Origin of the sequence: Streptomyces canus (genome assembly GCF_041435015.1) — a bacterium.
GTDB classification, from domain to species: domain Bacteria; phylum Actinomycetota; class Actinomycetes; order Streptomycetales; family Streptomycetaceae; genus Streptomyces; species Streptomyces canus_G.
On sequence record NZ_CP107989.1, the window covers coordinates 10,045,082 to 10,102,752 of the forward strand.

The 57,671-nt window shown below is 69.9% G+C and carries 36 protein-coding genes and 4 pseudogenes (2 of these 40 running past the window's edge); 26 read left to right on the top strand and 14 right to left on the bottom strand.

Annotated elements, in window-relative coordinates:
• Both OG841_RS45860 and OG841_RS45865 read right to left on the bottom strand, forming a co-directional pair.
• Nucleotides 1-580, bottom strand: partial view of a phosphatase PAP2 family protein gene (locus OG841_RS45860; protein WP_328635915.1) — the 5' portion only. It extends 26 nt beyond the left edge of the window; only the first 580 of its 606 coding nucleotides appear in the window; it begins with the start codon at nt 578-580; its stop codon lies off the left edge, out of view.
• Nucleotides 577-1,245 carry a DedA family protein gene (locus tag OG841_RS45865; protein WP_328635914.1) on the bottom strand — a complete coding sequence of 223 codons (669 nt, stop codon included), beginning with the start codon at nt 1,243-1,245 and terminating at the stop codon, nt 577-579. The genes OG841_RS45860 and OG841_RS45865 overlap by 4 nt, the downstream gene beginning before the upstream one ends.
• Before the next feature lie 118 nt (nt 1,246-1,363).
• On the opposite strand from OG841_RS45865, the gene OG841_RS45870 reads away from it, so the two are divergent.
• Genes OG841_RS45870 through OG841_RS45880 form a run of 3 tightly spaced genes read left to right on the top strand, consistent with a single transcriptional unit; the run spans nt 1,364 to nt 2,850 of the window.
• Nucleotides 1,364-1,735 (top strand): BlaI/MecI/CopY family transcriptional regulator, encoded by a 372-nt coding sequence (locus tag OG841_RS45870; protein ID WP_328635913.1) that lies wholly within the window; start codon nt 1,364-1,366, stop codon nt 1,733-1,735.
• Nucleotides 1,732-2,664: a M48 family metalloprotease gene (locus OG841_RS45875; RefSeq protein ID WP_328635912.1), complete on the top strand. Its 933-nt coding sequence runs from the start codon at nt 1,732-1,734 to the stop codon at nt 2,662-2,664. The genes OG841_RS45870 and OG841_RS45875 overlap by 4 nt, the downstream gene beginning before the upstream one ends.
• 12 nt (nt 2,665-2,676) lie before the next feature.
• Nucleotides 2,677-2,850 (top strand): hypothetical protein, encoded by a 174-nt coding sequence (locus tag OG841_RS45880; RefSeq protein ID WP_328635911.1) that lies wholly within the window; start codon nt 2,677-2,679, stop codon nt 2,848-2,850.
• 167 nt (nt 2,851-3,017) lie between these two features.
• Here OG841_RS45880 and OG841_RS45885 read toward each other — a convergent pair whose 3' ends face one another.
• Nucleotides 3,018-3,950, bottom strand: a complete 933-nt coding sequence (locus OG841_RS45885; RefSeq protein WP_328635910.1) for an aldo/keto reductase — start codon at nt 3,948-3,950, stop codon at nt 3,018-3,020.
• Between the two features lie 28 nt (nt 3,951-3,978).
• Nucleotides 3,979-4,373, bottom strand: a pseudogene (locus OG841_RS45890) (aldo/keto reductase); the annotation flags it as partial.
• Nucleotides 4,374-5,069: 696 nt separating this feature from the next.
• Here OG841_RS45890 and OG841_RS45895 point away from each other — a divergent pair.
• A complete protein-coding gene (locus OG841_RS45895) occupies nt 5,070-5,393 on the top strand; it encodes an ArsR/SmtB family transcription factor (protein ID WP_328635909.1) in 324 nt (107 codons plus the stop codon).
• 154 nt (nt 5,394-5,547) lie between these two features.
• On the opposite strand, the gene OG841_RS45900 is transcribed toward OG841_RS45895, so the two are convergent.
• The 3 genes from OG841_RS45900 to OG841_RS45910 all read right to left on the bottom strand — a co-directional run bounded on the left by OG841_RS45900 (nt 5,548) and on the right by OG841_RS45910 (nt 11,507).
• Nucleotides 5,548-7,089 carry an FG-GAP-like repeat-containing protein gene (locus OG841_RS45900; protein ID WP_328635908.1) on the bottom strand — a complete coding sequence of 514 codons (1,542 nt, stop codon included), beginning with the start codon at nt 7,087-7,089 and terminating at the stop codon, nt 5,548-5,550.
• 86 nt (nt 7,090-7,175) lie between these two features.
• Nucleotides 7,176-7,718, bottom strand: coding sequence for a hypothetical protein (locus tag OG841_RS45905; protein WP_328635907.1), 543 nt, complete (start codon nt 7,716-7,718; stop codon nt 7,176-7,178).
• A 423-nt stretch (nt 7,719-8,141) separates the two neighbouring features.
• Nucleotides 8,142-11,507, bottom strand: a complete 3,366-nt coding sequence (locus tag OG841_RS45910) for an ALF repeat-containing protein (protein ID WP_328635906.1) — start codon at nt 11,505-11,507, stop codon at nt 8,142-8,144.
• Nucleotides 11,508-12,053: 546 nt separating this feature from the next.
• Here OG841_RS45910 and OG841_RS45915 point away from each other — a divergent pair.
• From OG841_RS45915 to OG841_RS45930, 4 genes are all read left to right on the top strand, one after another.
• Nucleotides 12,054-12,536 carry a hypothetical protein gene (locus OG841_RS45915; RefSeq protein ID WP_371570240.1) on the top strand — a complete coding sequence of 161 codons (483 nt, stop codon included), beginning with the start codon at nt 12,054-12,056 and terminating at the stop codon, nt 12,534-12,536.
• Nucleotides 12,533-14,749 (top strand): trypsin-like serine protease, encoded by a 2,217-nt coding sequence (locus tag OG841_RS45920; RefSeq protein ID WP_371570243.1) that lies wholly within the window; start codon nt 12,533-12,535, stop codon nt 14,747-14,749. Before OG841_RS45915 ends, OG841_RS45920 begins: the two co-directional genes overlap by 4 nt.
• A 351-nt stretch (nt 14,750-15,100) precedes the next feature.
• Nucleotides 15,101-17,083 carry a DNA/RNA non-specific endonuclease gene (locus OG841_RS45925; RefSeq protein ID WP_365122983.1) on the top strand — a complete coding sequence of 661 codons (1,983 nt, stop codon included), beginning with the start codon at nt 15,101-15,103 and terminating at the stop codon, nt 17,081-17,083.
• A gap of 31 nt (nt 17,084-17,114) precedes the next feature.
• Entirely contained in the window at nt 17,115-18,161 is a 1,047-nt protein-coding gene (locus OG841_RS45930; RefSeq protein WP_365122980.1) for a hypothetical protein, read from the top strand.
• Nucleotides 18,162-18,523: 362 nt separating this feature from the next.
• On the opposite strand, the gene OG841_RS45935 is transcribed toward OG841_RS45930, so the two are convergent.
• Complete coding sequence (locus OG841_RS45935) at nt 18,524-20,650, bottom strand: outer membrane protein assembly factor BamB family protein (RefSeq protein ID WP_371571020.1); 2,127 nt, start codon at nt 20,648-20,650, stop codon at nt 18,524-18,526.
• 216 nt (nt 20,651-20,866) lie between these two features.
• Between OG841_RS45935 and OG841_RS45940 the strand changes: the two genes are divergently transcribed.
• The 6 genes and pseudogenes from OG841_RS45940 to OG841_RS45965 all read left to right on the top strand — a co-directional run.
• Nucleotides 20,867-21,460: a hypothetical protein gene (locus OG841_RS45940; RefSeq protein ID WP_365122975.1), complete on the top strand. Its 594-nt coding sequence runs from the start codon at nt 20,867-20,869 to the stop codon at nt 21,458-21,460.
• Nucleotides 21,461-21,670: 210 nt separating this feature from the next.
• On the top strand, nt 21,671-23,167 hold the full coding sequence (locus OG841_RS45945; RefSeq protein WP_371570247.1) for a hypothetical protein: 1,497 nt from the start codon (nt 21,671-21,673) through the stop codon (nt 23,165-23,167).
• Nucleotides 23,168-23,341: 174 nt separating this feature from the next.
• Entirely contained in the window at nt 23,342-25,369 is a 2,028-nt protein-coding gene (locus OG841_RS45950) for a WD40 repeat domain-containing protein (protein ID WP_365122970.1), read from the top strand.
• A 490-nt stretch (nt 25,370-25,859) separates the two neighbouring features.
• Entirely contained in the window at nt 25,860-26,315 is a 456-nt protein-coding gene (locus OG841_RS45955; RefSeq protein WP_365122969.1) for a hypothetical protein, read from the top strand.
• A gap of 195 nt (nt 26,316-26,510) precedes the next feature.
• Nucleotides 26,511-29,423 carry a helix-turn-helix transcriptional regulator gene (locus OG841_RS45960; protein WP_365122966.1) on the top strand — a complete coding sequence of 971 codons (2,913 nt, stop codon included), beginning with the start codon at nt 26,511-26,513 and terminating at the stop codon, nt 29,421-29,423.
• A 216-nt stretch (nt 29,424-29,639) separates the two neighbouring features.
• A pseudogene (locus OG841_RS45965) lies at nt 29,640-29,831 on the top strand (transposase); the annotation flags it as partial.
• Between the two features lie 173 nt (nt 29,832-30,004).
• Here the strand turns inward: OG841_RS45965 and OG841_RS45970 are convergent.
• Complete coding sequence (locus tag OG841_RS45970; protein WP_371570252.1) at nt 30,005-30,598, bottom strand: TetR/AcrR family transcriptional regulator; 594 nt, start codon at nt 30,596-30,598, stop codon at nt 30,005-30,007.
• A 131-nt stretch (nt 30,599-30,729) separates the two neighbouring features.
• Here OG841_RS45970 and OG841_RS45975 point away from each other — a divergent pair, with 131 nt between their 5' ends.
• The 6 genes and pseudogenes from OG841_RS45975 to OG841_RS46000 all read left to right on the top strand — a co-directional run.
• Entirely contained in the window at nt 30,730-32,304 is a 1,575-nt protein-coding gene (locus tag OG841_RS45975; protein ID WP_371570255.1) for a carboxylesterase/lipase family protein, read from the top strand.
• Nucleotides 32,305-32,363: 59 nt separating this feature from the next.
• Nucleotides 32,364-32,774: a hypothetical protein gene (locus OG841_RS45980; RefSeq protein ID WP_371570258.1), complete on the top strand. Its 411-nt coding sequence runs from the start codon at nt 32,364-32,366 to the stop codon at nt 32,772-32,774.
• Nucleotides 32,775-32,979: 205 nt separating this feature from the next.
• Nucleotides 32,980-33,495, top strand: a pseudogene (locus OG841_RS45985) (IS701 family transposase); the annotation flags it as partial.
• 185 nt (nt 33,496-33,680) lie between these two features.
• Nucleotides 33,681-34,661 carry a hypothetical protein gene (locus tag OG841_RS45990; RefSeq protein ID WP_371570261.1) on the top strand — a complete coding sequence of 327 codons (981 nt, stop codon included), beginning with the start codon at nt 33,681-33,683 and terminating at the stop codon, nt 34,659-34,661.
• 69 nt (nt 34,662-34,730) lie between these two features.
• Entirely contained in the window at nt 34,731-35,222 is a 492-nt protein-coding gene (locus OG841_RS45995) for a hypothetical protein (protein WP_328635892.1), read from the top strand.
• Between the two features lie 301 nt (nt 35,223-35,523).
• Nucleotides 35,524-35,751: pseudogene (locus tag OG841_RS46000) on the top strand (transposase); the annotation flags it as partial.
• Here OG841_RS46000 and OG841_RS46005 read toward each other — a convergent pair.
• Nucleotides 35,720-36,223: a hypothetical protein gene (locus OG841_RS46005; protein ID WP_371570264.1), complete on the bottom strand. Its 504-nt coding sequence runs from the start codon at nt 36,221-36,223 to the stop codon at nt 35,720-35,722. The pseudogene OG841_RS46000 and the gene OG841_RS46005 overlap by 32 nt on opposite strands.
• 81 nt (nt 36,224-36,304) lie before the next feature.
• Nucleotides 36,305-37,294 (bottom strand): helix-turn-helix domain-containing protein, encoded by a 990-nt coding sequence (locus tag OG841_RS46010; RefSeq protein WP_328635890.1) that lies wholly within the window; start codon nt 37,292-37,294, stop codon nt 36,305-36,307.
• Nucleotides 37,295-37,476: 182 nt separating this feature from the next.
• Here OG841_RS46010 and OG841_RS46015 point away from each other — a divergent pair, with 182 nt between their 5' ends.
• Complete coding sequence (locus OG841_RS46015; protein ID WP_371570266.1) at nt 37,477-37,878, top strand: hypothetical protein; 402 nt, start codon at nt 37,477-37,479, stop codon at nt 37,876-37,878.
• Nucleotides 37,879-37,980: 102 nt separating this feature from the next.
• Here the strand turns inward: OG841_RS46015 and OG841_RS46020 are convergent, their stop codons facing one another.
• On the bottom strand, nt 37,981-38,586 hold the full coding sequence (locus tag OG841_RS46020; RefSeq protein ID WP_328635888.1) for a TetR/AcrR family transcriptional regulator: 606 nt from the start codon (nt 38,584-38,586) through the stop codon (nt 37,981-37,983).
• 156 nt (nt 38,587-38,742) lie between these two features.
• On the opposite strand from OG841_RS46020, the gene OG841_RS46025 reads away from it, so the two are divergent.
• Genes OG841_RS46025 through OG841_RS46040 form a run of 4 tightly spaced genes read left to right on the top strand, consistent with a single transcriptional unit; the run spans nt 38,743 to nt 43,640 of the window.
• Nucleotides 38,743-39,300 (top strand): (2Fe-2S)-binding protein, encoded by a 558-nt coding sequence (locus tag OG841_RS46025; protein ID WP_365122953.1) that lies wholly within the window; start codon nt 38,743-38,745, stop codon nt 39,298-39,300.
• Nucleotides 39,297-40,289 (top strand): FAD binding domain-containing protein, encoded by a 993-nt coding sequence (locus OG841_RS46030; protein WP_328635886.1) that lies wholly within the window; start codon nt 39,297-39,299, stop codon nt 40,287-40,289. Before OG841_RS46025 ends, OG841_RS46030 begins: the two co-directional genes overlap by 4 nt.
• Nucleotides 40,286-42,403: a xanthine dehydrogenase family protein molybdopterin-binding subunit gene (locus tag OG841_RS46035; RefSeq protein ID WP_371570271.1), complete on the top strand. Its 2,118-nt coding sequence runs from the start codon at nt 40,286-40,288 to the stop codon at nt 42,401-42,403. Before OG841_RS46030 ends, OG841_RS46035 begins: the two co-directional genes overlap by 4 nt.
• Nucleotides 42,396-43,640: an XdhC/CoxI family protein gene (locus OG841_RS46040; RefSeq protein ID WP_365122944.1), complete on the top strand. Its 1,245-nt coding sequence runs from the start codon at nt 42,396-42,398 to the stop codon at nt 43,638-43,640. Before OG841_RS46035 ends, OG841_RS46040 begins: the two co-directional genes overlap by 8 nt.
• A 276-nt stretch (nt 43,641-43,916) precedes the next feature.
• Here OG841_RS46040 and OG841_RS46045 read toward each other — a convergent pair whose 3' ends face one another.
• Nucleotides 43,917-50,063, bottom strand: a complete 6,147-nt coding sequence (locus tag OG841_RS46045) for a LamG-like jellyroll fold domain-containing protein (protein WP_371570275.1) — start codon at nt 50,061-50,063, stop codon at nt 43,917-43,919.
• A 332-nt stretch (nt 50,064-50,395) separates the two neighbouring features.
• On the opposite strand from OG841_RS46045, the gene OG841_RS46050 reads away from it, so the two are divergent.
• Nucleotides 50,396-57,085, top strand: a complete 6,690-nt coding sequence (locus OG841_RS46050; RefSeq protein WP_365122939.1) for an RHS repeat domain-containing protein — start codon at nt 50,396-50,398, stop codon at nt 57,083-57,085.
• A gap of 82 nt (nt 57,086-57,167) precedes the next feature.
• Here OG841_RS46050 and OG841_RS46055 read toward each other — a convergent pair whose 3' ends face one another.
• Nucleotides 57,168-57,671, bottom strand: the 3' portion of a protein-coding gene (locus tag OG841_RS46055; protein WP_328635881.1) for a hypothetical protein. Its footprint extends 36 nt past the window's final position; the window shows 504 of its 540 coding nt (coding positions 37-540); the start codon falls outside the window, past its right edge; the stop codon is at nt 57,168-57,170.

Below are 57,671 nucleotides of genomic sequence, written 5' to 3' on the forward strand. Positions count from 1 at the left end.
GCCGCGTGCCGGTGATCCACCCGACTATCGAATCGGGCCGGCGGCGCAGCGTGACCATCGCGAGCGCCGCGACGAGGGCGCCGACGACCACTGCTGCGACAACGTCGTGCGGATAGTGCGCGCCGACCCAGACCCGGGAGGCCGCCATCACGCAGGCCGCCACAGCCGCAACGGCACCGAGCCGGCGGGAGACGAACCACAGCGCCGTGGCGGCAGCGGCGGCGATGGCCGCGTGATTGCTGGGGAAGGACCAGTCGCCCGGCGCAGGGCACGCCTCCAGCGTGATCACCTGCAGGCTCTGACAGGGCCGGTCCTCGCGAACCAGCAGCTTCAGCACGTCGTTCACGCCGTATGCGGCGATGACGATCACCGGAACGGCCAGCGCGGTCACCGCGGCGGCCGGGCCCACCTGTCGCGCCCGCCACCAGGCCACGGCCATCAGCGCGGCGAACACCGCCAGCCCGTACGTCGACCAGGCCGACACCATGTCGTCCAGCCAGCCGGGCGAGCGGTGAGCGAGCTCCACCACGTCGGTGTAGGCGGAGCCGTCGATCGAGGAGCCGTCGAAGGCGAGGATCATCCACGTACCTCCCTGGCCTTGGCCGCCCGGTGGGAGCGGTACAGCTCGGCGGCGAGGGGAATCAATGACACGGCCACGATCACGGCGATGATGGGCAGCAGATAGCGGTCCACGTTGGGGATGGAGGAGCCCAGCACGTATCCGCCCAGCGTCAGTCCCAGACTCCACACGAGTCCGCCGGCGACCTGCCACACGGTGAAGGTCCGCGCAGGTACGCCCAGCGCGCCCGCCATCGGATTGAGCACGGTGCGTACCACCGGCACGAACCGGGCCAGCACGATGGCCTTCGCGTGCCCGTACCGCTCCAACAGCTCCTGGGCCCGATGCGCGCCTTCTTGGAGGCGGACCGAACGGCTGCGCGCAAGGAGCGCCCCGCCGGCCTTCCGGCCGAGCAGATAACCGCACTGCGCACCGGCCAGGGCACCCACGACCGCGGCCACCAGTAGGGGAGGGAGCGACAGTTTCACGCTGTGCCGGCCGCTCCCCGTGCACAGCAGACCTGCGGTGAACAGCAGGGAGTCGCCGGGCAGGAAGAAGCCGATCAGCAGCCCGGTTTCCGCGAACATCACCACCCCGACCCCCAGCACACCGAAGGCGGTCAGCAGGGACTGCGCGCTCAGGACACTCACCGCGAGCTGTGAGGCCCCGAACAAGGGTGCGGTCATGGACGCGGGCCCTCTCATACTGGACGTGCGGGCGCACACGAAAGCAGCACCCGAGTGACTACAATTCTGTAGACGGTCTACTGAACTGTAGACGAAGATTGGGGTGAGGATCGTTCCCATGAACGACGCAAAGGACGAACGCCGACCGGCCGGCGAGCTGGAAGCCGCCGTCATGGCCGCCCTGTGGGCCGCCGCTGCGCCCCTCACCCCGGGGCAGGTGCAGACCGAGCTCGCCGCCGACCTGGCCCGCACGACGGTGACGACGATCCTGTCCCGCCTTTACGACAAGGGCGTCGTCGACCGCCGCCCGCAGGGGCGCGGCTATGCCTACCACCCCGTGCAGGACGCCCAGGGGCTCACCGCCCGGCGCATGCACACCGAACTCGACCGCGACACCGACCGGGAGACCGTCCTGGCCCGCTTCGTCGCCCAGCTCAACCCGGACGACGAACAGCTTCTGCGCCAACTGCTGGAGGCGGACGAGGGATGACTGCCCTGCTGCTGATTCCCCTCCTGCTGCCCCTCATGATGCCCCTGCTCGCCCGGCGGGCCCTCGGCCGACTGGCCCCCACCGCCGCTCTGTGGGCGCTCACGGCCGCTGCGCTGGTGCTGGCGGGTGCCTGTGTGACCGCCCTGGGCGCACTCGTTCTGACCGGACTGCTCAAACTGCCGGCGTTCGCGGCGCTCGGCGAACTCGTCCACCCGCTGCGCACGCCGTCGCGGTACCTGGCCCTTCCCGCAGCCGCGATCGCCACCGGCCTGCTGACCATCGGCGCCTGGACCCTCGCCCGCTCGGCCCTGCGCCAGACGCGCGCCTTCCGCACTGCCCACGCCGAAGCCGACCGGCGGCCCACCGCAGGCGACCTGTGCGTGGTCGACTCACCGCACCCGGATGCGTACGCCCTGCCCGGGCGTCCACATCGCATCGTCGTGACCACCGCCATGCTGCGCAGCCTCGGCCCGGACGAGCGCGACGCCCTTTTCGCCCACGAACGCGCTCACAACCGGGGCGGCCACCACTTCTTCCTGGCCGCCGCCGAACTCGCCGCCCACTGCCACCCCGCACTGCGCCCGGTTCGCACGGCCATCCGGCTGGCAGCCGAACGCGCCGCCGACGAGGCTGCAGCCACAGCCATGGGCGACCGCCGTCTGCTGGCCCGTGCCATCGCCCGCGCCGCCCTCGCCGGCCAGGCCGCGCGCTCTGCCCGCCCGGACTTCGCCCCTGCCGCGACAACCGGCCCTGTTCCCCAGCGCGTCGCAGCCCTCCTCGCCGCACCCGCGGGACACACTCGGCAGTCGGCGTGCTGGATTGCCCTTCTCCTCGCCGCCTGCGCGGCCGTGTCCGCCACCGCCGCGACGACGGGCGCTATCGCCTTCCACCACGAGGTAGAGATTGCCCAGGGCGAGGAGCCCCGCTGACGGCTACTGACCATGGCCACCGCCGACACCGTCCGGCTGCAGCAGCTGCCCAAGGATAATCTCGACGCGACGACCCCGAACCGCCTCTACGACGTCACCGGTCAGCTACTCAAGGCGCACCACATGCCCTGCCCGGCCCCGCTGCTCGACCCGGCGGACGACGTCCTCTGCGGAGGCACTCAGTGAACCTGGAGTTGGTGGAGGTGGCTGACGGTCTGCTGAGTTATGAGTGCTGGGCCGATCGACTACATGGCTCCGCCTGCAGTTTCCCCTCATTTTCAAGGTCGGCAGCGCCCCTCCTGTGTTGTCAGTCCCAACAACCGAACGGAAAGATCATCAGGGAGGGGTAGAGGCTAGGGCACCCTGTATCCGGCGGCGCGGAACAGTTCGTACCATTCGGATCGGGTGAGCGGGAGGTCGGAACCGAGCGCGGCGGCCGTGACGCGTTCTGGCGTGGTCGTGCCGAGCACGACCTGCATCTGCGCGGGATGGCGCGTGATCCAGGCGACCGCGATCGCCTCGCCCGGCACGCCGTACTTGTCGCTCAGCCGGTCGATCACCGCGTTCAACTCGGGGAAGCGGTCGGAACCGAGGAACGGGCCGTCGAAGAAACCGGCCTGGAAAGGCGACCACGCCTGGATGGTGATGTCGTGCAGGCGGCAGTAGTCGACGACTCCGTCATCACGTACGACCGACTGATCGAGGTCCTGCATATTCGCGGCAACGCCCTGCGCGATCATCGGCGCGTGAGTGATCGACAGTTGCAGCTGGTTCGCCACGATTGGTTGCGTCACGTGCTTGCGCAGCAGGTCGAGCTGTCGGGGGGTCTGGTTGGAGACGCCGAAAGCGCGCACTTTGCCTGCCGCCGACAGCTCATCGAAGGCGCGGGCCACCTCTTCCGGCTCGACGAGGGCGTCGGGACGGTGCAGCAGCAGGATGTCGAGATAGTCCGTGCCCAGTGCCTGGAGTGAACCGTTCACGGACTCGATGATGTGGTGGTGAGAGAAGTCGAAGTACGGCCCGTCCTTGACGATGCCGGCCTTGGACTGAATGACGAACTGCTCACGCTCCGACGAGCTGAGCTTCATGGCTTCAGCGAAACGACGCTCGCAACCGTGGTCGTCCGAGCCGTAGACGTCGGCGTGATCGAGGAACGTGACGCCGGCGTCGCGCGCAGTGTTCACCAGCCTGCGCACCGCCTCGTCGGTCATGTTCTCGATGCGCATCAGGCCAAGGACGACGTTCGGGACCACCATGTTGGTGCCGGGCAGAATGAAGGTCTTCATGTGACTCTTTCGCTGTGACTTGAACGTTTCAGACGGAAGCAAGTGCGAACTGGTCAGCCGTGGGCTCGAGATCGGCCGCGGCTGCGGAGTCGCGCATGCTTGCGGAGCGCGAGGCCGCGAGGTCCTCCTTCACGACCGCGATACCGCCGAGCGGGTTCCAGGGCAGGAAGGAGAGGCCGAGCTCGGTGCGCTGCTCGAGTTCTCCCCGGTTGGAGCGGAAGGCGGGCGAGAACTGGTCCTGCACCGACATGAGCCGACCGCCGAGCACCTCGCGGGCTACGTCGATCTGCGAGACGCCGGCGTTTGAGATGTCGGCCATCACGACGACACCCTCGTCGAGCAACTCCCGTATTGCACGGGCCGGGACGGCGGGCTCGGACGATGGAACCAGTAGAGACCGATCGCGTCGACGCCGAGCCGACGGGCGGGGCCCGATCACGGAGACGGGGTGGTCGTCGGGAGTGCGATGCGGCATGGGTTTCCTCCTCCCGGACGCCTTGGCGAGTGTGCGGTGCAGTGCGGCGTCGCGTGCTCACTCTAGAAATCGCCGATCTAGAAATCCAACAGCCATTGGTTCTGATATTGAGAACTCTGGGATGTGAATGGATCTGCGCCAGAAGGTGTGGGTGCCTGCGACCGCTGGGTGTGGGGTGTGTGCGGCGCGGACTGGTTGGTCGGGTGCGGGTTCGCGAGGGGGGCGACGCCCTCGCCCCAGATGCACACGCTGCCGGACAGGCAGCCGTACGCCGTGGAGTTGCCGGCAGGCGCGGCCTGCGCCGGCCGCTCATCGACGGGATCAGCCTGTTCCGGGGGACTGCCGGGGTCGACGGGTTTCCTGTTGCCCGTTCCAGGAACGACCGGGAAACCCGGTGTGAGCTGGGGTTTCGCGGGCGGTGGTGAACCGGCGGCTCGGACGGGGCAACCGGTCGGGGTCAGAGGGTGACGAACGGCGAGTGCTCGGCGAGCAGGAGCCTGCGCAGCGCCCCGTGGATGCGTGACAGGACCCGGCGTCGAGACGGCACAGGTGTGGACATGGTCCCCTCCAGCGGTAAGGTACGCCCAGTGGCGTACCTTCATGCAAGGTACGTCAGTAGCCGTACCTTGTCGAGAGGTGGAGTGATGGCGCCGAGTGAGTTGCCGCATCCTGGTGCGGACGATCTGGAAGTCGGGCCGATCCTTCTGGCGCTCGCTGACGAGAACCGTCGGCGGGTCATCGCCGAACTCGCCGCACAACCGGACGAGGAGCGCCTCTGTGCCTCCTTCGACCTGCCGGTCAGCAAGTCGAGCCGCACCCATCACTGGCGCGTGCTCCGTGAGGCGGGCCTGGTCCGGCAGCGCGACGCCGGCAACCGGCTTTACATGCGCCTCCGCAAGAAGGACCTGGACCGTCGGTTCCCCGGACTGATCGAGGCTGTCGTCACCGCAGACCGGCACACCCGGTGAGTGCTGCGGAACTCAGGGTGCGGTTCGGCCCGGTGGGCGAGCGCGCCGGGACGGTTCTCCGAGCGAAGATCACTCGGAGAACTGTCCCGGACTACCGCCGCCTTCGCCGCGCATCTCGGCGTCGTGGCGGCAGGATCGAGATCATCCCCGCCGCTCAGATGATGCGGTAGGGCCCCCAGCCGGTGCCTGCCTGGTAGCGGGTGCCGAGGGTTTCCATGCCGGGCTTTCCGGTGCCGGGGTAGACCCACAGCGTGTTGTCGGACGCCTGACGGGAGAGCACGTCGGTGAGCCCGTCACCGTTGTAGTCCCCGGTGCGGACGGCGTTCTGGGTCTGCCAGCTCCTGCCGACCTGGTAGCGGGTACCGAAGGCACCCCCGCTCGCCTTTCCGGTGCCGGGGTAGACCCACAGCGTGCCGTCGGACGCCTGACGGGACAGCACGTCGGGGCGCCCGTCGTTGTTGAGGTCGCCGGTGGTGATGATGTCCTGGCTCTTCCAGCCGGTGCCGACCTGGTAGCGCGTGCCGAGGGTTTCCATGCCGGGCTTTCCGGTGCCGGGGTAGACCCACAGCGTGCCGTCGGACGCCTGGCGGGTCAGTACGTCGGTGAGACCGTCGGTGTTGAAGTCCCCGGTGCGGGTGACGTCCTGGGTCTGCCAGCTCCTGCCGACCTGGTAGCGGGTGGCGAAGGCTTCCATGCCGGGCTTTCCGGTGCCGGGGTAGACCCACAGCGTGCCGTCCGACGCCTGGCGGGACAGCAGGTCGCCGATGCCGTCGTTGTTGAGGTCTCCGACGGTGACGGCGTTCTGGCTCTGCCAGCTGGTGCCGGCCTGGAAGCGGGGGCCGAAGGTGCTGCCGCTCGCCTTTCCGGTGCCGGGGTAGATCCACAGAACGCCGTCGTCCTTGATGGCCGCGAGGTCGGCCTTGCCGTCATCCGTGAGGTCGTCCGGGTTGCGGGAGATCGCGTACGCGACCCAGTCGCTGATGTCGTCGACCCGGGTGTCGACGGCACCGGTACGAGTCTCGGCGGGATCGTTTCCGAGACATCCGCCCTGCCAGGAACGGGAGTTGACGGCGACGAGTTCCGTGGTGCCGTTGACGGTGCGCAGGGCGGGGCCGCCGGCGTCGCCCTTGCAGACGGTCGCGGTGTCGGAGCCGTTCAGGTCCACTGTCGTGTCCGCGGTGGAGGCGACGGTGAACGTACCGGTGTGGAGCTTGTCGGGTACCCATTCGGTCCTGGTGCGTCCGAATCCGGCCTTCACCAGCTCGTCACCCGCGGCGGCGGGCGTGGTGGCCAGCCGGACCGGCGTGATGCTCGGATCGGTGATCCTGGCGGCGAGTTTGACGAGCACCAGATCCCGGTCGGCATGGGGGACGAGCCGGATGGCCGGCAGGACGCTGCCGCTGGTCTGCGTCAGGTCGGTGCGGCCGACGGTGACGGTGGTGGTGACGGCGGGCCTGCCCGCGGGGGGCTTGCCGTCCGCGGCGAAGCAGGTGGCCGCGGTCAGGACCCACTGCGGGTCGACGAGGGTGCCGGTGCAGGCACTCTGCTCGCCGACGTTGATCTTGGCGACGTAGTTCAACTGCGCCGGGGCGTCCGCTCCGGTGAGCGCGGTGGCGTCGGCGGAGCTCAGGGCGACGGGGGCCGCGACCAGCGCAGCGGCCAACGCGGCGAGACGGGGGCGTCTGGAGAGGTGCATGAACGTGGATTCCTAGTCACGAGGGCTGCGCGTCCTGTGGGGCACCGGACCGCGCAGCGGTGAGCATGGCGGGTGTCGGCCTGGGGCTACTTGGAGGACCTGATCTCCAGGAGTGTGAACTCACGGCCCTGTTCGTCCGTGCTCTCGCCCACCGGGGTCCAGGCGTTCTTGGCGATGTCGTACGTCGTCTCCTCGGTGCCGACCGTCATGTCGACCTCGGTCGTGTAGTCGTTGCCGCGGACGAGGTAGACCGACGGCAACTCCAGGGTCAGCCAGCCCGAGTTGCCCTTGACGTCGAAACACACCTTGCTCTTGTCGCGCGCCTGGACCTCCAACTGACCGGTGCCGCTCGCGCAGTCGGCGAGTGTGATGTGGCCGTCGCCGCGCTTGAGCAGGATGTTCTTCTCGGCCAGGATCTTGTCCGCCTGCGGATAACCGAAGTCCTCCACCGCATAACCGGGGGCGCCCTCCGCGACCAGTGCGGTGGGGCTCGTCTGCTGCGACGCCCCGCCGGGAATGCCCGTGGCCGCCATGATCCAGGCCAGGGCGCCGACCCCGGCCGCACCCAGGGCGCGCAGCGCAAGCCGCCTGCGCCGCGGTTGCGCGGACGTTCTGTTGTATTTCCTCATTGCATCCCCCAAGTTCGTCGCCTACGGCCGGATGCTCATCACCGGGCGTGAATTCGGGTGCACAGGAATGCGATATCGACATCGCTCCGCCGGGTATGCCCCCAACTCCTGTGGAAAGCAGTCCCCGTACCTCTCGCAGCGAGAGGTACCCCCGTCTCGGTAATCGTCATCCGCGTCGCCATATCAACATGAAGTGACACCCAGGTCGAGTGCCTAGAAGCGTGCGTAAAGCGACATTCTTCGTTGATGTTTCGTGATCCGTGCCACACTCCGCAAAGGTTGTGCCGGAGGCTGTGAAGGATCGGTGAATGCCTCTCGACGGCCCGTCAGAAGTTGCAATTTCAATGGAAGTTGGAGAGTGAGGTTCGTTGAGAGCCCGGGGACCGGGCGGCACCTATGTGCGGTGCCGCCCGGTCGCCTGAGTCAGAACATCGAAGAGAGGCCGCTGGTGATCGAGGAGACGAGTTCCTTTCCTTCCTCGGCGACCTCCTTCACCACGGGAGCCACCCTCTTGGCGACGGGAGTGATCCACTTGGACTGGCCGTAGGTGACCAGGCTCAGCGCGGTGCCGGCCGCGGCCCACATGAACTCGCTGCTGGTGAAGCCGTGTTCGATGCCGGTGAACAGGGTGCTCAACGCGCCGGCGCCCATCGCTATGCCGCCGAAGATCGCTGCGGCCGGCACACCGACCACGGCGAACGGGGGGAAGACGAGGCTGGCGACTCCCAGGCCGGCGGAGATGAGTCCCGCGCCGACGCTGACGTAGCTGAAGGCATCGGCCCACCAGCCCGCGTCGGAGTACCACGCGTCGTTGTCGCCGCCGCTGCCGTTCTGGTTGACGTCGTCGTTGGTGTCGCTGTCGGCCGGGTTGTGGCCGTTGTCCCGGTCCTGCTGTGCCTTCTCGGCCGCCTCGCGGGCGGCCTCGCGGGCCTCCGCCTGGCGCTTCTGGACGACGATGGCGCGTGCCTGGTTCGCCGCGGCGGCGGCCGTGGCCGCGTCCCGGCCCGCTTCGAGCGCGGACTGGCGGGCGCCGGCCGCGGACTGCTGGGCGCTGTAGGCGGAGGCCAGGGCCGAACGGGCGGCGTCGATCGCCTTGTTCGCGGAGTAGTTGGCCGACCGGGAGGCGGTCCGCGCTGTCGAGGCGGCGGCCGAGGCCTTGTTCGCGGAGGCCTGTGCGTCGGCGGCCGACTTGTCCGCCGCATCGGCGTTCTGCCGGGCCTGGTCGGAGTACTGGCCGGCCTTCGTGCCCGCGGCGATGGCCTTGTCCGCCCATTCCTGGGCCTCCGCGGCGGCGTTGCGGGCGGTCGCCGCCACCTGCGACGCCAGGGCGGCGGTCTGCTGCGCGGTGTAGGCGGTCTTGGCCGCGGCGGCGATGGCCCCCTGGATCGCGGCGACGTGGGTGGCGGCGTCGTGGTCCAGCTGGGCCGCGGCGTACTGCACGACCTGGACGAAGTTCCGGCGCATCCACGTCGGCCCCTCCAGGGCGACGTCCCCGTATGCCTTGGTGTAGTCGCCGCCGTTCGCCACCGAGGTGGCCGTCTCGACCGCGTCGTCCTCCCGTACGGCGGCGGGGTAGGTGCGGTCGAAGAAGTCCTGCAACGCCTCCGGGGTGTTCTTGTCCAGTGCGTCGTTGGCCGCCTTGGTGACGGCCTTGCCGGGCTTCTGGTCGAGGATGCGGCCGATTTGCACCCGGTTGTCGTCCTGCGAGGCCCGGATCACCCCGGAGGTCAGGAAGTCCCCGATCGCCGTGGCACTGCCGCTGTCCAGCGCGGCCAGTGCCGCCTTGGCGATGGCGGGGTTGGACACCTGGGCGATGTAGAGGACGGTCTCCCGGTCGTCCTGGTTCTGCGCGACGGCCCGGTCGAGGTCGATCCAGGAGAAGACGTCGTCGTCGCTGCCGGACAGCGCGAACTGGGCGGCCTCCCGTGTCCACGCTCCCTTGGCCTCCAGCAGCCCGGTCGCGGCCTTGCGGCCCAGGGTCGAGGCGAGGGACAGGTCGCCGTCTGTGAAGAGGGCCTTCTCGGCCGCGCTGATCAGGTCCTTGAGCGCTTGATCGGTCTGTGCTTCCTGGGCCCGCTTGTTCGCGTACTCGGCCTGCTGCTGGGCCTCGATCTCGGCCAGCAGCCGGGCCTCGTCCAGGCCCTGGAGCCGTTCCTGCTCCAGGCGCGCGAGTTCCGCCTCCCGCGCCGCCTTGGCGACGGCGATGGCATCCGTGACGGCCTGGGTGGCCGTGTCGGCGGCCTTGACTGCCTCGCCGGCGTGGGCGGTGGACTTGTTCGCGAAGTCGATGGCCTTGCCCGCGTTCGCCACGGCCTCGTCGACGGCGGCGGCCGCCTTCTCGGCGTGGGCGGCGGCGGAGTTGGCGGCATCCCGTGCGGTGCTCGCCGCCTTCGCGGCCGTGTTGGCCAGGGCCTGCGCGGTGGAGGCGGCGTTCGTGGCGCGGTTGGCGGCAGCGGAGGCGATGGCGGCCTGGCGCTTGGCCTCGGCGGCCTGCGACTGGGCGACGCCGGACGCGGCCGCTGCCTGAGCGGAGGCGGCAGCCGCGGCCGCGGAGTTGCGAGCTGCGGAGGCGGCGGAGGAACTGGCGCTGACGGACTGCGCGCAGGCGGCCCGCGCGTAGTCGGCGGCCTTGGCCGCGGAACGCGCCTTCGCGGCGGAGTTGCGGGCGGCGACCGCCGCGTCCTTGGCGGCCTGGGTCTTGCTCGCGTCCTTGGAGGCCGCGATAGCCGCGTTGTAGGCCCGGGACGCGGCGCCGCCGGCGGCGGACGCGGCCTGGGAGGCGGCGGTGGCCGCCCAGGAGGCGCGACGGGAGGCGTTCACGGCCGCGTTGGAGGCGTTGATGGCGATCCGGGCGGCGTTCGCGGCCCCCGAGGCCGCACTGGCCGCCTTGCGGGCCGCGGCCGCGGACTTCTGTACGTCCTCCTTGGCGGCCTCAGCCTCGGCCGCGGCCTTCTCCGCCGCCTTCTTCGCCTCGGCCGCGGCGGCCTGGGCCCGCTCGGACGCCTCGACGGCCAGGTCGGTCTCGGCCTGGGCACGCTTGCCCTCCCGGTCGACGACCGCGACGAGTTCCTCGATGGTCGCCGACTCCTGGTCGCGCGCGCGGGCGATGTGCTGGCCGGTGTCGAGGAACCACTGGATGTCCGTGGCGGAGCCGTTCAGGGCGCGGTTGGCGTACTTCTGCACCTCCGGCCCGGTGTTGACCAGCATGGCGGAGACCTGGAGCTTCGAGTCCTCCAGGCGGGCGGTGTACTGGCCCTCCGTCAGGAAGGCCTCCAGCGCCGAGCGCGTGCCCGTGTCCAGAGCGGCGGACGCCTTGCGCTGGACCGCCTTTCCGCCGGTGGCCGACAGGATGGCGGTCGCCACCCGGAGGTCTTCCAGGAGCGCCGAATCGTAACCGTCCTCGAGGAAGGCCGCGATGGCGCTGTCGCCGTTGTCGAGAGCGGCGACGGCCTCACGGCGCAGGCCCTTTCCGGAGCGGGCGAGGCAGCTGGCGATCGCGACGCGGTTGTCCTCCGTCGTCACCGTCGGCAGGGTTTGGCCGAGGAAGACCTGGATGTCGGCATCGGTGCCGAAGAGTGCGTCGGCCGCCGCCGCCTTGGTGGCCCTGCCACCGGTCATCCAGGCCTTGACCACCTTGGCCCGGTCGGTGTTCGGCAGGGTGAGCGGATCGGGCGTCGCCGTCTCGGCAGCGCGGGCCACGGGGGTCCACGCCAGGGGTGCGGCGGCGACGGCTGTGACGGTGGCGAGCGAGCCGAGAAGCCGTCTGCGACTCCAGAAAATCGTCTGCATAGAAAGTTGTCCTCGTGGTTTCTGCCGGCGAGGCAGATCGGCGATCACTGACACGGCAGGCTTCCCCCGCATGGCCGGGCAGTCATGTGTGGCACCGGTGAGGCGTATGCGTTGCCTGCGCAATGACGTGACCATACCAACGCAGGCGCACCGGGCAATCAATTTGGCGCCGTGAATTAAATCCATCTCGCGTGAAAGGTGCCCCAGCTTCGTTACCGCTTCTTTATAAGGGTCGGTACAACCCTTCCGGGAGTGTGGCGAGGGTCACAGGGGACCATCAACTGTCGTCCGTTTTATGGCCGTTGGCGGAGTGGACAAGCCGGGAGAAGCGAGGTGGCATGTGGGAGGCAAAGCGACCCCCGGGGCCCGGGGTGAGCTCTTTGTGCGGGGGAAAAGCGATTCCTTCACGCCTGCCCTGAACCACGTTACGGATTTCTTTTAATAAGCAACGAGTTGAGGAAAGTGATGAAGTCGCGCACCACATTTGCCGTGAAGCCGCGCCCCTTTGCGGCGCAGACACGGCGCGGAAGATTTCTGGCCCGCGCCGTGGGCGCGGCAACCGTCGGCGCCCTGGCATGGACCGGCCTGGCGGCCGGGCTGCCCGGAGGATCCCACGCCGAGGCCGGCACTGCCACGACCGTCGCGGACAGCGCTCCCGGTTATGCGGTGGAGGACTTCGGTTATCCGCAGGCGGACAAGATCCTGGCCGAGAAGAACATCCTGCTCAAGCGCGGCGACGGCCACATCACACTCGCCGACTGCGCGAGCGGCACCGGTCAGTTGGAGGTCCAGGCGCGCGACAAGAGCAAGGTGTGTTTCGACGTCAAGGGCAACTCGGGCTGGCTGACCCTGGAGTTGCCGTCGGTCTACCTCGTCCGCGGCAACGACTACACGACCGAGGTCGACATGACGGTCGGCACCGAGGAGACGACGTACGACATCGCCAAGAACGCCTGGACCCCGGTGGGCGAGAGCACGGACGAACAGGGCCGTGAGTTCACGCTCCTGGAGATCAGGAGCACCAAGTGACCCGACGGATCAGCCCCCTTCGCCGCCTCGCGCCGACCGCGGCCCTGTGCGCGGGTGCCGTGGTGCTGGCCGGCGTTCCCGCCGCCGCCGTGACCGGTCCCGAGGTCGCCGCCGCCGACACCACCTACGCCTACACCGCCCAGATCACCGTCGGCGACCACGACCGCGGCTGCTCCGGGGTCCTCGTGGACGCCGAGTGGCTGCTGACCGCGGCCAGTTGCTTCGCCGCCGACCCGGCCACCAGCCTGAGCGTGCCTTCCGGCAAGCCGGCCACCAGGACCACCGCGGTCATCGGCCGCTCCGACCTGACCGGTACCGCCGGCGCCGCCCGCCAGATCGTCCAACTGGTCCCGCGCACCGACCGCGACGTCGTTCTGGCCCGCCTGAACCGCCCGGTCACGAACGTCGCCCCGCCGGCCCTGGCCACCGCCGCGCCCGCCGCCGGCGAGACCCTCACCCTCGCCGGCTACGGCCGCACCGCGAGCGAATGGGCACCGCTGAAGCTCCACACCGGCGCCTTCTCGGTGAACTCGTCCACCGCCACCACCGTCACCGTCACCGGCAAGGACGGCGTGGCCGCCTGCATGGGTGACACCGGCGGACCCGTCGTCCGCGTCAGCGGCGGCACCGCCCAACTGGCCGCGCTCGCCAGCCAGTCGTACCAGGGCGGCTGCTACGGCATCGACTCGACCGTGACCAGCACTGGCGGGATCGCCGCCCGCGTGGACGACCTCGCCTCCTGGGTCAGCTCCACCACCGGCGCCGTCCGCGCCACCGACTTCAACTGCGACGGCGTCGAGGACACCGCTGTATCCGACCCCCAGGCCACCGTCGACGGCGCCGCCAAGGCCGGCCTGGTGCGGATCGTCTACGGCGGCGGCAAGGGCACCGCCGAGATCAACCAGGACCTCGACTGGGTCTCCGGAGCCGCCGAGGCCGGTGATGGATTCGGCCAGGCCATCGCCACCGTCGACTACGACGAGGACGGCTGCACCGACCTGGTCGTGGGCACCCCGGCCGAGGACATCGGCACCGTGGCCGACGCGGGCATGGTCGACATCCTGCACGGCGCGACCGGCGGCCTCGGTACCGGCACCGCCAAGGACAGCCACCTCGAACAGGGCGCGGGCACCGGCTCGTTGGCGGCTTCCGTCAGCGAGACCGGCGACCGCCTGGGCCACGCCCTGGCCGCCGGCACCACCGCGTCCGGAGAGCCGTTCGTCGTGATGGGCGTGCCCGGCGAGGCCCTCGGCTCCATCGCCAAGGCCGGCAGCGCGATCTACCTGCACGGCACCACCAACATCGCGATCAACCAGGAGGCCACGGGGGTCTCCGGCGCGGCCGAGGCGAACGACGGCTTCGGCACGAGCGTCGCCGCCGACGCCAACTACCTCGCGATCGGCGCACCCGGTGACGCCATCGGCTCGGACGCGAACGCCGGAAACCTGGCCGTCTTCTCCCACACCCTGAACTCCGAGAACCGCCCCACCCCGAGGTTCGGCCTGGACCAGGACCTCGACACGGTCTCCGGTGGCGCCGAGGCCGGTGACCTCTTCGGGCAGTCCCTGGCCCTGGTCCCGTACCGCCCCTCGGGTGCCGCTGCCGCCACGGAGTCGATCCTCGCGGTCGGCGCACCTGGCGAGGGGCTCGACGTCGACGGCGTGGACAAGGCGGAGGCCGGCCTGGTGCAGACCTTCCGGATCACCGCTGCCGGCACCTACACCCAGCTCCAGGGCTACGACTCGGGCACCGCCGACGACGACGTCTCCGGCACCGCGGAGGCCGGCGACCACTTCGGCCAGACTCTCGCCGCGGTCAATACGACACCGCGCGCGGTGAGCACCACGGCGACGATGAAGCTCGCCGTCGGCATCCCGGACGAGGCCATCGGCACCACCGCGAGCGCGGGCGCCGTGGAGACCTTCTCGCTGCTGGGCACTCCCGGCGCCAACGACCGCTGGCTGGAGGCCGGCGACGGGGACGGCATCCCCACCGCCCCGGGCGCGAACCAGAAGCTCGGCAGCAGCCTCCACTACACCGGCACCCGCCTGTACGTCGGTCTGCCCTACGGGCCGTCCACGTACGGCACCCTGTACGCCCTGCCGCTGTCCAACGTGACCGCAGGCGGCGCCGTCGCCGCGGTGACCACGTACCAGCCCGGAGCCGGTGGCCTCCCCGCCGCCGGAACGGACTTCGGCTACGCCGCACGGTGACCCATGGCCCCCTGGTCCGGCCAAGGCCGGTTCCCAGGGGGCTCATCCGGCGTCGAGCGCCGACGAATCCACCGAGCTTCGCTGCCGACGGTGTCGCACGGTATCCGCGCAGGCAGGAGGAGGACCGCCCCTGCCGGGACTTCGGCGTCCGCAGCGGCCCGACCACCGACGACTTGGACGCACCGGCGGCATCAATCGGCGCGGCCCGTCGGCGACGTGGACCGGTCCCGAAAGCCGACGCCGCCCGGGTGCCCCGCCACCCAGTGCGGACCTGACGCTCCACCTCCCCGAGAGCCGGGCAGCGTCCGCGGTCCACGGCACCGCCGTGCCGTTCCCGCCAAGAAAAGGGGTATGACGATCATGCACGCGATACGACCTGAACGGCCCGGACGAAGACGAGCCCGGTCGGCCCTGTTGGCCCTCCTGACCGCGGTGACGCTGGGCCTGTCCACCGGTGTGAGCTCCGCCCAGCAAGGGGAGGGAGAACAGGTGCGACAGGTGGGCAGGCCCACGTCGGCGGAGGCGCCGGCGACCGCCCCGCTCACCAGGACCAGCGCCTTTCCCGCGGAACCCGGGGAGCACTGCCGGCCCACCCGTGCGGGCTCGAAGGAGCGCCGGGCGGGCGCCACCGAGGCATGTGTGAGCACGAGCCCGGCCCCGGTCAAGCACTCGGCGACACAGCAGCAGCGTCTCACCGCGCTCGCGGCCGCCGACTCCGGCAGCTGCGACATCACCACCCCCGGCAGCTACTCCTACAAGCGCTTCGCGTACTGCGTGAGCGGGGTGAGCGTCGTCTACATCCTGCGTGACAGCAACGGCAAGGACATCGGACGGGGCACCCTGGCGGTGTCGACCAGTGCGACCCTGCCCGCCAAGGGCACCAAGTGGGACGAGCAGGTCACGGTGACGATGACCGCCGCGAGCGGCAGCGTCACCGCCCTCAACGCCAAGTTCAGGGCCTCCTGCGGAACCGGCTGCACGGCGACGAAGACCGCCCCCTGGTACGGCGGTGACCTGACCCTGGGCCAGTCCCTCAGCGGCACCGTCGCCTACTCCTCGGCCCCGGCCCCGGGCACCGACGTACAGTTCACCACCTCGTACAAGCTGTACGTGACGTCCCCGGGCGCCACGGCCGTCGACCCGAACGCCTCATGGGACAACCCCCGCAAGATCCGCTGCGACGACGCGGTCCGGGACGTCACTGCCACGAGCACGGCGTCACCAGGTTGCGTCATCCCCTCTGTCATGGCCGTCGTGCCGATGAGCGCGCAGGGCTCGGACCCCGGTGGCGCGGTGGCCGCCTACCAGTGGGCGCAGCAGAACCTCGCGGACGGCTGGGGGCAGAGCAAGCCGCTGACCAGGGAGAAGAGCGGGACAGCCGACCGTACGGCGCGCACCTGCGGAAGCGCGGGCACCGAGCCCTTCGAGGCCAACACGGACCTCGTCGACACCGACACCTGTGGCGAGTTCCCCTTCGCGGAGGTCAAGGAGGGAGGAATCGACGGCGGTGAGTGCGTCGAGGTGATCCCGAATGCCAGCAGCGGCGCATGGGATACCTACGTCCTCGGCGACAGCCGGGACATGGATCCCGCCGCGCCCTGTGTGCGCGCCCATGTCCCGGCCGCCGACAAGCAGTTCGCCGACGGGAAGCTCACCGAGGGCTTCGAGAACCAGCGGGTGATCGACGCCGACCAGTTCAAGGTGGCCTTCACGACGCCGGCCGACGTCCCGCAGGCCCCTTGCCTGGCGAACCTGCCGACCGGTGCGCTTCCTTCCGGCACCGGGTGGATCAAGAACACCACCGAAGCGGTCGCCCACGTCAACAAGACCACCACCCCGCTCGGCTCGCCCGGCACCCGGCCGACGACGGCGCAGGCCTGCCTGGGGAAGACGCTCGGCAAGGGCAAGGAGGCCTCGGGGGACATCACCGGCTGGCAGGACGCTCAGCTGTTCGCCCAGGCGAACCCGCCCGTCGTCGCACAGGCCCGGTGCCACCTGATCGCGAACATCCTCGGCGGACCGGGCAGGATCCGGGACGGCGGGCAGAACAACCTCGTCCCGTGCTGGCAGGTGGGGATGAACACCGGTACCCCGAGCATGCGGACCTACGAGTTCGAGGCTCAACGGACCGTGGCGCTGGACTCCTTCGGGCCGAACGACGCGATCTTCTACCAGGTCACGCCCGTCTTCCGGGACGAGACCAGCACCATTCCGGTGGGTGTCACGATGAGCGCTAACATCCAACGGGCGAACGGCACGACGGAGCAGCTGTTCCCCAACGTCTTCGTCCCCAACACCCAGGCGGACACTGGGTTGCTCAACCTCGGAAACTGATCTCAGCCAGTACGTGCCTACGGGAGCCAGTATGAGTCGCACCACCCCGCCGCGGCCGTTCGACATCGCCGCGCTCTTTCCTCAACTGGCTCCCCTGGCACGCACGGCGACTCGGCTGCATCCCCTTCCCGGGTCTCCGTCACCGCACGACAGCTCCGTCGGCGGACCGTTGCTGTGGCCCGCCGACGAGCCGTGGCCGCAGTGCGAGGGCCCGCACAAGTGGGACGGGGTGAACGCGGCCCTCTCACCGCAGGACGTACGGCAGTGGCGTCGCAACCGGGCGGAGTCGGAAAGCCGACGGCGCCGCGAGCCCGAGGGGCCCTGGGCCACGCCCGAGGAACTGGCGACGGAGGAGCGGCTCATGGCCGGCCGTCCTTGGCCTGAGGGCCCGATCGCCATGCTGCCCGTCGCACAGCTCTCCGCACGCGACATCCCGCTGCTGCGCCCGCCCGGCGGGTCCGAAGCCGATCTGCTCCAGGTCCTCTGGTGCCCCTTCGACCACCCGGCCCACCCCAGGACCGCACTGTTCTGGCGGTCCGCCGCCGAGGTCACCGACGTACTCGACACACCACCCGAGCCGCCCGCGGTCCAGTTCCCCGGCTATGTGCCGGAGCCGTGCCTGTGCACGCCGGAGCAGGTCACCGAATACCCCAGCTATCTGGAGCTGGACAAGGAGCTGCAGGAGCAACTGGCCGACTGGAGCAGGTGGCAGGCGGCCGGTCCCGCACTGGACACTTCCTACGAGGTCGCCCCCGAGGAGCTCTACATGGACATGCTGTCCGTCTCCCCGGGCTGGAAGACCGGTGGCTGGAGCCGCTGGGGCCTCACCGACCCCATGCCCCGGCTCTGCCCGGCATGCGGCACGGGGATGGACCCGCTGCTGACGATCGCCTCGACCGAATGGAACGACGGCACCGAGAGCTGGGCCCCCGAAGAGGAGCAGACCGACCCCACGCCGCTCCTCCCCGGAACCCCGCCGGCGAACTTCACCATGCTCGACCTCGCCCGAGGCTACGACCTGCAACTCCACGTGTGCCCGGCATCCGCGGACCACCCGCACATCGAACTGATCCAGTAACCGGGTCTGACGCGGAGCCAACCGCAGCCGGAAGCCCTCTCGTGCGGACGCTTGGTGTTGCCGGCCGTCCAGCGAAGCCATGGCAGCGCTCTCCTCGGCGTCGTACCTCGACATCCCACACCGACCCGCGCGCCGTCGCGGCGCGGTTCCGCTGCGCGTCCCGTCCAGAGTCACCGAGGCGCCGCGTCGAAACACGTCCGCGAAGCCAGCAGGCAGCCCGACGCATCACGCGTCCCGAGCCGTGCGCAGGAACAGCGGTCGAAACCCTCGTCGCGTCAGCTGGGCGGGACCGCAGCGCTGATCCTTGGCTTCCCACGGTCCACCCCGCCACGTGGCGCACGCGGGTTCCCTGGGCGCGGGCGTCAGGTGTGAACCGCGTACAGGAAGTTGTCCTGGCTGCTGACGTACACAGTTCCGTCCGCCACCACGGGCGACGAATTCACCTTTCCGCGTGTGTGCAGCCGCCAATGTTCCTCGCCCGTGGCCGCGTTGACGGCCCAGAGCGACATGTCCTCGCTGCCGATGTACACGGTCCCTTCCGCCACCGTCGGCGACGATTGATGAGCGGCTCCGGTCTCCTGCTTCCAGCGTTCCTTCCCGGTGGCCGCGTCGACGGCCCACAGGTACCAGCCGTTGCTGCCCATGTACACGGTCCCGTCGACGACCGCCGGCGTGGACCATGTGTCCCTGCCGTAGGACCGCTGCCACCGCCTTCCGCCGGTGGCGGCGTCCACCGCGATCAGACCGCGGTCGCCCCCGACGTAGAGGGTGCCGTCGGCCACTACCGGTGCGGTGTAAGGCGGAGAGTAGGTTTTCACCCCCCACAGCCTGTTTCCCGTGGCGGCGTCCACCGCCCACAGGGAATCGCCGGGGAAGCTGACGTAGACCCGGCCGTCGGCCACCGTGGGGGAGGTGAACCGGCGGTAGGACCGTGGCCGGCGCGGCCGAAGCCTCTGCTTCCACCGCCTGCGGCCCGTGGCCGCGTCCACGGCCCAGACGCATCCGTTCCGGCCGGCTGTGTACACCGTGCCGTCGGCCACCGCCGGTCGGGTATCTCCCACATAGTCGGTCGCACGCTTCCACCGCACATGGCCGGTGGCCGCGTCCACGGCCCACAGGTGCCTCCCGTTGCCGACGTACAGCGTGCCGTCGGCAAGCACCGGTGATGAGTCGAACAGGTGGGCGGACGTCAGTTTCCACCGTTCCTGGCCCGTGGCGGCGTCCAGTGCCAGCAAGCCGCGGTAGGTGCTCAGGTACACGACGTCGTCGGCGACAGTCGGCGAGAAACGTCCCGCACCGCTGATCCGCACCCGCCAGCGCACTGTGCCGGCGATCGGGGCCGGGGCTGCCGGAACTGATCCTCGACGTATGCCGGTTCGCAGCGCGGGGGCCAAGGCAGCGCGGCGGTCCTCGGCAGCTGCTTCGCCCGGCCGGTGAGCCCGTACGGCGTAGAGGTGCTCGTCGAGACTGTCGATGTACACCGTGTCACCCCTCACCAAGGGCGTGGAGTGCACCGGCCCTGCGGTCCTGACCTTCCACCGTGCCTGGCCCGTGGCCGCGTCCACCGCCCACAGGCGCCCGTCAGCGCTGCCTGCGTACACCGTGCCGTCGGCGACAGCCGGCGTCGCGTGGATCTCACCGCGGGCCTTCAGCCGCCACCTTTCCCGACCCGATTCGGCGTCCACCGCCACCAGGTACCAGCCGCTGACACCGGCGACCACGATGCCCTCGGCCACCGCGGGCGTCGCCCACACCGTCCCTCCCGGGGACAACCGCCAGCGTTCCTCGCCCGTCGCCGCGTCCATCACGACCAGGCCCTCACGGTTGCCCACATACACGCTTCCGCCGGCCACCGTCGGCGTCTGCTGAACGCCCCAGCGGGGAACGACATCCCATCGCCTGTCTCCGGTGGTGCTGTCCAGCGCCAGCAGGTGCCCGCCCTCGGCCGCGTACAGAACACCGTCGGCCACCATGGGCGGTGGATTCAGGAATGTGCGATGGTCCGCCACCCCGACGTCCCACACCGGCCGGCCGGTGAGCCCGTCCAGCGCCCACATCCGGCTGTCGTGTGCGGCGTACACGATGTGGCCGGCCGCCGCCGGCGTCGACATGTTCGTCTTCATCCTGGTCTTCGACCGGCGCGCTCTCCACTTCCAGCGCACCTCGCCGGTCGTGGCGTCCACCGCCGTCAAGTAGCCGGTCATGTCGGCGAAGTACACAACGCCGGTGCCGGCCACCGGCGATGACTCGATCGTGGAGTCGTTGCGCAGTGTCCAACGCCGCTCTCCGGTGCTCGCGTCGATCGCTGCCAGAGCGCTGAGGTCGTCGAGGACGTAGACGGCGCCGTCGGCCATCGCCGGCCTCCGGTAGAGGACGCCCCCGCCAGGCACCCTCCACAACGTTCTGTCGCTGACGTCGACACCGGCCACCGCTTTCCCCCTCCCCGCGCGCGGTACGCCTTTCGCGGCCGCCCGGCGCCCCGCGGCCACCTCACCGTGCAAGACGACAACGCTCCGAACCCTGACATCTCGCGTTTGCGGAGCGCATCCGTGAAACCACGTAGCCTCACAGCCCTTGGCCGCGTGACTCCGTCCTTCCTTGGCGGGTTCAGCGCGATCGAGCGGACAGTCTTGGTGAAGCAGTTACGTGGTTTCACGGATGGTTCGCGGCCGCGTGGCCGGGACACTGATCACACGGGGCTTGTCGTGGGGCGGGAGCGATCGGGGGATGTCGTGCGGGAACTGGACCATGCGTGGGGGAGCGCGGCCGCGCGCGGCTTCGGCCACTACGAGGGGTTCGCATGCCCCGAGAAGTCGCCCGATGGACCCTCATGGGTGTTCTTCCTGCCCTTGGCCGCGGGGTTCGGGTTCTTTGCTTTCCGTCTCCTGCACGGCCTTGACGAGGGTTACCGGTGGCTCCGGTTCTCGGGCGCCGTCCTCTGCCTGATGATGGCCGCCGGAGGCGTAGTGATCGTGTTTCTGCCCCTGTACCTTCGGCGGCCGGGCGGCCCGGCGCCTCGGCTCTACTGTTTCGAGGACGGTGTCGTGGTGGCTACCCGCCGCACACTGCGGCCCTTGGGCTGGCACGAGGTCTCCGTCGACAGCGTGGAGTGGTGGGGGCACGAGGACCAGGGAACACGTATCACCGTGAAGGGACCTGACGGCAGCGTCCTCGCCCTGTTCCCCCGGAAGGAGATCTACGCCAACGGGGCCTGGCGGATCGAAAGCCTCCACAAGGCCGCCGTCGCGGGGGGTGCCGCGGACGGCGGCCCAGACCACCACGACCACAGCCCGGACTGACTGACGGCGAGAACTGACGGTATGTCATACGGCCTGTCCAGAAGGGGGCGCACGCCTTCGTTTGCAGGCGCACTGCCCGGGACCGGCTTCACCAAGGGAGCACCAGGCATGCCAGAAGGGCTGGCCCAGTGGGGGCATGAGCTTTTTCGGACTCGGGAACGGGAGCTGCGTCGCGGCCTTGCACCGGAAAACCACACCGGAAGAGACGTCGTGCAAAGGGGGTTCGAGCCCTGTCTGCTGACCCTTTTCCGGTTGTCGGTGGGCAGGGACCCGGGCACCGGTCTCGTCGACGGGTGGGTTCCGAAAGCACTCGCCCGCACCGGCCACCTCGCCCGCGCGGCTGAGCTGGCGTACACGGTCAGCGACGAGCTCGAACAGGGCGATGAACTCCTGGAGCTGGTGAAGGCCGCGGCCGGCGCGGCAGACCTGTGCGGCGCCCAGGCGCTGGCCGAGTCGATTCCCTTGCGGCAGCTGCGAGACCAGGCACTGGTCGCCCTCGTGCCTCAATGGGCCCGTGCCGGTGAGCGTGACGAGGCGGTCGCTCTGGTGGAAAGGATCCGCTACCCGCACAACTGGGGGAGGGCCTGGGCCATGCTGGCGAAGGCGGCAGCGGACAACGGTGACACCGATGAGGCGCTCAGGTTCGCCGCTCGCGCCGAGGCCGAGCTGAGTGCCTTCGCCGTCGCCGGAAGGGAACAGGTGCTCGCCCTCCTCGCGGAGGTGACCGTCGCCATCGGCGACCACGACCGGGCCGTAGCGCTCGCCGACCGCGTGGAGGACATCACCCGGTCCCGCCACACGACAGGGTGGTCCCAACCCAGGCCCTTGGCGATGGTGTTGGCCCGCGAGGCGGCCGGAGGAGACCTGGCCCGGCTCGACGCCTTCCTGCGCCCCCCACCCGGACTTGCCGCCGGCGACGCGGACACGGAAGGAGAGTGGCCGCACGGCGAAACCACGGACAAGGACATGGCCCGGGAAGAAGAAGACGTGGACGAGGTCGGCGCTCGGCTGTCCTCCCCCGGATCACCGCTCAACGCCTGGGACTTGGCATGCGTGTTGGACGCGGTGGCCGAAACCGCCGACCACGACGTGGCCCTCGCCCTGGCCGACCGGGCCGAGACACTGCTCGGCACCGGCGCCGGCCTTGATCACGACATTTTGCTGAGGTCCGTGACCCTCCTGCTGGCCCGGCACGGGCACGTCGAGCGGGCGATGGCCCTCGCCGACCGGCTCGACCCCGATCTGCGCGTGGGGCGGCAGGCGGAGATCGTCGGAGAGCTGGCCCGCTACAGCGACACGGATGTGGCCGAGGCTCTCGCCCACTCGATCAACGACCGTGGGGCACAAGCCAGGGCGCTGATCGAAGTAGCCCGGGAGCTGGCCAGGCACAGCGATCCGGGCCGGGCCGAAGCCCTCGCCCACCGGATCGACGACCGCTGGGCACAGGGCGAGGCACTGGTCGCGGTCGTCCGGGAGCTGGCCCGGCAGGGCGATCCGGGCCGCGCCGAGGCCCTCGCCCACACAATCGCCTACCGTGCGACACGAGCCCGAGCACTGGCCGCGCTCGCGGAGCTCTCCGAGTCGTCCCACGCCCGCAGGCTTGCTGCACAGGTCGTGGTTCTCGACGGCTGGGCCACCGTCCTGCCGGTTTTGGAGCGGGTCGTGCCCGGTTCGGTGGCAGTTGTCGCCGATCAGTTGATGAGCTGATCGACGGGCGAGATACGACACCGTGCCGGACCGCACGTCACTTCGTTCTGCCGGGCCGCGGCATCTCCCCGCGCGCACAGGTGGTTCGCTGGGAGCAAGGGGTTGCCAGACACCGTGTCCCTTGTGTGTCACCGCTGATCGTTGTTTGTCACCGCTGATTGTGAGACTCACATCATGATTCCCAAGCTGCCCTTGCACAGCCCCCGTTGGCGTGACCTCGACGGAGTGACAGCCGAGGAGGTGAAAGCGCTCCTCGAGCAGATGGCGTCCGCGGCTGTCACGGGCAGCGGCGATGAATGGCGGCAGGCCTGGACGTACATGACCGGCGGCCTGATGGATGACGGAACCGTGTCCGACGGGGCCTACGCGGCCCTGCCGCATCTCGTCGAGGCGGCAGCGGCCCTGCCTCCGGGGCAGTCCGTGGATTTCTGGGCGGACATGGGATTCATCGTGACCGCGACGGACAGGCCTCCCGTCCCGACGGATCTCGAGGCGGGGTTCAGCGCCGCACTGCGTCTGGCCGAGCGGGCGGCCACACACAGCCTCCTTGCCGCAAAAGCTCCCGCACAGGTCTGTGCCCACCTCGTGCTCTCCTGCGTGGCCTTCGCCGGCCACCGCACGGGCGAAGCGCTGTGGCGGCTTCTCGATCCCAAGGAGAGCGGTCTCCTGCTGGTGTGTCCGGGGTGCGGAAGCGATACCGAGATACCCGACTTCTTTGTGGACCCGGTGCATCCGACCTTCGAAGCTCCGGAGCTTCTTGAGCCCGTCCCTGTCCGCCAGGCAGAGCACCCGTGGGGCGAGGTGGCCGCAGCGTTGCGGGAGGAGGCGCTGGGGGAGGGGTGGGAGCCCTTCCTACGGGTGGCACGCCAAGTCGCGGAGACCGGAATACCTACCGAAACACCGGCGCAGGCCGTGCTGTGTCTGGTCGCCGCCATGGTCGCGGTCAAGGGCGCCCCACAATGGGCCGGGAAGGAGTGGGCCCGCGAACTGATGATGTTGACCGGGGACTTCTGCTGCTGGGACTGCGAGCGGACATGGACGATCGTTGACGGCCTGACGGAGAACCCGGACGGTGCCCGCCCCCAGAATCCTCTGACGACAACGTGCGCGGCCTCCGGCGGATCGGCAGCCACGGTGGAGCCGGCGGCGGCCGACCGAACACGCGAAGCGGCGACCCGGTTCCGACAGGACGGGAACGCTCTGCTCGCGGGCGACGGCACATCCTGGGGCCGCATATCGATGTTCTCCGATTCCGAGCCCGGTGGGCCAGGAGGTGTCGACGCGCTGACGGTGGTGCCCCGCCCGGGTCGGCCACCCCTCGTGGCCGGCGGCGGGGGCAGGGGCGTGGTGTGTCTGTGGGGCGTGGCCGACGGCCGACTCGTCCATGAACCGCTGCCAGGACATCCTGACCGCATCCGCTCGATGACCGCCCTGCCTCTGCCCGATGGCGGCATCCTTCTGGCGAGCGGAGGCGACACCGGGACCATCGCCCTGTGGAATCCGCTCACTGGGCAGCCGGTTCGCGAACCGGTCGGCAACTGGCCCGGCGGGGTGACCGGAATGTGTACGGCGACCGTCCCCGACGGTCGGACCCTGCTCGTCACCGCAACGCCCCGCGGGGCCGTCCGGTTGTGGGACCCACTCACCGGTGAGCCCGTCGGGCGCCTCAACCCCTATGGCAGCCCGATCCAGTCGATCGCCGCCGTCCCGATCTCCACCGGCCACACGCTGATCGCGGCCTCGGACACCGGGGGCCGCGTTCACGTGTGGGATCCGGCCGTCGACGACCCCTGGGAACGAGGCGAGGCCGTCCAGTTGAGCGCACATGCGCTCAAGGACGCCGACCACCGTGTGGCAACGGTGGCGGCTGTGCCCGCATATCACCGAACGGTGCTGGCCACCGGAGACAACCGCGGCGTGGTCATGCTGTGGGACCTTGTCACCGGTGCCCCGATCGGCGACGGTCTGCCCGTCTCGACAGGCACCGCCGGCCTGCCGGTCATCACCGGCACCACCCTGCCCGACGGCCGCACCGTCCTGGTCACCGGCAGCAAGAGCAGTCACAGACTCCGGATATGGGAACCGGAGACCGGTGCGGTGCGGCACATCGCCCTGGAGGTGGCGCTCACCTGCCTGGCCACGGCAGGTCCGGAGCTGATCGTCGGACATGACCGCGGGGTCCTCAAACTCCCGCTCGCCTGAACCGTTCCGGTCCGTACGGCGACGACTGGGCAACAGGTGCCGACACGCCTGTCACGGACGGCATCCAGTCGTACCACGGAAATCGGCTGTCCGACAGACAGTTGCCCCGGTTGCCCACGTACCGGCACAAGCAACTCACCACAAACCCCTCGGAATTACGCCTGGGCCCCGTTCTTCTACGTGCACGAGTCGGTAATTTCCCCGATGGATCCGGGGCTGCGTCTTGCGATCATGGTGAATCGCCTGACCCGGGCGGTCAGTGCGAAGGGGGGGGGCAGTACGTGGGGGATTCCCAGAGGCGGCGGGGAGACCGAGCGTCGCGGCTCCTCGGGGGACCAGCCATCGGCACTCGCCCCCGGGCTCGCCCGGGTCGCCGGCGAGTCGGCTCTGCCGAGAGGTCACGCAACGTTGGGCGGCCGAGGCATGCACGGTCGCCCGACGAGACTGACGAACGGTCCCAGCGTTTCACACGAAGAGAAGGACGCGTCCCATGAACCTGTCGATCCGCTCCCGTCCCGCCGTGCGAGGCGTTCTCGTCATGACAGGCACAGCCCTGCTGCTCACCGCCCTCGCCGGCTGCTCCAAGGACAAGGAGACGGTGGCGGGCTGGGCCAAGGACGGCGGCCAGGAACACATGAGTGCCATCGCCACGGATGTGAAAACCCTGGGTGAGGTGAGTGATCAGTACACCGCGGACCCCACGATCGCGCCGCGTTGCAATCAGGTGCTCGATGACGTGAAGGCGGCGAAGGCATTCCGTGACCCGCCTGACAAGATCGCCAACTCCAGTTGGCAGCAGGCGCTCAACCGGGTCCAGACGGCCGCTTCCCACTGCGTGCGCAACGTCAAGGCCGGCAGGGGGTCGAGCCTCGTCGAGGCCATCGACGCCCAGACCTCGTTTCGCGATTTCCTCAGCGGGTTCGACCTTGCCCTCAGTCAGTCCTGATCCGCGCCGTGCCCTGCGCCCGGCTCCTCGGTAGAGGTCCGGTGGATCTCACAACGAGCCGAGTGCACAACGGTGTTCCGACGTACGCCGGCTTGCTGCCGCGCCGAAGCTTCGTCCGCAATGTATGTCAGTGGTCCCTTTTAGGATGGACGGGACTGCAGAGATCGACTGTGCGGGCAAGGCGGAGGCGAGCGCGTGGCACAACTGGTGGGCAGATCAGCGGAACTCGCACGGCTCGACGCCCTGCTCGCGGGTCTGGACCGGCCCGGGGCACCGGCGGTCGTCGACATCTCCGGCGAACCCGGCATCGGCAAGAGTCGGCTGCTCAGCGAGGTCTGTGCCAGGGCCCGCCAGGCCGGCTTCACGGTGCTTCGCGGCCGGGCCACGGAGTACGAACAGCACCTCCCTTTCCAGGCTTTCGCCGACGCGCTGGCCGATGTCGACCCCGCCATCATGGCGGCTGACCCTGCCTTCCCCGAATTGGACCTGGCGCTGCACGGCATCCGGCAGGCCCCGGGCGAGGCGTCCGGCTCGGGGGCTGCTGCCCGCTTGGGGCTGCGTCGTGCGATCACCGCGTTCTTCACACGCCTGGGCGAGCGTGGTCTGGTGCTGGCCATCGACGACCTGCACTGGGCGGACCCCGCGTCGCGGGAACTCGTGGATCACCTGATCCGGCACCCCGCCCGCGGCCGGGTCCTCCTGGCCGTGGCCCGGCGGGTCCGGCAGACCCCCACGTCCCTCACCGCGGCACTGACGCGCGGCACCGACAGCGCAGACGTACTCCACATCGCGCTGGGGCCGCTCCCCGAGGACGAGTCCATCGACGCGTGGGCCTCCGACATTCCCCCCTACCAGGCACAACAGCTGTACGTCGCCAGCGAGGGCAACCCCCTCTACCTGCTCGCACTGTTGCACGCCTACCGGAGCGGAGCGCCTCTGCACACCATCCTCGCCCTCTCCGATACGACGGACGCCGTCGGAGTACCCAACGGGCTCGCAGCCCTGCTGCTCGACGAGCTGTCCACGCTGACCGCGCCACAGCACCATGTTGCCGAGGCGGTGGCAGTGCTCGGCGACCATGCCACACCCGCCATCGTGACCGAAGTAATCGGGCTGTCCGGCAAGAAGGTGGAGGAGGTGGGGGAGCAGATCCGCGCACTGACGGCGCGAGATGTGCTGCGCACCGCGCCGGGCGGCCATGCGCTGCGCACCGGGCCGGGCGGCCGCTTGGCATTCCGCCACCCGCTCGTGCGGGCACTTCTCTACGAGAACATTGGGCGAGGTCGGCGGGCCGAGCTGCATCATCGGGCTGCGCAGGCACTGGCCCGCCGTGGTGCGCCCGCCACCGAGCGGGCCCATCACGTCGAACGGTCGATGACCGGATGGGATGGCGAGGCGGCGGCCACGCTGGAGGAGGCCGCCGCGCAGTGCGCGGCGACCGCTCCGGCCACCGCCGCCCACCTGCTGCACGTCGTGCTCGCCCACATGCCGGACACGCCCCACCACGTCCGACGGCGTGGGGAACTCGCCCTGGCGCGTGCCCAGGCCCTCGGCGTCAGCGGGAACCTTCGAGAGAGCCGGGACCTGCTGCACCGCCTGATCGAGACGTCGGGCAAGGACCATCCCGACCTCCGTACGGCGGCCATCGCCCAGTGCGCCGTGATGGAGCGGCACCTCGGCCACTCTCCGGAGGCCACTGCCCTGCTGCTCCGGGAGCTGTCCCACCAACCGGGCCCGTCACCCGGGCAGGCGGTCTCCCTGAGGCTCGCCCTCGGCATGTCCGCCCTGCTGACCGCGTCGTATCCCGAGGCACGCGCGGATGTGGCAGAAGCCGTTTCCATCGCCGGTTCCGACGACAACCCCACGGGTGAAGCGGCGGCCCTTGCCCTGGCGGCCCTGGGAGAGGCGTACGAGGGCGAGACGGAAGCGGCCGCCCGATTCGCCGACGCCGCGTCCCGACTCGTGGATGCGCTGACCGACCCCGGCCTCACGGATCTGTGTGAGTCGCTGGGATGGCTGGCCTGGGCAGAAGTCCTGCTGGAGCGCTATGACGACGCGGAGCGGCACTTCACCCGCGGGCTCGCCATCGCCCGGCGAGGCGGTCGGCTCCACGTCCTGCCGCACCTGCTGACGAGCAAGGCATTTGTCCACCTCACCACCTGCCGCCTGCCGTCCGCACTGGAGGCGGCCGAGGAAGCGGAGACACTGGCGCGGGCCGCGGGCAGCCCCGACCTCTTGGGGTTCACCCTCGCCATCAAGACGCTGGTGCTGCTGCTGGGCCGTCCCTTCGGGGACGGCAGGGCCCTGACCACCGCCGAGGAGGCCGTCGGGGTGACCAGCGCGAGCAAGGGCTGGTGGGCCAGCCTGGCGTGGTGCATGCTCGGGCACGCGGCGTTCGTGAGCGGCGACCCGCACCGTGCCCAAGAGGCCATCATCGCGGCCGGCGGGGGCCGTGAACTTCCCCTGCTGCAACCGTCGATCCGCCCGGGCCAGCTGGACACCCTCACGGGTGCGGCCCTCACCGCCGGTGACGTCGACCAGGCCGGACGCTGGGCCGCACAGGCGACACGCGAGGCCGACCGGCTCGGTCTCGACGGTCAGCGCGCAGGCGCCCTCCGAGCCCAGGCCTCGCTGGCCGAACACCGCGGCGACACCGACAAGGCTGTTCGTCTCCTCGAAGCAGCCGCAGAGCAATACGTCCGCTGCGGCCAGAGCCTGTGGGAGGCGTACACCCTCCTGCGCGCAGCACCCTTGGTACAGCGCGATGGGCAGGGTACGCGCGCCGCCGCCATGTGGCATCGCGCCCATCGGATCGCCGTCGGTGGCGGCGCACGCCTGCTCGTGGACCTTGCCGAGTTGACCCGCCCTCAGGTGATGTCCAACGCGCCCGCCGTCCCGGCGGAGCTGGCAGAACTGACGACACGTGAGGTCGAGGTGGCCGGACTCCTGGCGGAGGGGCTGAGCAACCAGGACATCGCCGCCCGACTCCACCTCAGCCGGCGCACCGTTGAAACGCATCTGTCCTCGGTCTACCGCAAGCTGTCGGTACCTTCCCGCTCGGCGCTGACGCGCCTCATCACCCGCGTCGGGCTGGGAGTCGGCTCGTGAGTGGTCCGGTACGCCGTGTACCCACACGGACCGCAGCGGAAGGCCGCGGCGCGGGCTTCACACGATGGTCGACGGCCACGGCAGCAGATCTCCTTGTCCGAGGCCCGGCGAACGGCCCGTCGGCCACGGCGAGCCAGGAGGGTCAGCCGGTTCTTTCGGTTCCTTGACCTGGTGGGGCGGTGGGCAGTGCCACGAAGGCACCCACGATGGTCGGCGGGCGTACGGCCCGCGATCGCCCAGCGGGGACAGCCGTACGGGCCTGGCCTGGGCACCTTCCGTTGGGTCGTCGAGCGGACGATCTCCTGGCTGCACGGCTTCCGCCGCCTGCGTGTCCGCTGGGAACGCGACGACATCCGCGAGGCGTTCCTCGGGCTCGTCGTCTGCCTGATCACCTACCGGCACGTTCAGGGCCCTGACAGAGCCGCCGCCGCATGGCAGGCCTCTGCGGAACTGGCCGACACGAGAGTGACCTCGTGCCACACCTTCCCTCCTGACCTGCGAATCGGTGATGGCTCTGCGGCTGCCGCTCCCGTGCGGCGCGCTGGATCGCCGTGGTTTCCCGGACGCGCCGCCGTCGGCGGTTACTGGAACAGGTGGTCAAGGTAGTAGTCGATGGCAGCGGTGGCTTGTTCGGGGGTACGCAGGCCCAGGACGACAGGTGGACCCTGCGAGTCGGCGAGGCCGAAGAGCAGTTCCGCTTCTCTGTCGGGGTCGCGGTCCGGCGCGATGTCGCCGGCTTCCTGGGCCGTGCGGACGAGGTCGGCGAGGAGCTGGTAGAGGCGGGGCAGCCCGTCGACGTAGAGGGCTCGCAGGGTGGGGTTCGCCAGCATGCGGATGAGGTACGCGACGCCGACGAGCCACTCGCGGCGGCGCCGATCGTCCCTGGGAATCGTTTCCAGCAGCACCCAGCGCAGCGCCTCCCGGGGGGTGGGCTCGCCCCCGGGCCATGCCTGCTCGTTCCACCGCTGCTGGACCAGCCAGTCCTGGTACTCGATCGCATAGGCGAGCAGGGCGTCCTTGTTGGCGAAGTAGTGCTGGATGCGCCCGGTTGAGACGCCCGCCTGTGCCGCCACGGCCCGCACGGAGATCGCTTCCAGGCCATGATCGGCGACGATGTCCAGCAGCGCCTCGGCGATCTGGTCCCGGCGGGCCTTGTGGTCTACCTGTCGTGGCACGTCGACGGGCACCTGCCTTCCTCGTGGTTGCCTTCCTGGGCGAATCAGCCTAATGTCGCTTTAACAATACGAACGTATTGGAACGATGGGCCGTCTGCACGCCGCAGCGGCAAGCGGGGGAGGGCTGGACCATGCCGAAGCGACGCTCCACTGCCGGCGCCGCGCTGGGCGCAGCCATCCTCGTGGCGGTGATGGGCACAGCGGATGCGGTGCAGACCTCGCCGGCGACGGCTGGGCAGGCCCCGCAGAGGCAACGTGCCCACGGTCAGCACCCCGAGGCCTGGTCGGACATCGCCCGTACCCGCCAGGGCCGCCTGGAAGGGGTAACCGCCGACGGCGTCACGACCTATCAGGGCATCCCTTACGCGGCGCCTCCGGTCGGCCCGCTGCGCTGGCAACCCCCGGCCGCGCCACCCACCTGGAGCGGCACGCGGACGGCTGCCGAACCCGGGCCGGCCTGCGCGCAGCCAGAGGTGGCGGACTCCGCGGAGGACTGCCTGTACCTCAACGTCACCACGCCCGCTGACGGAGCGGAGCGCGCGGCCCCGCGGCCCGTCGTGGTGTGGTTGCACGGCGGGGCCTTCAGCTCGGGCTCCGGGGATCAGTACGACGCCACCCGGATGGCCCGGCAGGGCGACGTCACGGTCGTGACTGTCAACTCGCGCCTGGGCGCCCTGGGCTTCTTCGCCCATCCGGACCTGCCTGACTCCGGGGCCTTCGGCCTCCAGGACCAGCAGGCGGCGCTGCGCTGGGTACGGGACAACGCTGCCGCGTTCGGCGGTGATCCCGGCAATGTCACGCTCATGGGCGAGTCCTCCGGAGGCGCGAGCGTGTGCGCCCAGCTCAGCTCGCCCAAGGCCGCCGGACTCTTCCACCGCGCGGTCATCCAAAGCGGCTCCTGCCTGCAGAACTGGCCCAAGAACACGATCGCGCCCGGCGACCCCGCCGCCACCTATTTCGCCCCCCAGGACAAGCTGGCCGCCAAGGGCCGCGGCGCCCTGGGCTGCCGCAGCCTGAAGTGCCTGCGCGACAAGCCCGCCAAGGACGTGTTGTCCCTCAACGGGCGCTTCCACCAGCCCGCCTACGGGACGAGTGTCCTGCCACAGTCGCCGGCCCGCGCCCTCGCCGCCGGCAACGTCCACCGCGTGCCCGTGCTGCAGGGCAACACCCGTGATGAACACCGACTGTTTGCCGCCCTGTTCACGCTGGACGGACCGATGACGGCAGCGGACTACCGCCGCCTGCTCACCGAGACCTACGGCCGGCGGAAAGCGGCCCGCATCGCCCGCGAGTACCCGCCCGGTGCCACGCCCGCACTGGCCTGGGCCAAGGTCGGCACCGACCACAGCTGGGTGTGCCCCACCCTGGCCGCCGACCGGCTGCTGGCCCGGCATGTTCCGGTCTACAGCTACGAGTTCGCCGACCGCCACCCACCCGCCCCCGACCTCCGCCCCGACTTTCCGCTGGGCGCCTACCACAGTGCGGAGCTGCCCTACCTGTTCGGCATGGGCGACCTCCGCCTCGACGACGGGCAGGCCGCCCTGTCCCGACGCATGATCGCCGCATGGACGACGTTCGCCAGAACTGGTACGCCCGGCGACGGCTGGCCGCCCTTCCCGCACACCCAGCAGCTGGCTCGGAACACGCTCTCCGGCGTGGACGCGGCGGCCGAACACCGCTGCGCCTTCTGGTCGCGCACCTCCTGACGCCCGTGATCCGCGCACCCCCTGCGGACCGTACGAACGAACCCCTCCGGAGGAAGCCCATGAACGACATCGGCACACCCCTCGCCGAGGCCGACTACATCGGCGCCACCGCCCACGAGTTGAGGGAGAAGCGAGCAGCGGCCAAGATTGCCGCCGGCGTCAACCAAAAGACTCTCTTCCAGCGCCGCGGCCGGATCGTCCTGCACCCCGACCTGCTCGTGCTCACCAGCTGGTCCGACAACGGCGATCTCACCCTCACCCGCGCGGACATCACCGCGGCAGAAACCCGCTTCACCCACCTCTACGGCCGCTTCCTCGGCGGCCTGCTCAACGCCGGCCAACCCCTCATCCTCAACACCAGCGAAGCGTCGGCCGACGAGGTGTACCTGCTCATCAACCACCGCGGCTTCCTGGAGACCACGGACGATCGGGCCTGGCAGAAGCGCATTGAGCGGTGGCGCCGCGGCTGAAGCGTCGGGAAACGAACGTCTGCCGACAGTCGCACCGATGATCACAACCCGCAGGTGGGCTGGGTCGGCAACGCGTGTCGGTGGCCGGGCATTGCGCCGCCGGGAGACCCGACATCGTGGACGGGACCCGCTGCCGGCCCGAGCGGGCAGAGCGGGGTCATGGACGGCACGGGAATCCGGATTCGCCGCCCGGCCGCCGGGCGCAAAGGGCATGCACACCGTCGGGGTCCAGCGCCAGTACACCGGCACCGCCGGCAGAATCGAAAACTCCCAGGTCGCCGTCCACCTCGTCTACACGGGACTGCGCGGGCACGCGGCGGTGGACCGGGAGCTGTACATCCCGCGCTCGTGGACGTGCGCCCCGGACCGCTGCCGGGCCGCGGGACTGGACGAGGACACCGCTTCTGCGACCAAGCCGGAGCCGGCCGCCCGCATGATCGGCCGGTTCCTCGACGCCGGGCACCGCGTGGGCTGGGTCGCGGGCGACGAGGTCTACGGCGGCAAGCCGACACTGCGGACGGCCCTGGAAGAACGCGAGATCGGCTACGTGCTGCCCGTCGCCTGCTCAGCCGAAGTCGCCACCCGCGCAGGGAAGTTCCGCGCCGGTGCCCCGGCCGCAAGGGTGCCCAAGCGGGCCTGGAAGAAGCTGTCGGCCGGGGCCGGCGCCAAAGGCCACCGCTTCTACGACTGGGCGGTCATCGACCTGCCCGAGCCCGGCCCGACAGCCACCGTCAGCTCCCGCGAGGACACAGCACCAGGCGTACTGGAAGACAGTGTCCGCGCAGTCCTCGTACGACTCCAGGCACAAGAAAACAAATCCACGGTCCAGGTCATACGGATGTGCCTTCCAGGGCGTCAACGGTTCGTAGGAACAACCCAGTTCGAATTCGCCCGGGGAGGATGCCGATGAAGCGCGCCGACGCCTCACGCTGGACGGTGGTACCGAGTGGACGCAGCACAGCACGCGCGACCACCACGGTGGGTGTGATCGCCGCACTGGCCTCCCTCGTCCTGACCGGCTGCACGGCAGACACCGATGCGGCCCACCGCACCTCACCGGCCGCACGGGTCAAGGCCGCGACGGTCGACGAAGGCATCACCGACGCGCAGGAGCTGCGGATCGCGGATGCCGAGCAGCGGCTGATCAAGCAGTGTCTGAACCGGCAAGGCTTCACGTACTGGGAGGCGGAGCGGCCGAGTCTGGAGGAAAGTCGGACGCTCGGCTATGTGGCGGACGATGTCGCCTGGGCCCGCAAGCACGGGTACGGCAGCCGTATCGCGGCCAAGGAAGACCGCGCACGGCTCACCAACCCCAATCTCGTCTACCGCAAAGGCCTTTCAAAAGAGCGGCGCAAGGCGTACGACGACGCTCTGGACGGGGGGATCGACGCGCCGGAGATCACGGCCGCGCTCCCGAACGGTGGCACTATCCGCAGACAGATGGGCGGATGCGTGGCCGAGGCCGAGAAACGGCTGTACGGGGATCCGGTGGTGTGGTTCCGGGCCAACAAGATCGCCTCGAATCTGCAGCCGCTCTACGTCCCCCAGGTGATGCGGGACAAGAAGTTCGTCGCGGCGCTGCGCGTCTGGTCGACGTGCATGGAACGTGCGGGCCACCCCTACAAGGACCCGGGAGAGGCACGTCAGGCAGCGAAGGAACGGGCGTTGCGCAGCACGTCCGACAAGACGTTCGCAGCCGAGCGACAACTCGCCGTCGCCGATGCCACCTGCGCCCGCACCGCACAGCTGGCAGCCATCGGCAAGGAACGCGAGAGGCACTGCGTGAACGCCTTGCGCGGCCGGTACGGCCAGGCGCTGGACACGAGCCGCCGCATCGAGCGCGAGGCATACGTCCGGGCGGCGGGCATCGTCGGCCCCCGGACCTGACCCCACAGATTTCGCCGGTCCGGCAGAGGACCGGCGCGCCTCGAACGAGGCATACAAATAGGGAGAATCATGCGAAAGTTCGCTTCAGCCGCCGCGGTCATCGGCCTGGCGGCGCTCGGCCTGGCGGTACCGGCCACCTCCGCTCAGGCCTCGGTCCAGGGAGCCGGCTGCAACGCGAAGTGGCCGGGAAGGGACGGAAACGTCCGTGCCTGGGCCGACCCCGACTGCCAGGGCACACTGCTCGGGGTAACCCAGGGCAACGACCCCGACTGGTCTGACAACCTCGGCCCGTTCACCAGTGGTGACGAGAACAAGGCCTCGTCCGTCATGAACAGCGGAACGATCGGCGGCAAGGACGTCGTTGCGTTCTACTACAAGAGGGGACAGAGCGACGTGGACGGGTACACCTGCCTCGCACCGGGCGAGAAGTACGCGGACAACCTGCAGGACAACAGGTTCCAGAAGCGCGACGGCACCACCGTGGGCCCCGTGGACGACAACATCATGTCCCACGTGTGGGTCACCGCCTCCGCCTGCGCCTCCAACTCCTGGCTCACCTGACCTGACATGTCACTCACGCCCGGGGGCACCACCGCCCCCGGGCCGCCACCGCTCGGCGGGACACGCCTTGCCGGCGCCGGCGAGCACCGCCGCCGGCTGCTTCTGCTTCCCCGCGTCCCCTCGGTCTCCGAGTCGGCGCGGGCAGCCCGATCCTCGGCACGATCTGCTTCGCCTGCACCTGCTTCGCAGCGTCCGTGACGACCTGGTGAGTCGGCCCGGGGGCGCGGTGTCAGGATTACTCCCGACCCGTTTCCCCGGACCGCTCTCCGAACCCGCCGTTCGGATCTCTCGGTAACGGGCACCAGGCTGGAAGGCCGCCCACAACAAGTCACACAAACAGGTCCGCGCCCGTGTCGAGCACGTCTTCGCCCGCATGAAGACCTGGAAGATCCTGCGCGATTGCCGCTTGAAGGGCGACGGCGTCCATCACGCGATCAGCGGCATCGTCGGTCTCGACAACCTCGCACTTGGCCGATGGGCGAGCAGGGGGCGACGACCTACCCTGCCCAGATGCCTGGCCCCTGCTTAACGACGACGAGTCCGTGAGTCCGGTCGGATGGCCAGAGATCTATCTGATACAGAAAGTGGTCACCGGGACCTCCGTCGGTGTCGGCCGGCGGTGGTTCGGCCGAAACGTAGGAAACCCGAACACGTAGCAATCCAGCGGGAACAGCCAGGCGCGGCCCATCGGCGGGGTCGGTGCCTGGGCTGGACATGGTGAGCTGACCGGTCGGGGCGTCAAGGTCGGTCTCCACGATGTGCTCGGCTGTCGGATCCGCCGCGGGTGCGGAGGCGTGAACGGTGATCAGGGACTCGACCATGTCGTCCCGAGCTGTGCCGATGGAGATTGAGTGCGGTTCAACGCCGATGCGATGGAGGTAGACCGCTTCTTCCGTCCAGCCAGCGGGCGCCAGGTCCGGGTCCGTCGCGTGTTCGGCGATCCACGCGTCATAGGGGTCAAGGTCTTGGACGTAGAACTGGCCGTGATCGGCGTCAATCATGAATCCCAGCGAAGCATCAACCACTAGCACAGACTATCGACGCCAACGAGGGTTACTGAGGCAGGCACCGGTCGGGAGGCTTCAGTCCCGCCGCTTGGTCGGCCCCGGCCGGTTTCGCCGCCGGTAGTCGCCCGGTGGGGTCCCGTAGGCGGTCTTGAAAGCCCGGCTGAAGTCCGCCGCACACCTGAAACCCCACCGTGCCCCCACCGCGTGGACCGGCAGCTCGGCGAGTCGGGGGTCGAGGAGATCGCGGCGGCAACGCTCCAGCCTGCGGTGCCGGATCCACTCGCTCACCGTCGTCCCCTGGGGCAGAAAGAGCCGGTGGAGTTGGCGTACGGAGATGTGGTGCGCGGCGGCGACGAGGGCGGGCGACAGCTGGACGGTGCCCAGCCGGCGCTCGATGAAGGCATTGATGCTGACCAGCAGTACGCGCTGACGGCTCTCCGGCGGGACAGCGCCGCCGGACTCCGTGCGATGAGCCAGCACTGCCGTGGCAAGGTCCAGGACCACCGTGCCCAGCCGTACGGTGTCCTGCGGACGGTATGACTCCGACTCGGCGACCAGGTGCACCAGGAACTGCGCGAGGAGCCCCCCGAGCCCCGTACCGCCGGTCATCGGCGCAGCGAGCAGCCGGTCGACCTTCATCCGTGGCAGGGGCAGGGCGGCGCGTGGTATGCCCACAGTGATCGTCTCGACCGCGCCCCTGTCAGGCAGCATCCACGACTCGTACGGATGCGAGGAGTCGTTGAGCACGAGGTCCCCCACCTCCGGTGCGACCTCAAGTCCACGTTGCGCCATGGTCCGCCGTCCCTGCAGCGTCACGGCCAGCTGGTACTGATCCGGATCGAACCTGCGCACATGCACCGGCGTGCGCAGCACCTGCAGTGCGGGAAGTCTCAGCGTCGCCACATGCACCGGCCCGGCCTGCAACACCCTGGCCACGCCGCGGAAGTCGGCGGCTTCATCGCAGCTGACCACGGACGGCAGATACGACTGGGTGATCATCTCGCGCCAGCGGTCGAATCTCTCGTCCGGCGGCCACTCGTCACTGCTGTACACCGTCTCGAACACGTGCAGCACCCCCGTGGGCCGACATTCTGGCCCTCCGCTCGATCTGGTGGTGAGGCGTAATCCGGCCTGGCACGCGTTGCTAATCAGCCGTCGCTGTCTGATAACGCTCACACATGCCGCCGCGCCATAACTTCGGTCCGACAAACGACCGTTCGACTGTTCGTGAGTGAGAGGGGATCTGCGTGTTGCGCAACGTTTCACACCGCCGTCCGCTGAGGCTGTTCGCGTCCGTCCTGACCACCGGCCTGATGATGTTCGGCATGACCGTGGCGGTCACACCGTCGGCCTCAGCGGCAGCCTGTACCACCTGGAACCCCAGTGCGAACGGCGAAGGGGGCGGATCCATCACCATATCCACCCACCTCAAGAACAGCGACTACTCCGGATGCGACAACCGCGCTGCGATCTCGGCCGGCGACTGGGTCTGGGTCCGGTGCCTCAAGTGGAACAGCGCCACCTCGCACTGGTGGGTGTACCTGCGGACCGAGGTGGGCTCGAACTACGGCTGGACGTCGTTGGACAACTTCACCAGCATCGCGTACGACGACGACGGCGACGGCACCGTCGAGTACGCCGATTGCTGAGGCGAGTGTCGGAAGCTCTGGGTTGGCTCACGCGAGGCCGTGGGGGCGGAGCGCGTCTGGAGGCGCCGGGCTCCGCTCACCCGTGCCACGAGGCGCTGTTGCCTACATCCGGCCTGATCCGCCGGGCAGGCCCCGGATTCCGGGCGCCCCCGCGCGCAACCCGTCCATGACGATGTCCAGCAGGCGCGTCGCCTGCGGCTGCCAGTCATCGCGCGGTGCGAGCTGCCACAGGCCGGCGATGGCCAGCATGAAGTCGTCGGGCGTGACGCCGGGACGGATCGCGCCGGCCTCCTCGCAGGCGCGGAGCAGGAGGCCGGCCGCCTCGGTCACCGGGGTGTGGCCCGGCTTCGCCGCCTTCCCGGACGAGGTGGCCTGGCGGATCGCCTCCGCCAGGCCGGCCTTGGTCATCGCGAACTGCGCGAGATGGTCCATCCACGCCCGCAACGCGCGGTCGGGTTCCCTGGTCTCCAGCAGCACGGACGCGGTGTCCGCGATCTGCTGTACCCCCTGCCGGTAGAGCTCGAGGACGAGCGCGTCGCGGTTGGGGAAGTTCCGGTAGAACGTGCCCTGGCCGACACCCGCCTTCTTGGCGATCGCGCTCAGCGGGGTGTCGGCGGCCCGGGAAAGCTCGGCGAGGGCCACTTCCAGAATGCGTTCGCGGTTGCGTTGCGCGTCCGAGCGCAGGTGCGGGTCGTTCTTCTGTCGCACTCGTCCTCCTCGCCGGCTCGTGTCCGAGAACGGTCCTTGAGAAACGGACAGTTGTCCACTACGTTCGGACCGATAGCGGACAGCTGTCCGCTTGAGCTCACTCTAGCGTCGGACTGACGCCCCGACGTGTCCGGGACACGTGAAAGAAGGCTGAACATGGCCCCAGCCCCCTCGTCGACGTTCAGCGACATCACCCTGAACATCAACGGTGAGAAGCACCCTCTGCCCGTCGACCATCGCACCACCCTGCTCGACGCCCTGCGCGAGCGCCTCGACCTGACCGGTACCAAGAAGGGCTGCGACGAGGGGCAGTGCGGAGCCTGCACGGTACTGCTCGACGGGCGCCGGGCGGTCTCCTGTCTGCAACTTGCCGTGGCCGCCGAAGGACGTGAGATCACCACCATCGAGGGCCTGGCCGAGGGCGACCGACTGCACCCGGTGCAGCAGGCGTTCCTCGACCTGGACGGCTACCAGTGCGGCTATTGCACACCCGGCCAGATCTGCTCGGCGATCGCGGTGATCGAGGAACACGCGGCCGGCTGGCCCAGCGCCGTCACCGACGACGTCCGCCCCGAGGCCGGACCACCACCCCTGAGCGCCGAGGAGATCCGGGAACGGATGAGCGGCAACCTGTGCCGCTGCGGAGCGTACGTGTCGATCGTCCAGGCCGTGGCCCGGGCAGCGGAGGCGAAAACCGGGGAGGCGGCAGCATGAGGGAGTTCACGTACGACCGGGCCCTCGACGTCTCCGGCGCCCTCGCCCTGCTCGACGCCGACCCCGACGCCCGCTTCCTGGGCGGCGGCACCAACCTCGTCGACCTGATGAAGACCGGCGTCGAGCGGCCCGCCCGCCTGGTCGACGTCCGCGAACTGCCGCTGGACGGCATCGAGGTGACGGCGGACGGCGGACTGCGCATCGGTGCCACCGTCACCAACAGCGACCTCGCCGCCCACCCCGAAGTCCGCCGCCGCTACCCGGCGTTGGCCCAGGCCGTACTGGCCGGCGCCTCCGGTCAGCTGCGCAACATGGCCACCGTCGGCGGCAACCTGCTCCAGCGCACCCGCTGCGGCTACTTCACCGACGTGACCAAGCCCTGCAACAAGCGTGTGCCCGGCAGCGGTTGCCCCGCGATCCAGGGCGAGCACCACAACCACGCCGTCCTGGGCGCCTCCGAGCACTGCGTGGCCACCCACCCCTCGGACATGGGTGTCGCGCTGACCGCCCTCGACGCGGTTGTCTCGTACGAAACCGCCGACGGCCCCGGCGAGGTGCCCCTCGCCGACTTCTACCTGCCGGTCGGCGACACCCCGCACCGCGAGACCGCGCTGCCACCGGGCGCGCTGATCACCGGCGTCACCCTGCCGCCCGCTCCGGTGGCCGCCCACTCCCGCTACCGCAAGGTGCGCGAGCGTGCCTCGTACGCCTTCGCCATCGGCTCCATCGCCGCCGCGCTCGACGTCCGGGACGGCGTCGTACACGACGTACGCCTCGCCTTCGGGGCGGTCGCGTCCCGGCCGTGGCGGGCAACGGCGGCCGAACGCGTCCTGACCGGGGCGTCCGCCGACGCCGAGACCTTCGCCGCCGCCGCGAACGCCGAACTCGCCGCGGCGAAGCCCCTGCCGCACAACGCATACAAGGTGACCCTCGTGCGCAACCTCGTCGTGGCCGTGCTGACCGAACTCGCCGAGGAGGCCGCCCGATGACCACCGCCCCCACGGCACGCGAGAACGCCGTCGGCACCGCGCACACGCGCGTCGAGGGCCGCGACAAGGTCACCGGAACCGCCCGCTACGCCGGCGAGATCCCGTTCGCCGACCTCGCGCACGGCTGGCTGGTGCTGTCCACGGTCACCCGCGGCCGTATCCGCTCCATCGACACCGCCGACGTCCTCGCCATGCCCGGCGTGGCCGCCGTCCTGCACCACGGCAACGCCCCGCGGGTCGAGACCGGGTACGTCGGTCTGCTGGGCGTGCCGGACCCGACCGCGGCCGTCTTCCAGCACGACCGGGTGCCGCACGCGGGCTGGCCGGTGGCACTGGTCGTCGCCGACACCTCCGAACAGGCCCGGGAGGCCGCCGAAGCGCTGGTCGTGCACTACGAACAGGAGCCGCACGACGTCGACTTCACCGACGAGCACCCCGACGCGTACCCGGTCGACAACCACGGTCCGGCGGTGATCGAGAAGGGCGACCTGGAGTCCGAACTCGCCGCGTCCGCGGTCGTCGTGGACGCCGAGTACACCACCCCGGAAGAGCATCACAACCCGATGGAGCCGCACGCGGCGACGGCCCGCTGGGACGGCGGGCGGCTCGAACTCGTCGACTCCAACCAGGGCACCTTCTGGGTCGCGAGCGAACTCGCGGAGATGTTCTCGCTCGACCCGGCCTCGGTCCGGGTGCGCTCCGAACACGTCGGCGGCGGCTTCGGCAGCAAGGGCGTCCGCGCCCACCAGGTGGCCGCCGTGATGGCCGCGACCGAACTGCACCGCCCGGTACGGGTGATCATGACCCGCCGGCAGATGTTCTCGCTCGCCGGCTACCGCAGCCCCACCCGGCAGCGCCTGCGGCTCGGCGCCGACGCCGACGGCCGGCTGCGCGCGCTGGAACACCGCTCCCTGAACGCCACCTCCACCGTGCACGAGTTCATCGAGTCGGCCGCCGGCCCGGCCCGGACCATGTACGGCGCCGACGCCCACCACACCGCCAACCGGCTCGTGCGGCTCGACGTGCCGACCCCGACCTGGATGCGCGCGCCAGGTGAAGCACCGGGGTCGTTCGCACTGGAGTCCGCGATCGACGAACTCGCCGAGAAGTGCGGCCTCGACCCGATCGAACTGCGCGCCCGCAACGACCCGACAAAGGGCCCGGTGTCCGGGCTGCCGTTCAGCGGACGCCACCTGATCGCCTGCTTCCGGGAAGGCGCCCGGAGGTTCGGCTGGGCCGACCGCGACCCGCGCCCCGGCCTGCGCCGCGAGGGGCGTTGGCTGCTCGGCACCGGCACGGCGGCCGCCTCCTATCCGGCGGGCGCCGGCCCGTCCACGGCGGCGGTCACGGCGGAGGCGGACGGCACCTACACCGTGCGGATCAACGCCGCCGACATCGGCACCGGCGCGCGGACCGCGATGACTCTGGTCGCCGCCGACGCCCTGCGGACCGCGCCCGAACAGGTCCGCGTACGCATCGGCGACAGCGACCTCGGCCCCGCGTTCATCGCCGGCGGCTCGATGGGCACCCGCTCCTGGGCATGGGCGGTCACGATCGCCGCCGAGGAACTGCGGGAACGGCTCGCCCTCGGCGCCGACATCCCGCCGGAGGGGATCACCGTACGGTCCGACACCACCGAGGCCATCGGCGCCCTCGCCCAGAAGGAACGGCACTCCTTCGGCGCCCAGTTCGCCGAGGTCGCCGTCGACCCCGCCACCGGCGAGGTCCGGGTGCGCCGGATGCTCGGCATCTTCGCGGCGGGCCGGATCGTCAACCCGCTCACCGCCCGAAACCAGTTCGTCGGCGGCATGACCTGGGGCATCTCCATGGCCCTGCACGAGGAGGCGGTCCGTGACCGGGCCTTGGGCAGCCACTACGGCGCCGACCTCGCCGGCTATCACGTCGCCGCCCACGCCGACGTTCCGGCCATCGAGGCGGACTGGATCGACGACCCGGACCCCGACGACCCGGTCGGCATCAAGGGCATCGGCGAGATCGGCATCGTGGGCGCCGCCGCGGCCGTCGCCAACGCGGTCTGGCACGCGACCGGCGTACGCCACCGGGACCTGCCGATCCGCCCCGACCGCGTCCTGATGGCAGGCGTCCATGCTTGATCTCGCCGTTGAACTGCGCCGCTGGATGGAGGAGGGCCGCGCGTTCGCCGTCGCCACCGTCGTGGCCGTCGGCGGCAGTGCCCCGCGCGGACCCGGCGCCGCCCTCGCCGTCGACAGCGAGGGCACGGTCATCGGCTCGGTCTCAGGCGGCTGCGTGGAGGGAGCGGTGTACGACCTCTGCGTCCGAGCGCTCCAGGACGGCGAGACGGTCGTCGAACGGTTCGGCTACAGCGACGAGGACGCCTTCGCGGTCGGGCTGACCTGCGGCGGGATCATCGACATCATGGTCACCCCGGTCGGCACGGACGCGCCCGCGCGGCCGGTGCTCCGGTCGGCCCTGTCGGCCGCCGCCCGGGGCGAGCCGGCAGCCGTCGCCCGCGTTGTACGCGGCCCCGCCGAACTCCTCGGCACGGCACTGCTCGTGCGGCCGAGCGAAGCGGTAGGGGAGCCCTCCCGTCCCTCCCGGGCGGAGTCCGGGGCAGGCTCGTACGAAGGCGGACTCGGCGGGCACGTGGAACTGGACCGTACGGCGGCCGGTGAAGCCCGTGCTCTGCTGGACGCCGGCCGCACCGGCACGGTCGAGCTGTCGGCGGACGGCTCGCGCTGCCCCGGCGGCCTGACCCTGCTCGTCGAGTCGAGTGTGCCGCCGCCCCGTATGATCGTTTTCGGGGCGATCGACTTCGCGGCGGCACTCGTACGGGTGGGCAAGTTCCTCGGCTACCACGTGACCGTGTGCGACGCCCGCGCCGTCTTCGCCACCGAGGCCCGTTTCCCCGAGGCCGACGACGTCGTGGTCGACTGGCCGCACCGCTACCTTCGGGCCACCGCGACCGACGCGCGTTCGGTGCTGTGCGTGCTCACCCACGACGCCAAGTTCGACGTACCTCTGCTGGAAGTGGCCCTGCGGATGCCGGCCGCGTTCGTCGGTGCGCTGGGCTCACGGCGTACGCACGCCGACCGGGAACGACGGCTGCGGGAAGCGGGCCTGACCGAAGGGGAGTTGGACCGGCTGCGGTCGCCGATCGGCCTCGATCTCGGTGCCCGCACACCCGAGGAGACGGCCCTGTCCATCGCGGCGGAGATCGTCGCCACCCGACGCGGCGGGACGGGCACGCCCCTGACCGGGTCGGGCGAACCGATCCACCGCGAGGAGGAGACGCACGGCGCGGGGACGAGCTCCGGCCCCTGGGCGCGGAGCACCATCCCCATGCGATCGTCCGTGCCTAGCTTGCGGTAGTGGCCGCCCATGCGCCGCGAGCCGCCGTGACGGCGCACGGCCGAGCCCACCAGGAGCTGCGGGCAGTGGCAGGGTCTGGTGCTTCCACGCCGCCGACGAGCTCGACCGCCTCTCCCCCCCCCGCCGCGGAACTTGTCCAGGACGCGGGCTTCGAGCCCCAGGACAGAGCGCCATCAGACACCTGCACCGCCAACAACGTGACAGCGCCGCTCGCCCAGCTGGCGGCCGAGCACGGCACCACCGCGGGGACCCGCCCGCGGCGGTGCCGGCCGTGGCTCAGCGCAGGGCGCTGACCTCGGTCGCCGACAGCGTGCGCGGATAGACGTGGACGTCCGCGACGGAGCCGGGGAACGCCATGTAGGGGGTCGTGGCGGAGGCGCTGTTGACGCAGCCGCCGGCGGTCAGGGGCAGGGACGAGTCGTACTGCGGGCTGAGGTTCTTGGCAGTCCCCATCAGGGTGCCGTTCTGGTACAGGGTCATGGTGCCGGTGCTGGAGTCCCCGGCGACCGGTGCCCGGTAGGTGGCCACCAGGTGGGTCCAGGTGCCCACCGGACCGGTGTTGTTGTCTCCTTCCGCGGTGGGGAAGTCGGCGTTGTCGTCGTTGGTGGTCGTGGTCTGGAACATCCAGGCGCCACTGGGTTTGTCGTAGGACAGGTAGAAGGACTGGTGCTCCGTGGTGCCCTGGCAGACCGCGGTGGTGCCGAGCGCCGAGTTGATCTTCACCCAGGCGGAGACGGTGTAGTCGCCGAGGGTGTCGACCGCGCTCTGCTTGCTCTTGAGGAAACCGGTGCTGCCGTCGAAGGCGGCGCTGCCGGACAGCCCGCTGGGTGCGTCGGTGCCGAAGCTGACGCTGCCGGACGGGGTGAGCGCGTTGAGGGAGGCGCTGTCACTGCCGTCGGAGCCGAGCTTCCACTCGTCCTCGGGCATACCGTTGTCCCAGCCGGAGGGGACGATCACGCTGTTGGCGCCGGCATCGCTCGCCGTCATGGCGTACGGGTAGACCTGCACGTCGGAGACGGAGCCGGGGAAGGCGTTGTACGGCGACGTCGCGTCGGGGCTGTTGATGCAGCCGCCGATGGTCAGGGGCAGGGACGAGTCGTACTGCGGGGTGAGGTTGGTGGCCGTCCCCATCAGCGTGCCGTTCTGGTAGATCGACATCACGCCGGTGCCGGAGTCACCGTCCACCGGAGCGGTGTAGGTGACCAGCAGGTGTGTCCAGGTGCCCAGGGCCCCGGTGTTGTTGTCTCCTTCCGCGGTGGGGAAGTCGGCGTTGTCGTCGTCGGTGGTCGTGGTCTGGAACATCCAGCCCTTGTTGCCCCGGTCGTAGCCGAGGTAGAAGGCCTGGTGCTGGCTGGTTCCCTCGCAGATGGCGGTGGCAGGGTTGTCCGCGGAGTCGAGCTTCACCCACGCGGAGACGGTGTAGTCGGCGAGGGTGTTGACCGCGGTGTGGTCGCTCTCCAGGAATCCGGTACTGCCGTCGAAGGACGTGGCGCCGGCGGGGGCGTTGACCGCGTCGGGCCCGGCCGCGTTGAAGGTGGCCCCGCCGACCGCGGTGAACGGGTTGTCCCCGCGCTGGTCACTTCCGTCGGCGGACAGGGCCCACTCGTTGTCGGGAGTGTCGCTGCCGGTGGCTTCGGGGACGATCAGGTTCGGCGCGATGGCGACGACCTGGGTGTTGGTGTCGTTGAGGTACCGGGCGGCGAGATCGTCGTAGTAGGCGTTGGACGGGTTGCCGCCGGAGAGGTCGGCCGCCTTGACACTGGAGGAGGTGGCCGTGCCGTCCGTGGAGACCGCCGCCGCGAAGTCGATGACCTGCGTGGGGAAGGTGTCCAGCAGGTAGCTGTTGACCTGCTCGCGCGCGGACTCCTGCGTCGCCGTGCCCGTGTGGGCGGCGGTGAACGGCGGAATGGTGGTGAGGTAGACGGTGATGTTGGAGTTCTGCGTGACGGGCTGGCCGTTGATGTACGTCTGCCCGTCGTCGGTGCAGTACGAGCTGAGCTGGCTGTTGAGCGCGGCCAGTCCGTTCTCGACCTTCGCGGCGCAGGTGTTGGCGTCGCTGGTGCAGTTGAGCAGGTCGGCGGCGCCGGTGGAAACGAGCACGGTGCGCACGTTGCCCTGGGCCAGCACGTTGCGGTCCAGCGGGTTGAGCGCGTTGGTCGGAGTGTCGCTGCCGGCCTGGGGCAACAGGTTGTTGTTCAGGCCGGCGCTGTTGGTGCCGGCGTTGAGGACGCCGTAGTCGACGGTGTCGTCCCCGTTGGGGTCGTCGACGATGGCGCTGGTGATGGCGTCGCTGAGGTGGTGCTTGCCGTCGGCGCTCGCGGTGTCCGCGTTGACGCTCTGGTCGCCGTAGAGGACCAGGGAGCCGGTGGGCGCGGAGGTGGGCGTGGTGACGTCGATGCCGGCCAGGTACGGCAGACCGCTGTAGGTCGTCTGCGTGTACTTGGTGGCCGCGGTGTCACCGGTGCGGTTGGCCGCGTCGCTGACCCACACCGGAGTCTGGGCCGCGCCGTGGCCGGGCATGGCGGACACGGAGCCGTGCACCTGCAGGCTGACCAGCACGGTCGCCTGCTGGTCGACGTGCAGGGTGACCGGGTCGCTGGTGACGTCGCCGCCGGCCGGCACGGTGACGGAGGCGGAGCCGTGGTTGAAGGCGAGCGGCACCGGTGCCGCGGCCGCTGTGGCGCCGCCCGCGGTGGCGTCCTGCAGCGCGACGGAGGCCGCGTCGAAGGTCACCGGGCTGGTGCCCATCGCGTTGGACAGGTGGATGCGGACCCCGTCGCCGTCGTCGGTGCCGATGCTCACGTGGGCCGGGATGCGCAGCGTCTGCCCGTTCACGGTGGCGGTGGTGCCGCCGGACTGCTGGACCTTGGCGGTGTCCTGGACGGAGGAGAAGGTGCCGACGAAGTGCTGGGAGCTGTTGCCCGTCAGGGGCCGCAGGCCCAGCCCGAGGACGTGCAGGGTGGGCTGGCCGGCCTGCACACCGTTGGTGAACAGCGGCAGGGAGATGCTGCTGACGACCGAGCCGGGGCAGGCCAGCGGCACGCTGACGGCGTAGACCTTCGGGCCGGGGCTGGGGCTGGTCTGGGTGTTGTTGCTGTGGTTCTGGTGGACCAGGGTCAGCGTGGCCGCGGAGGCGGGACCGCTCAACCAGTCGGGCACGGTGTCCAGCGTGTACGACTGGTCGGCGGGGTTGCCGTCGGGGTCCAGGCAGTTGTTCTTGCCGTAGGTGATGGTGCCGGTGGCGCCCTTGGCCGCTCCGCCGGTGGCGAAGGCCAGGAAGACCACGGCTCCACCGGTGTTCACCACGCCGCTGCCCGGCACGGTGAGGGTCTGCCCGGAGGACAGCATGTTGTCGTAGGTGCCGGTGCCGAACTTCGGCAGCGCGATGGCGGCGCCGTCCACGGTGACCGACTTGCCGCTCTGCCAGCCCGCCGTGCTCGTCAGGTCGGCGGAGTTGATGCTGTTGCCGGAGCCGTCGGCGTCGGCCGTGCTGGTCGTGGTGGTGAAGGTGCTGGTCGCGGTGTTGTTCAGGCAGCTCGAGGTGCTGTTGACCGCGCAGGTCAGCGCGGGCGCGAGGCGCAGCACGTCGATGCCCGCCTGGTAGCCGGTCGAGGTGGGGTTCTTCCCGGTCAGGGTCAGGGTCAGGGTGTGCGCTCCCTGCTTGAGGGTGAGGAGCTGACCGCTGGAGTCCCTGGGGATGCCGAGGTTGACGAACCGGGTGGTGACGTAGGAGTTGTAGGCGTCGAAGCCGTTGATCAGGGTGGCCTCGGTGGGCTTGCCCGCGTCCAGGACGAGGCGGTAGATGCCGTAGTCCTTGGCCCTGGTCAGGTTGACGCCGAAGCTCCAGGGACCGTCCTTGGGGATGTCGAAGCCGAAGGTGGCACTGTCACCGGAGACGACCTTCGTCGTGCTCTTGTTGGCGAGGAAGGCCTGGTAGCCGTCGGCGAACTCGTAACCGCTGCCCGCGGCCTGGCTGATCAGCTGACCGCCCTTGGAGGTGGTCGTCGCCTTGGGCACGGCCGTGGTCGTGCCGTCGGCGTTGGTCGCCGTCCACCCGGCGACCAACTTGTCGCCGTAGGCGTACGTCGGTGTGCTGGTCCCGGCGTAGAAGGCGTAGGACGTCTGGGTGATCGACGTCGAGCCGGCCTGGTCGACGGCCTTGGCGTACAGGGTGTGGGGTCCCGCGGTGCCGGGGGCGAAGGCGGGGGAGGCGCTGCCGTTGATCACCGCGGTGCCGGTGCCGGGCCCGTTGTCGGAGGTGACGTAGTACACCTTGCCCGGCGTGATCTTCGTGGTGGTGGTCCAGTGGGTGACGCTGCTGCTGTAGACGGTGTTGCCGAGCGTGGCGTCCAGCGCGAACAGGTAGCCGGTGACGTTGTTGGTGCGGTTGTTGCTCAGCGTGAACGTGCCCTTGTCCCCGAAGGCGGAGCCGATCTGCTTGGCCGGGAACTGGCTGGAGGTCACCGTGGGTGCGGGTGGCGCGCTGGTGTCCACCGTGAACGTCTGGGTCTTGGTCCAGATGCCGGAGCCGGTTCCGACCCAGTAACCGGCCGCGTTCTGCGCGGTGGCCTTCCAGGTATAGGTGCCGTCGGGCAGGCTCGGTGTGGTCCAGTCACTGCCGTTGGTGTTGTACCGGGCGCGCTTCTTGGAATCCAGGTTGGGGCCGAATCCCTGGTGGATCAGGGTGCCGGAGGAGTTGAAGACGTTGTAGTCGACGCGCACGAGTTCGCTGCCGCCGGCCAGGTCCGGGTCGACCGCCCGCGCCGACAGGGTCGGGGTGTGCGTGGTGGTCATCGTCTTGCCCGAGCTGACGATGGACGGCTTGATGGCGGGGGTGCCGGTGCCGTTCTTCAGCTTCGGGCGGTAGCTGTAGGTGACCGACATGGTGGCGCCGCCGCCGTGGGCGAGCTGCTTCCACTGGGTGGCGTCGTTCATGTCGGGCGACTGGACCATCAGCGTCATGCTCTTCCAGCCGCCGGCCGCCGCGCTCTTGGCCCGTGAGGTCACGTCGAACTCGAGCGACGGTGGACTCACCCAGGAGTGCGCACCGTCCGTGACCGGGCAGGTGCCGGCCTCGTGGCTGACGGGGTTGGTTCCCAGCGAGCCGGTGCGGCCGCCGGGCTCATGACCCCAGTACAGCGAGGACGACGACCATCCGGTGGGCCGGTCGGTGCCGTAGACGGCGGCCGGGGTGTCCGCGCAGGAGGCGGCGGAAAGCTGCTTCACATAGAGCGAGGCTTTGGTGACCACGGCGCCCTGGATGCCGCTGGTGTTCATCTGGTAGTAGGTGCGGGCCCGTTCACCGTTGCCGGGGTAGGAGTTGTCCCACCCCTCGCGGGCGTTGGTCTCGCCCGAGGTGGACGTCGAGTTGTAGACGTTCCAACCGTTGTCGGAGATCCGCGCCCAGTGCAGCTGGGACGGCCTGCCGCTCCACTCCGGGTCCACGTAGACCGGGTAGGCGGTGCTCTTGGCGGAGAGCAGCTCCCGGTCCAGGCCCAGCAGTTGCCTGCCGGACTTCATGCTCAACTTCACCCGGGCGCGGTGCCTGCCGGCCTTGACCGCCGCATGGTGCTCGGCGCGGGCGGACGAGGCGGTCGCCGTGCGGGCCGGGGACGCGCCGGCGGACTTCTTGCCGGCACTGTCCCACATCAGCGCGGTGTCACTGTGGAACACCGTCTCGCCGGTGCGCTTGTCGGTGGCCTGCGCACCGCCGTCGCGTGTGGGAGTCACCTTGACTTGGGAGGAGGTGGTGTTCAGCGCGAGGCTTCGCAGGCGTGGATCGGCCGCCGCCTTGCGTGACTTGACCACGAGGATCGAGGAGTAACCGGAGGCGTCCGCGGTCAGCTGCAGGTCGACCTGGGGCAGCACCTCGGGGTAGGTGGCGGTGTCCCCGGAGATCACCGGCCTGGGCAGCTCGCCCGGCCAGGAGAAGCCCAGCCTGTCGCTGCCGTCGCGCATCGTGACCAGCGCGCCCGAACCGCCGCCGGAGAACGTCACGTCGGTGACGGCGGCCTTGGGGGCCCAGGTGCCGTTCGCCTGTCGAACCAGCGTCGTGTCGATCGGCACCCACTTGCCGTGCTGCAAGGCGCGCTGCGGCATCGAGGAGTCGGTGCGCGTGAAGGTCCCGTCCGGGTTGGCCACCACCGTCGTGCCGACATCGGTGAGCTGGTCGACCGGCACCGGCTTGCCGGTGGCCTTCGCCCGCGCGGACGCCGCCTGCGTCGGGTTGAGACGCCTCGTTGCGGCATGTGAGCGAGTGCTGTGCGGCTTCGCGTGCGGTGAGCGGGCAGCGGCGGAGGGCGCCGCTTGGGCCGACACCGTCGCGGTCAGCGACCCCGCGGCGAGGGCCGCGACGACAGCGACGGCGATGGGTCTGGACGCGGCACGTCCGGACGCACGCAGGGGTGTGCCATGGGAAGGCATCGAGGTTGGGGTCCTTCGCAGATCTCAGGCGGTCCCCCCGTGGGCCCGCGCCGCAGTGCATTCTGCGGGCCCCGGTGATCGAGGTCCATCACGAACTGACCGGCGGCTCTCCCTGGATGGTCCGCTTTTGGCGCATGAGAGATGGCTTGGGTTTCAATCCGGGTGATCCTTTGGGGTTTTCACAGGAAATCCTTTGCCTGTGTGGATCGTGTGAGGTCCTAGCGTGATCCACCACGGGGGTGTGTGAGCTTTGCGTGCCCTCCGTTTGACGTGCACTCAGGCGCCCGCCGGGCGACCTGTGTGCTCTTGGCTCAGGGAGGGGATCGCACACCATGGTGCGGACAACGGGGTGGAGATGGGGGCGGTCGGCCTCACGAACCCGAAGACTTCGACGCACGGCGTTCGTCACGGCCGGCGCCCTGCTGGTGTCGGGCCTGCTGCCCGCCGGTACGGTCGCGGCGGCCTCCGGGACGAAGGCGGGACGGCATGTGTCGGCTCCGGCGGCTCCGCACGACAAGCGGGTCCCGTTCACGCACGCCACTCCCCGGCGTGTCCCCTCACACAAGGGCTTCAGGCACTTCGATCCCGCCGCACACGCCAAGCTCCCGGCGGCGGGCAGTGCCGTGGTGACCCTGCCGGTCGCGACTGCTTCGGCGGGGCTGAGCACCAAGGCGACCCAGGTGCGGGCCGGAAGCACGCCCGTCCTTCTCGGCGCCGCTGCGACCGCCCGGCCTCAGGCCGGCACCGTGACCCGTGCGCAGCCGGTGCGGGTGAGCGTGCTGGGCCAGAAGGCGGCGCGTGCCGCAGGTGTCCACGGTGTGCTGTTCACCCTGCGGCGCACCGGCCCGGGCGGCGGCAAGGTCGCCCTGCGGGTGGACGACTCCTCCTTCCGCTACGCCTACGGCGGTGACTTCGCCTCGCGTCTGCACCTGGTGCAGTTGCCCGCGTGCGCCGTGACCACGCCCAAGCTGCGCAGGTGCCAGGTCCAGACACCGGTGCGCACTGCCCCCGGGGCGCGGCTGTCGGGACAGGTCAGCGTGCCGGGCGCGGCGACCGGCAGCAGTGCTTTCCGCACCAGTGGGGCGACGGCGTCGTCCGGCGCCATGGTCGTCATGGCGGCGACCTCGGGCACGTCGGGTTCCTCGGGTGACTACTCGGCGACGAGCCTGTCGCCCGCGGGGACGTGGTCGACCTCCGGCAACACCGGGTCGTTCACGTACTCGTACCCCATCAGCGTGCCCGCGGCCGTCGGCGGATCTGCGCCGAACGTGAAGCTGTCGTACGACTCCTCCAGCCAGGACGCGCGGACGGAGGGGACGAACAACCAGTCCTCCTGGCTGGGTGACGGCTGGACCACGCAGGACAACTTCATCGAGCGCACCTACAAATCCTGCAAGGACGACTCCTCCTCCGGCGCTCCGAAGGACGACGGGGACGAGTGCTGGGCGGGTCAGATCCTGACCCTCTCGCTGAACGGGAAGTCCACCGCCATCGTCTACGACGACGCGACCAAGACCTTCCGCCCGGTCTCCGACGACTCGACCACCAAGATCCAGAACCTGACCGGGGCCACGAACGGCACCGACAACAAGGAGTACTTCAAGGTCACCCAGGGCGGGACGCAGTACTTCTTCGGTCTGAACCGGCTGCCGGGCTGGTCGTCGGGCAAGGACGAGACGAAGTCCGTGTGGACCGAGCCCGTCTACCACGCGCACAGCGGCGTCTCGGCCTGCCCGGACAGCACGACCTTCGCCGACACGTCCTGCAGCCTCGGCTACCGCTTCAACCTCGACTACGCCGTGGACCGGCACGGCAACGCCACTGCCTGGTACTACAGCCCGGAGACGGGCTACTACGGCGCGGACATGAAGGACACCGCGGTCTCCTACACCCGTGGTGGCACGCTCTCGCGCATCGACTACGGCATGACGTCGTCCACGATCTACTCGGGTACCGCCCCGGAGCAGGTTCTCTTCGACACCGCCGAGCGCTGCATTGCCGGCACCCCGTCGGGCAACACCTGCGCGGACAGCCAGTTCACCGCCGCCAACGCCGCTTACTGGCCGGACGTGCCCATCGACCTGAACTGCAGCTCGGGATCGACGAGTTGCACGAACCACGGCCCGAGCTTCTGGTCCCGTAAGCGGTTGACCTCGATCACCACGCAGATCCGCAGCGGTGGGGCGACCAAGCAGGTCGACAAGTACTCCTTCACGCAGTCGTTCCCCGACGGCGGCGACCACGCGCCCACGCTGTGGCTCGACTCGGTGCAGCGCACCGGCCTGGACACCCTGGGCGGAGCCTCCGGAGGCACCTCGACCCCGGCCATCAGCTTCGACCCGCCGCTGCAGCTGCCCAACCGGGTCGGCACCATCCCGCAGATGCCGCTGATGTACCACGACCGCATCCAGACGGTCACCAGCGAGACGGGCGCCCAGACCACGGTCACCTACGACCGCCCGGACTGCTCCAGTGCTCCGGCCAGCGACCCGAACGACCCGGCGGACGCGGCGGCGCAGTCTTTCGCGTCCACGAACACGTTGTCGTGCTTCCCGGTGTACTGGACTCCGACGGGTCAGCCGGCGCCATGGATGGACTGGTTCCGCAAATACAAGGTGACCTCGGTCGTCACCACGGACGTGCACAACTCCTACCAGGACGGCACGCAGCCGGAGTTGGAGACGGACTACGCCTACAAGGGCAATCCAGGCTGGCACTATGACGACAACGAGGTCGTCAAGGCCAAGAACCGCACCTGGGGCCAGTTCCGGGGCTACCCCGAGGTGGACGTCACCACCGGTGACCCCAACGTCTTCCACAAGACCAACGGCACCTCCGTCCACGACCAGAAGACGCTGTCGAAGACGTACTACTTCCTGGGCATGAACGGCGACACGCTGCCCGGGGGCAAGACTCGCTCGGTGCCCGACCTGACCAGCCAGGACGGCGCCACGTCGGTCGCCGACGACAACGCGCTGGCCGGACAGGTCTTCGAGACCGACACCTACACCGCCTCCGGCGGCAGCCTGGACAAGACAGCCGTCACCGTACCGACCATCATCGGTCCCACCGCCAGCCGCAACCGCAGCGGCCTGCCCGACCTCACGGCGCAGATGGTGCGCACCGCCAGGACACTCACCCGGCAGGCCGTCTCCTACGGCTGGCGCAAGACGGAGACGGACACCTACTACAACCGGACGCTGGGCAAGCCGACCACCGGTATGCAGGTGCAGGTCGACGACCGGGGTGAGACCGCCGACAGCGACAACGCCACCAAGTGCACCTACACCCGCTACCTGACCGGGAGCGTCGACACCCTGGTGCTGCCGGCCGAGGTCATCACCACGGCCCAGGACTGCTCCAGCGCCGGTGCGACCCCCGGTGGCACGCTGGTATCCGACCTCCGTACCTCCTACGACAACAAGGCCTTCGGTTACGACGGCGACGGCCGGTCGAGCCCGGACCTGCCCGCCACCGGTGACGCGACCCTGGTCCAGAAGGCGTCCGCGGCCTCCGGCGCCACCGCGACCACGTTCATGGACGCGGCCGTGACCAAGTACGACGACTACGGCCGTATCACCCAGGTGACGCGCACGCCCCACTCCACCGCTCCGGACGGTACGAGCCTGTCGCAGAGCGTGGTCACCGGCTACACCCCGGCCACCGGTGAGCTTCCGACCGACGTGGTCACCGCCGTCCAGGTCACGCCCGGAGCCGCCTGCACGGTCAGCAGCACGAGTTCCAAGGACTGCCAGGTCGCCACCAGCACATTGGATCCGGCTCGTGGTCTGCCGACCGCCAAGAAGGACGCGGGCGGCCTGCTGACCTCGCTCTCGTACGATGCGCTCGGCCGTCTGACGGCCGTGTGGCTGCCCAACGAGATCAAGGCCAACGGCGCGCCGGCCGGCATGACCTACTCCTACAACCTGGCCCAGTCGGCGCCCTCGACCGTCGCGACCAACACGCTGCTGGACAACGGCAGTTACAGCACGAGCGAGACGCTGTACGACGCGATGCTCCGTCCGCTCCAGATTCAGACGACAGCGGAGAGCTCCAGCACCGCGGTCTCCGACGTCCAATACGACTCGCACGGCTGGACGGTCGTCGCCAACAACGCCTACAACGTCTCGGGCAACCCCGGAAGCAAGCTGGTCTCCGTCTCCCAGGTGTCCATCCCCGACACCACCGTCACCGACCACGACGGCTTGGGGCGCGCCGACCTCGTCACCGAGGAGCACGACGGCACCAAGACCTGGACGGCGACCACCGCGTTCACCGGGGACAGGACCACCGTCCTGCCGCCCAAGGGCGGGGTCGCCACCACCACCGTCACCAACGCCCGCGGGCAGACCACCGAGCTGGACCAGTACACCGCAGCGCCCACGGTCTCCGGATCCGCGGCCACCGGCTTCACCACCACCGGCGGCACCACCTCGCCGACCACCTACGGCTACAACCCGGCCGGACAGCAGACCCGGGTCACCGGACCGGACAAGACCGACTGGACGTTCGGCTTCGACCTGCTGGGCCGCAAGAAGTCCCAGCACGATCCGGACGCGGGCGGCAGCAGTTACGGCTATGACGACGCCGGCAACCTGACCTCGACCACGGACGCCAAGAAGGTCGAACTCGACTACACCTACGACCTGCTCGGCCGCAAGCTCACCGGCACGGACAAGGCCGAGTCCGGCTTCAAGTTCGCCGAGTGGGCCTACGACACCCTCCGGGTCGGTCTGCCGACCTCGTCCACCCGGTACGTGCAGGGGGTGAGCGGCGGCTACACGGTCGGCGTCACCGGCTACACCAGCCTCGGCAAGCCGACCGGCACGAAGATCACCCTGCCGGCGTCGGAGGCGCCGCTGCCGTCCACGTACACGACGACCTACACCTACTCCATCAACGACCAGCTGCTGAAAACCCAGTCCGATCCGCGTACCCAGGGCCTGAACAGCGAGGTCATCACCTACGGCCGCGACGCACTGGGCAACCCCACCACGACCGGCAGCAGCATCAACACCTACGTCGGCGCCTCCGTCTACACCAACTACGGGGAACCTTCGCGGCTGACGTTCGGCGCCTCGACCAACCCGGCCTGGGCGACGTACACCTACGACGACCAGACCCGCCGCCTCACCGACCGCCTCATCGAGCGGACCCAGGCTCCCGGTCCGACGGTGGACGACACCAAGTACACCTACGACGCCGCAGGAAACCCCACCTCCACCACCGACCAGCAGTCGGAGACCGGCAACACCGTCACCGACCAGCAGTGCTACTCCTACGACACACTGGACCGGCTCACCGACGCCTGGACCGCCAACGACAACTGCGCCGCCAACCCGCCCACCGGCAGCACCCTGACCACCACGGCGGGCTCGTACTGGCAGTCGTTCGGCTACGACGCGATCGGCAACCGCAAGCAGAGCGTCGACCACGCCATCGGCGGCACCGGCACCACGGCCACCACCACCTACACCGACGGCTGCACCACCGGCTGCAACTCCACCGGCACCCAGCCGCACACCCTGACCGCCACCACCGGAGGCACCAACCCCACCGAGTTCGGCTACGACGAGAACGGCAACCTCCACACCCGCACCCCCACCAGTGGCCCCGGCCAGACCCTGACCTGGGACGACGAGAACCATCTCGCCCAGATCGACACCACAGGTGCCGGCCCGTCCACGACGAAGTACCTGTATGACGCCGACGGCAACCAGCTCATCCGTCGTGACCCCGGCCAGACCACCCTCTTCGCCGGCGACACAGAGATCATCGTCAACACCGGTGTGACCCCGAACGTTCTGCTCGGCGGGGTGCGCACCTACAGCCACGGCGGCGCGGGTGCCCCGGTGGCCGTCCGCTCCAGCCTCTCCGGCGGAGGCCTGAAGTACCTCTTCAGTGACGCCCACGGCACGGCGACCCTGGCCATGGACGCCACCACCCAGCAGGTCGCACGCCGGCAGTACACCCCTTACGGCCAGCCACGTTCCAGCGCCAACACCACGACCTGGTCCGACCCCACCCACTCCTTCCTCGGCAAACCACAGGACGCGGCCACCGGCTACACCGATGTGGGCGCCCGCAAGTACGACCCCGCTCTCGGCGCCTTCATCAGTGTCGACCCCGTCTTCGAAGCCACCAGCCCCCAGGAACTCGGCGGCTACGCCTACGCCTCCGACAACCCGCTTTCCGGATACGACCCCACCGGTCTGGACAACTGGTGGGCCGACCCGACGATGAACAAGCCGCTCAAGGGCGGCACCCCCGTCTCGCAGCAACTCGCGAACGAGCAGGGATTCGGCGACCTCTGCAACGCGAGCAACTGCTCGCACTACAACCCCAAGCTGAAGCCCAGCTACCTCAACTCGGCTGCCGTGACGGCACTGGCGGCGGCTGCCGGATGGGGCAGGGACAAATACATCCTTTCGATCAGCGGCAAGAACACCGTGAGCGGTGCCGTCGCTGTCGCGGATCAGGAGTGGGAGACGCAGGACTACCTCAAAGCCTCGCGGCAGATCCGCTCAGCGGTGTACGCACGGCTTCAGGCACTCGCTGACGAAGGCGAGTTGAGCAAGACCCAGCTCAACAGGTTCGCCACGATCACCGTCGCCTGGGACGAGAAGAAGCAGATGATCTACTGGGCGGCCTACAAGGCGGGCCGGAGAGGCCCGGGGGACTTCTGCGCCGAGGATCACTGCGACATGGAGGCCGCGGCGAACGGTTCGGAGAAGGAGGACCTGCAGTACACCGAGGCGGTGGGCGCCCGCGACGGGGCGGAAGTGAGCGTGTGTACCCGGTGCCAGGAGAGTCGCGAGCTGGAGCAGTTCGAGGCATCGGGCGCCGAGATGCGCAAGGGCGGCCGGCTCTGGCTCCAGCAGATGGCCGAGAGCGGTGCGGACGCCGGCGGCGAAGCCGAGGCGGAAGCTCAGGCCGAGGCGCAGGCCGAGGCACAAGCGGAGTCCAGGGCCGAATCGGAGGCTCTGCTCGAGGGCTTCGAGATGGGCATGGAGGACGAGTGACCGTGTGGACGGTGAGCCGTCCATCTCCGTAGCGCGTCGCGGGCGGCGCCCCTCCCCACTCGGAGGGGCGCCGCCCGCGACGTCACGGATTCCGCACCCAGCGGTGGCCGTGGGGGAGGGAGGTACCTTTCGGGACGAAGGAGCGCGGCCAGGGTTTGCGGTCCAGCTCGATCATGGAACGGCTGACGATCTCCTCGAACCAGTCGGCGGCGATCCTGCCCAGCTCCTCGGGCGACCCGGTCGCCTCCAGCGGCTCGACGTCCGTGACCGGCTCGGGGTGGTATGTGCTGCTGTTCCGCTCGCTGCAGAAGAGACGGTCACCGGCCACGGTCGCGCCCAATGTCATGACGACGAGCTTCTGGTCCCGGTGCTTGAGATCCACGATCAACGTGAGCACCGCCTGTCCGGCGGCGAACGCCTCGTCCCACGCGGCATCGTAGGCGTCGCGCGGGGCGCGCGCGTCCTCTTCCTCGTCTTCCTCGTCGGCGGGAAAGACAAGCACAGCAGTCGCGTCGGGCGGGCATTCCGGCCACCCGCGTGCGCGCTCGCGGACGATACCCACCAGGGCAGTGTGTGGGGGGCTCAG

Coding starts and splice junctions, on each gene's coding strand:
- OG841_RS45865 (WP_328635914.1), bottom strand. CDS start 1,245: ATGACCGCACCCTTGTTCGGGGCCTCACAGCTCGCGGTGAGTGTCCTG.
- OG841_RS45870 (WP_328635913.1), top strand. CDS start 1,364: ATGAACGACGCAAAGGACGAACGCCGACCGGCCGGCGAGCTGGAAGCC.
- OG841_RS45875 (WP_328635912.1), top strand. CDS start 1,732: ATGACTGCCCTGCTGCTGATTCCCCTCCTGCTGCCCCTCATGATGCCC.
- OG841_RS45880 (WP_328635911.1), top strand. CDS start 2,677: ATGGCCACCGCCGACACCGTCCGGCTGCAGCAGCTGCCCAAGGATAAT.
- OG841_RS45885 (WP_328635910.1), bottom strand. CDS start 3,950: ATGAAGACCTTCATTCTGCCCGGCACCAACATGGTGGTCCCGAACGTC.
- OG841_RS45895 (WP_328635909.1), top strand. CDS start 5,070: ATGGCGCCGAGTGAGTTGCCGCATCCTGGTGCGGACGATCTGGAAGTC.
- OG841_RS45900 (WP_328635908.1), bottom strand. CDS start 7,089: ATGCACCTCTCCAGACGCCCCCGTCTCGCCGCGTTGGCCGCTGCGCTG.
- OG841_RS45905 (WP_328635907.1), bottom strand. CDS start 7,718: ATGAGGAAATACAACAGAACGTCCGCGCAACCGCGGCGCAGGCGGCTT.
- OG841_RS45910 (WP_328635906.1), bottom strand. CDS start 11,507: ATGCAGACGATTTTCTGGAGTCGCAGACGGCTTCTCGGCTCGCTCGCC.
- OG841_RS45925 (WP_365122983.1), top strand. CDS start 15,101: ATGACGATCATGCACGCGATACGACCTGAACGGCCCGGACGAAGACGA.
- OG841_RS45930 (WP_365122980.1), top strand. CDS start 17,115: ATGAGTCGCACCACCCCGCCGCGGCCGTTCGACATCGCCGCGCTCTTT.
- OG841_RS45950 (WP_365122970.1), top strand. CDS start 23,342: ATGATTCCCAAGCTGCCCTTGCACAGCCCCCGTTGGCGTGACCTCGAC.
- OG841_RS45955 (WP_365122969.1), top strand. CDS start 25,860: ATGAACCTGTCGATCCGCTCCCGTCCCGCCGTGCGAGGCGTTCTCGTC.
- OG841_RS45975 (WP_371570255.1), top strand. CDS start 30,730: ATGCCGAAGCGACGCTCCACTGCCGGCGCCGCGCTGGGCGCAGCCATC.
- OG841_RS45980 (WP_371570258.1), top strand. CDS start 32,364: ATGAACGACATCGGCACACCCCTCGCCGAGGCCGACTACATCGGCGCC.
- OG841_RS45990 (WP_371570261.1), top strand. CDS start 33,681: ATGAAGCGCGCCGACGCCTCACGCTGGACGGTGGTACCGAGTGGACGC.
- OG841_RS45995 (WP_328635892.1), top strand. CDS start 34,731: ATGCGAAAGTTCGCTTCAGCCGCCGCGGTCATCGGCCTGGCGGCGCTC.
- OG841_RS46005 (WP_371570264.1), bottom strand. CDS start 36,223: ATGATTGACGCCGATCACGGCCAGTTCTACGTCCAAGACCTTGACCCC.
- OG841_RS46025 (WP_365122953.1), top strand. CDS start 38,743: ATGGCCCCAGCCCCCTCGTCGACGTTCAGCGACATCACCCTGAACATC.
- OG841_RS46030 (WP_328635886.1), top strand. CDS start 39,297: ATGAGGGAGTTCACGTACGACCGGGCCCTCGACGTCTCCGGCGCCCTC.
- OG841_RS46035 (WP_371570271.1), top strand. CDS start 40,286: ATGACCACCGCCCCCACGGCACGCGAGAACGCCGTCGGCACCGCGCAC.
- OG841_RS46040 (WP_365122944.1), top strand. CDS start 42,396: ATGCTTGATCTCGCCGTTGAACTGCGCCGCTGGATGGAGGAGGGCCGC.
- OG841_RS46045 (WP_371570275.1), bottom strand. CDS start 50,063: ATGCCTTCCCATGGCACACCCCTGCGTGCGTCCGGACGTGCCGCGTCC.
- OG841_RS46050 (WP_365122939.1), top strand. CDS start 50,396: ATGGTGCGGACAACGGGGTGGAGATGGGGGCGGTCGGCCTCACGAACC.